This window comes from Sphingobium xenophagum (assembly GCF_031457465.1).
GTDB classification, from domain to species: Bacteria; Pseudomonadota; Alphaproteobacteria; order Sphingomonadales; family Sphingomonadaceae; genus Sphingobium; species Sphingobium xenophagum_A.
The window spans coordinates 114993-171366 of the sequence record NZ_JAVDWV010000005.1; the positions used below are offsets into that span (position 1 = coordinate 114993).

At 63.9% G+C, this 56374-nt stretch carries 57 protein-coding genes (2 of these 57 only partly in view); 30 read left to right on the forward strand and 27 right to left on the reverse strand.

Translation table 11 applies throughout. The features are described from left to right. Together J2W40_RS06350 and J2W40_RS06355 are read left to right on the forward strand one after the other, a co-directional pair. Positions 1–893 carry the 3' portion of a GNAT family N-acetyltransferase gene (locus J2W40_RS06350; protein WP_310222795.1) on the forward strand. 112 nt of this gene lie to the left of the window's left edge, so only the last 893 of its 1005 coding nucleotides appear in the window; the start codon falls outside the window, past its left edge; it ends in the stop codon at positions 891–893. Between the two features lie 27 nt (positions 894–920). Further along, a complete protein-coding gene (locus J2W40_RS06355) occupies positions 921–1211 on the forward strand; it encodes a phosphopantetheine-binding protein (RefSeq protein WP_310222797.1) in 291 nt (96 codons plus the stop codon). Positions 1212–1319: 108 nt separating this feature from the next. On the opposite strand, the gene trxB is transcribed toward J2W40_RS06355, so the two are convergent. Continuing rightward, on the reverse strand, positions 1320–2282 hold the full coding sequence (trxB, locus tag J2W40_RS06360; protein ID WP_310222799.1) for a thioredoxin-disulfide reductase: 963 nt from the start codon (positions 2280–2282) through the stop codon (positions 1320–1322). Between the two features lie 439 nt (positions 2283–2721). Here trxB and J2W40_RS06365 point away from each other — a divergent pair, with 439 nt between their 5' ends. From J2W40_RS06365 to dxs, 5 genes are read left to right on the forward strand one after another with little or no spacing between them, the layout of a single operon-like run. After that, entirely contained in the window at positions 2722–3144 is a 423-nt protein-coding gene (locus J2W40_RS06365; RefSeq protein ID WP_310222801.1) for an iron-sulfur cluster assembly scaffold protein, read from the forward strand. Then, a complete protein-coding gene (locus J2W40_RS06370; RefSeq protein ID WP_310222803.1) occupies positions 3144–4946 on the forward strand; it encodes a cation:proton antiporter domain-containing protein in 1803 nt (600 codons plus the stop codon). The genes J2W40_RS06365 and J2W40_RS06370 overlap by 1 nt, the downstream gene beginning before the upstream one ends. After that, positions 4943–5269 (forward strand): DUF423 domain-containing protein, encoded by a 327-nt coding sequence (locus tag J2W40_RS06375; RefSeq protein ID WP_310222805.1) that lies wholly within the window; start codon positions 4943–4945, stop codon positions 5267–5269. Before J2W40_RS06370 ends, J2W40_RS06375 begins: the two co-directional genes overlap by 4 nt. A gap of 45 nt (positions 5270–5314) precedes the next feature. Next, positions 5315–5782 (forward strand): Fur family transcriptional regulator, encoded by a 468-nt coding sequence (locus J2W40_RS06380; RefSeq protein WP_310222806.1) that lies wholly within the window; start codon positions 5315–5317, stop codon positions 5780–5782. 58 nt (positions 5783–5840) lie between these two features. After that, positions 5841–7766, forward strand: coding sequence for a 1-deoxy-D-xylulose-5-phosphate synthase (gene dxs / locus J2W40_RS06385; protein ID WP_310222808.1), 1926 nt, complete (start codon positions 5841–5843; stop codon positions 7764–7766). A 56-nt stretch (positions 7767–7822) separates the two neighbouring features. Here the strand turns inward: dxs and J2W40_RS06390 are convergent, their stop codons facing one another. From J2W40_RS06390 to gpmA, 8 genes are all read right to left on the reverse strand, one after another. Beyond that, positions 7823–8242, reverse strand: a complete 420-nt coding sequence (locus J2W40_RS06390) for a DUF3035 domain-containing protein (RefSeq protein WP_310222809.1) — start codon at positions 8240–8242, stop codon at positions 7823–7825. After that, a complete protein-coding gene (lspA, locus tag J2W40_RS06395; protein ID WP_310222811.1) occupies positions 8242–8757 on the reverse strand; it encodes a signal peptidase II in 516 nt (171 codons plus the stop codon). The genes J2W40_RS06390 and lspA overlap by 1 nt, the downstream gene beginning before the upstream one ends. A gap of 74 nt (positions 8758–8831) precedes the next feature. Beyond that, positions 8832–11852, reverse strand: coding sequence for an isoleucine--tRNA ligase (ileS, locus tag J2W40_RS06400; RefSeq protein WP_310222813.1), 3021 nt, complete (start codon positions 11850–11852; stop codon positions 8832–8834). Positions 11853–11975: 123 nt separating this feature from the next. Next, complete coding sequence (locus tag J2W40_RS06405) at positions 11976–12917, reverse strand: bifunctional riboflavin kinase/FAD synthetase (protein WP_310222815.1); 942 nt, start codon at positions 12915–12917, stop codon at positions 11976–11978. Positions 12918–13061: 144 nt separating this feature from the next. Further along, entirely contained in the window at positions 13062–13547 is a 486-nt protein-coding gene (locus J2W40_RS06410) for a dihydrofolate reductase (RefSeq protein ID WP_310222817.1), read from the reverse strand. Continuing rightward, positions 13544–14614: a 5-(carboxyamino)imidazole ribonucleotide synthase gene (locus tag J2W40_RS06415; RefSeq protein WP_310222820.1), complete on the reverse strand. Its 1071-nt coding sequence runs from the start codon at positions 14612–14614 to the stop codon at positions 13544–13546. Before J2W40_RS06415 ends, J2W40_RS06410 begins: the two co-directional genes overlap by 4 nt. An 8-nt stretch (positions 14615–14622) precedes the next feature. After that, the gene (purE, locus tag J2W40_RS06420) at positions 14623–15111 is read right to left on the reverse strand and encodes a 5-(carboxyamino)imidazole ribonucleotide mutase (RefSeq protein ID WP_310222822.1); all 489 of its coding nucleotides are present in this window, start codon (positions 15109–15111) and stop codon (positions 14623–14625) included. 231 nt (positions 15112–15342) lie between these two features. Continuing rightward, positions 15343–16029, reverse strand: coding sequence for a 2,3-diphosphoglycerate-dependent phosphoglycerate mutase (gene gpmA / locus J2W40_RS06425; RefSeq protein ID WP_310222824.1), 687 nt, complete (start codon positions 16027–16029; stop codon positions 15343–15345). Positions 16030–16184: 155 nt separating this feature from the next. Between gpmA and sppA the strand changes: the two genes are divergently transcribed. Continuing rightward, positions 16185–18068, forward strand: coding sequence for a signal peptide peptidase SppA (gene sppA, locus J2W40_RS06430; RefSeq protein ID WP_310222825.1), 1884 nt, complete (start codon positions 16185–16187; stop codon positions 18066–18068). A 194-nt stretch (positions 18069–18262) separates the two neighbouring features. On the opposite strand, the gene J2W40_RS06435 is transcribed toward sppA, so the two are convergent. The 5 genes from J2W40_RS06435 to J2W40_RS06455 all read right to left on the reverse strand — a co-directional run bounded on the left by J2W40_RS06435 (position 18263) and on the right by J2W40_RS06455 (position 23497). Beyond that, positions 18263–18907: a trimeric intracellular cation channel family protein gene (locus J2W40_RS06435; RefSeq protein WP_310222827.1), complete on the reverse strand. Its 645-nt coding sequence runs from the start codon at positions 18905–18907 to the stop codon at positions 18263–18265. A gap of 106 nt (positions 18908–19013) precedes the next feature. Next, entirely contained in the window at positions 19014–20270 is a 1257-nt protein-coding gene (locus tag J2W40_RS06440; protein ID WP_310223047.1) for a M20/M25/M40 family metallo-hydrolase, read from the reverse strand. A 50-nt stretch (positions 20271–20320) separates the two neighbouring features. Then, positions 20321–20866, reverse strand: a complete 546-nt coding sequence (locus J2W40_RS06445) for a glutathione peroxidase (RefSeq protein WP_310222829.1) — start codon at positions 20864–20866, stop codon at positions 20321–20323. A 34-nt stretch (positions 20867–20900) separates the two neighbouring features. Then, the gene (locus J2W40_RS06450) at positions 20901–21608 is read right to left on the reverse strand and encodes a VIT1/CCC1 transporter family protein (RefSeq protein ID WP_310222831.1); all 708 of its coding nucleotides are present in this window, start codon (positions 21606–21608) and stop codon (positions 20901–20903) included. A gap of 107 nt (positions 21609–21715) precedes the next feature. Further along, positions 21716–23497 carry an ABC-F family ATP-binding cassette domain-containing protein gene (locus tag J2W40_RS06455; RefSeq protein WP_310222833.1) on the reverse strand — a complete coding sequence of 594 codons (1782 nt, stop codon included), beginning with the start codon at positions 23495–23497 and terminating at the stop codon, positions 21716–21718. A gap of 139 nt (positions 23498–23636) precedes the next feature. Here J2W40_RS06455 and J2W40_RS06460 point away from each other — a divergent pair, with 139 nt between their 5' ends. The 5 genes from J2W40_RS06460 to J2W40_RS06480 all read left to right on the forward strand — a co-directional run bounded on the left by J2W40_RS06460 (position 23637) and on the right by J2W40_RS06480 (position 27420). Further along, the gene (locus tag J2W40_RS06460; protein ID WP_310222835.1) at positions 23637–24368 is read left to right on the forward strand and encodes an SIMPL domain-containing protein; all 732 of its coding nucleotides are present in this window, start codon (positions 23637–23639) and stop codon (positions 24366–24368) included. 84 nt (positions 24369–24452) lie between these two features. After that, positions 24453–24803 (forward strand): hypothetical protein, encoded by a 351-nt coding sequence (locus tag J2W40_RS06465; protein ID WP_310222837.1) that lies wholly within the window; start codon positions 24453–24455, stop codon positions 24801–24803. A gap of 33 nt (positions 24804–24836) precedes the next feature. Further along, a complete protein-coding gene (locus J2W40_RS06470) occupies positions 24837–25502 on the forward strand; it encodes a response regulator transcription factor (RefSeq protein ID WP_310222839.1) in 666 nt (221 codons plus the stop codon). 191 nt (positions 25503–25693) lie between these two features. Further along, a complete protein-coding gene (locus J2W40_RS06475; RefSeq protein WP_310223049.1) occupies positions 25694–26998 on the forward strand; it encodes a sensor histidine kinase in 1305 nt (434 codons plus the stop codon). A 68-nt stretch (positions 26999–27066) separates the two neighbouring features. Then, positions 27067–27420: a YbaN family protein gene (locus J2W40_RS06480; protein WP_310222841.1), complete on the forward strand. Its 354-nt coding sequence runs from the start codon at positions 27067–27069 to the stop codon at positions 27418–27420. A 5-nt stretch (positions 27421–27425) separates the two neighbouring features. Here the strand turns inward: J2W40_RS06480 and J2W40_RS06485 are convergent, their stop codons facing one another. After that, complete coding sequence (locus J2W40_RS06485) at positions 27426–27890, reverse strand: EF-hand domain-containing protein (RefSeq protein ID WP_310222843.1); 465 nt, start codon at positions 27888–27890, stop codon at positions 27426–27428. Between the two features lie 45 nt (positions 27891–27935). Next, positions 27936–28595, reverse strand: coding sequence for a squalene/phytoene synthase family protein (locus J2W40_RS06490; protein WP_310222844.1), 660 nt, complete (start codon positions 28593–28595; stop codon positions 27936–27938). A 118-nt stretch (positions 28596–28713) separates the two neighbouring features. On the opposite strand from J2W40_RS06490, the gene J2W40_RS06495 reads away from it, so the two are divergent. The 3 genes from J2W40_RS06495 to J2W40_RS06505 are packed head-to-tail and all read left to right on the forward strand — an operon-like array spanning position 28714 to position 31969. Then, on the forward strand, positions 28714–30714 hold the full coding sequence (locus J2W40_RS06495; protein WP_310222846.1) for a pilus assembly protein TadG-related protein: 2001 nt from the start codon (positions 28714–28716) through the stop codon (positions 30712–30714). Then, positions 30711–31307 (forward strand): TadE/TadG family type IV pilus assembly protein, encoded by a 597-nt coding sequence (locus J2W40_RS06500; RefSeq protein ID WP_310222848.1) that lies wholly within the window; start codon positions 30711–30713, stop codon positions 31305–31307. The genes J2W40_RS06495 and J2W40_RS06500 overlap by 4 nt, the downstream gene beginning before the upstream one ends. Continuing rightward, a complete protein-coding gene (locus J2W40_RS06505) occupies positions 31304–31969 on the forward strand; it encodes a TadE/TadG family type IV pilus assembly protein (protein WP_310222850.1) in 666 nt (221 codons plus the stop codon). The genes J2W40_RS06500 and J2W40_RS06505 overlap by 4 nt, the downstream gene beginning before the upstream one ends. Before the next feature lie 37 nt (positions 31970–32006). Here J2W40_RS06505 and J2W40_RS06510 read toward each other — a convergent pair whose 3' ends face one another. The 4 genes from J2W40_RS06510 to eno all read right to left on the reverse strand — a co-directional run bounded on the left by J2W40_RS06510 (position 32007) and on the right by eno (position 36249). After that, complete coding sequence (locus tag J2W40_RS06510) at positions 32007–33377, reverse strand: pyruvate dehydrogenase complex E1 component subunit beta (RefSeq protein WP_310222852.1); 1371 nt, start codon at positions 33375–33377, stop codon at positions 32007–32009. Continuing rightward, positions 33377–34450, reverse strand: a complete 1074-nt coding sequence (pdhA, locus tag J2W40_RS06515; protein WP_037473379.1) for a pyruvate dehydrogenase (acetyl-transferring) E1 component subunit alpha — start codon at positions 34448–34450, stop codon at positions 33377–33379. Before pdhA ends, J2W40_RS06510 begins: the two co-directional genes overlap by 1 nt. A gap of 136 nt (positions 34451–34586) precedes the next feature. Continuing rightward, positions 34587–34898, reverse strand: coding sequence for an FtsB family cell division protein (locus J2W40_RS06520; RefSeq protein ID WP_069064901.1), 312 nt, complete (start codon positions 34896–34898; stop codon positions 34587–34589). 76 nt (positions 34899–34974) lie between these two features. Next, positions 34975–36249, reverse strand: a complete 1275-nt coding sequence (eno, locus tag J2W40_RS06525; protein WP_069064902.1) for a phosphopyruvate hydratase — start codon at positions 36247–36249, stop codon at positions 34975–34977. A gap of 242 nt (positions 36250–36491) precedes the next feature. Between eno and J2W40_RS06530 the strand changes: the two genes are divergently transcribed. The 5 genes from J2W40_RS06530 to J2W40_RS06550 all read left to right on the forward strand — a co-directional run bounded on the left by J2W40_RS06530 (position 36492) and on the right by J2W40_RS06550 (position 38790). Next, entirely contained in the window at positions 36492–37091 is a 600-nt protein-coding gene (locus tag J2W40_RS06530; protein ID WP_310222857.1) for a hypothetical protein, read from the forward strand. Between the two features lie 65 nt (positions 37092–37156). Next, a complete protein-coding gene (locus J2W40_RS06535; protein ID WP_310222859.1) occupies positions 37157–37561 on the forward strand; it encodes a phage holin family protein in 405 nt (134 codons plus the stop codon). Continuing rightward, positions 37558–37893, forward strand: coding sequence for a hypothetical protein (locus J2W40_RS06540; protein ID WP_310222861.1), 336 nt, complete (start codon positions 37558–37560; stop codon positions 37891–37893). The genes J2W40_RS06535 and J2W40_RS06540 overlap by 4 nt, the downstream gene beginning before the upstream one ends. Beyond that, the gene (locus J2W40_RS06545; protein WP_310222863.1) at positions 37886–38461 is read left to right on the forward strand and encodes a hypothetical protein; all 576 of its coding nucleotides are present in this window, start codon (positions 37886–37888) and stop codon (positions 38459–38461) included. Before J2W40_RS06540 ends, J2W40_RS06545 begins: the two co-directional genes overlap by 8 nt. Before the next feature lie 104 nt (positions 38462–38565). After that, positions 38566–38790, forward strand: a complete 225-nt coding sequence (locus J2W40_RS06550) for a DUF4170 domain-containing protein (protein WP_037473495.1) — start codon at positions 38566–38568, stop codon at positions 38788–38790. 54 nt (positions 38791–38844) lie between these two features. On the opposite strand, the gene J2W40_RS06555 is transcribed toward J2W40_RS06550, so the two are convergent. The 3 genes from J2W40_RS06555 to carB form a co-directional block, all read right to left on the reverse strand. Further along, a complete protein-coding gene (locus J2W40_RS06555; RefSeq protein WP_310222866.1) occupies positions 38845–39483 on the reverse strand; it encodes a rhomboid family intramembrane serine protease in 639 nt (212 codons plus the stop codon). Positions 39484–39508: 25 nt separating this feature from the next. After that, entirely contained in the window at positions 39509–39985 is a 477-nt protein-coding gene (gene greA / locus J2W40_RS06560) for a transcription elongation factor GreA (protein WP_037473492.1), read from the reverse strand. A 79-nt stretch (positions 39986–40064) separates the two neighbouring features. Next, positions 40065–43400, reverse strand: a complete 3336-nt coding sequence (gene carB, locus J2W40_RS06565) for a carbamoyl-phosphate synthase large subunit (RefSeq protein WP_310222868.1) — start codon at positions 43398–43400, stop codon at positions 40065–40067. A 76-nt stretch (positions 43401–43476) separates the two neighbouring features. Between carB and J2W40_RS06570 the strand changes: the two genes are divergently transcribed. Continuing rightward, complete coding sequence (locus J2W40_RS06570) at positions 43477–43818, forward strand: endonuclease domain-containing protein (RefSeq protein ID WP_310222870.1); 342 nt, start codon at positions 43477–43479, stop codon at positions 43816–43818. Between the two features lie 241 nt (positions 43819–44059). Here J2W40_RS06570 and J2W40_RS06575 read toward each other — a convergent pair whose 3' ends face one another. The 3 genes from J2W40_RS06575 to carA are packed head-to-tail and all read right to left on the reverse strand — an operon-like array spanning position 44060 to position 46357. Next, on the reverse strand, positions 44060–44782 hold the full coding sequence (locus J2W40_RS06575; protein WP_310222872.1) for a hypothetical protein: 723 nt from the start codon (positions 44780–44782) through the stop codon (positions 44060–44062). 31 nt (positions 44783–44813) lie between these two features. Then, positions 44814–45182: a ribonuclease E inhibitor RraB gene (locus J2W40_RS06580; protein ID WP_310222874.1), complete on the reverse strand. Its 369-nt coding sequence runs from the start codon at positions 45180–45182 to the stop codon at positions 44814–44816. Next, positions 45179–46357 (reverse strand): glutamine-hydrolyzing carbamoyl-phosphate synthase small subunit, encoded by a 1179-nt coding sequence (gene carA / locus J2W40_RS06585; RefSeq protein WP_310222876.1) that lies wholly within the window; start codon positions 46355–46357, stop codon positions 45179–45181. Before carA ends, J2W40_RS06580 begins: the two co-directional genes overlap by 4 nt. Before the next feature lie 160 nt (positions 46358–46517). On the opposite strand from carA, the gene J2W40_RS06590 reads away from it, so the two are divergent. The 8 genes from J2W40_RS06590 (at position 46518) to J2W40_RS06625 (ending at position 55313) form a co-directional block, all read left to right on the forward strand. Further along, positions 46518–46970: a GatB/YqeY domain-containing protein gene (locus J2W40_RS06590; protein ID WP_310222878.1), complete on the forward strand. Its 453-nt coding sequence runs from the start codon at positions 46518–46520 to the stop codon at positions 46968–46970. Positions 46971–47015: 45 nt separating this feature from the next. Continuing rightward, the gene (locus J2W40_RS06595; RefSeq protein WP_310222880.1) at positions 47016–47417 is read left to right on the forward strand and encodes an endonuclease domain-containing protein; all 402 of its coding nucleotides are present in this window, start codon (positions 47016–47018) and stop codon (positions 47415–47417) included. 6 nt (positions 47418–47423) lie between these two features. Further along, positions 47424–49328 carry a DNA primase gene (gene dnaG, locus J2W40_RS06600; RefSeq protein WP_310222882.1) on the forward strand — a complete coding sequence of 635 codons (1905 nt, stop codon included), beginning with the start codon at positions 47424–47426 and terminating at the stop codon, positions 49326–49328. A gap of 112 nt (positions 49329–49440) precedes the next feature. Then, positions 49441–51498, forward strand: a complete 2058-nt coding sequence (gene rpoD / locus J2W40_RS06605) for an RNA polymerase sigma factor RpoD (protein ID WP_037473480.1) — start codon at positions 49441–49443, stop codon at positions 51496–51498. Positions 51499–51639: 141 nt separating this feature from the next. Beyond that, a complete protein-coding gene (locus J2W40_RS06610) occupies positions 51640–52320 on the forward strand; it encodes a DUF6975 family protein (protein WP_310222885.1) in 681 nt (226 codons plus the stop codon). An 87-nt stretch (positions 52321–52407) separates the two neighbouring features. Beyond that, positions 52408–53253 carry an AAA family ATPase gene (locus J2W40_RS06615; RefSeq protein WP_037477788.1) on the forward strand — a complete coding sequence of 282 codons (846 nt, stop codon included), beginning with the start codon at positions 52408–52410 and terminating at the stop codon, positions 53251–53253. 126 nt (positions 53254–53379) lie between these two features. Continuing rightward, entirely contained in the window at positions 53380–54414 is a 1035-nt protein-coding gene (locus tag J2W40_RS06620; protein WP_310222888.1) for a hypothetical protein, read from the forward strand. Between the two features lie 41 nt (positions 54415–54455). Next, complete coding sequence (locus J2W40_RS06625; protein WP_310222890.1) at positions 54456–55313, forward strand: DUF817 domain-containing protein; 858 nt, start codon at positions 54456–54458, stop codon at positions 55311–55313. On the opposite strand, the gene J2W40_RS06630 is transcribed toward J2W40_RS06625, so the two are convergent. Next, positions 55301–56374, reverse strand: partial view of a methyl-accepting chemotaxis protein gene (locus J2W40_RS06630; protein ID WP_310222892.1) — the 3' portion only. It continues 306 nt past the right edge of the window; only the last 1074 of its 1380 coding nucleotides appear in the window; its start codon lies beyond the right edge, outside the window; its stop codon occupies positions 55301–55303. The genes J2W40_RS06625 and J2W40_RS06630 overlap by 13 nt on opposite strands.

Below are 56374 nucleotides of genomic sequence, written 5' to 3' on the forward strand. Positions count from 1 at the left end.
TGCTGCACCAGCATTGCTTTGCCGCTACGCCGGTCCGCGTGCTGGTGGCGGAGGAGAGGCGCGCGCAGGCGTGGATAGTCCTGATGCAGCCGGAGGCGCGGCGGGTATCGGCGCTGGCCAATTGGTATAGTTTTGCCTGGGCGCCGATATTTCTGGGCGATCCCGACGAAGCGCAACAGGGTCGGCTGCTCGATGCGCTGGCGCGGCATTTGCTGGCGGGCAATAGCCAGATCGATTTCTATCCGCTGGAGGATGGCGGCGCGTTGCGCGCCAGTTTGCGGCGGGCGGGCTGGTTTACGCTGTCGCGGCCAATGGGGGGACGCTATCTGCTGCGCCCGGCGGGACGCGATTTTGCGACCTATTGGGCGGCGCGGCCGGGGCGGTTGCGGACGCTGGTGCGGCGCAAGGCGCGCAACAGTCCCTATACGCTCTCTATCAGCGACCGGCTGACCGACGATCTGTGGCAGGACTATGTCGATGTGCATGACCGTAGCTGGAAAGCGGCGGAGCCGGGCCTGGCCTTCCTGCGCGCGCTCGCCGAACAGGAGAGCGATGCGGGGACGTTGCGGCTGGGCTTCGCGCGGCTCGACGGGCGGGCGGTGGCGACGCAATATTGGACGGTGGAACATGGCGTCGCGCTTATTCACAAACTCTCCCATGATCGCGCCCACGATGCCGGGTCGCCCGGTACGTTGCTGAGCCATGCGATGTTCGCGCAGGCGATCGACGGTGATCGGGTCGCGCTGATCGACTATGGCACTGGTGACAATGGCTATAAGGCCGACTGGATGGACGAGCGGATCGCGCTGCACCGGATCGACGCCTTCAACCCGCGCTTTGCGTCGAGCTGGCTCCCGGCGGCGCGGACGGCCATTTCCGCGCTTGTCGGATAGGGCATGAATGACTAGGAAAGCGCCCTTATGCGGGCCAATCATCCTTCGCCGGTCGGTCAGGCCGATACCATCGACCCTCTGACGCGGACGTTGCTTCGCGACGTTCTGGGCCTGTCCCAGGAGCGGGTCGATGCGTTCGAGGCGGACACGCCCTTGTTTGGCGCGCTGCCAGAACTGGATTCCATGGCGGTTGCGGGGCTGCTGACCGAGATGGAGGATCGCTTCGATATCCTGATCGAGGATGATGATATCGACGGCGATACGTTCGAGACGTTCGGGTCGCTGGTGGCCTTTGCGCGGGGTAAGGTGGCCAAATAAGGTCCGTTCGGGCTGAGCGAAGTCGAAGCCTTTGCCTGAGCGGAGGCGAAGGCACCTCGCTTCGCTCGGCGAAACCCTTCGACTTCGCTCAGGGCGAACGGCAGTAAACTACGCCTCCGCCATAGCTTCAAAATCCGCTTCGGCGAGAAACTTCTCGACATCGAGCGCGGCCATGCAGCCCATGCCGGCGGCGGTTACGGCCTGGCGGTAGATTTTGTCGGTGACGTCGCCCGCGGCGAAGACGCCGGGGATGGCGGTGTGGGTGGTGCCCTTGTCGACCAGCAGATAGCCTTCGTCCATCGGCAGTTTGCCGGTGAACAATTCGGTCGCGGGGTGATGGCCGATCGCGACGAAGCCGCCGTCGGTGGGTTCATGCGACCGCTCGCCGGTGACGGTGTCGATCAGATCGACGCCGACCAGCCCTTCGGGCGTGCCGCCACCGACGAATTTATCGACCGCCTTGTTCCACAATATCTTGATATTGGGATGGGCGAAGAGCCGCTCCTGCAGGATCTTTTCGGCGCGCAGCGTGTCGCGGCGGTGGATCAGCGTGACGTCATGGCTGTGGTTGGTGAGGTAGAGCGCTTCTTCGACCGCGGTGTTGCCGCCGCCGATCACCACCACCTTCTTGCCGCGATAGAAGAAGCCGTCGCAGGTGGCGCAGGCGGACACGCCCTTGCCCTGGAGATGCTCCTCGCCCTCGACGCCCAGCCATTTCGCCTGCGCGCCGGTGCAGATGACCAGCGTGTCGGCGACATAGACGATGCCGCCATCGCCGGTCAGGCGGAAGGGCCGCTGCGACAGGTCGACATCGACGATCTGGTCATACATCATCTTGGCGCCGACATGTTCGGCCTGCGCCTGCATCTGCTCCATCAGCCATGGCCCCTGGATCACGTCCTTGAAACCGGGATAATTTTCGACATCGGTGGTGATGGTGAGCTGACCGCCCGGCTGCATCCCCTGCACCACGATCGGCGCGAGGCCAGCGCGCGCGCCATAGATGGCGGCGGACAGGCCAGCGGGGCCGGAACCAAGGATGAGCATGCGGGTCGAGTGGGTGGCGGTCATGAACGGGGCTTTCCGGCTGCGAATCGTGGTGGAGGAGAGATAGGCCGTGACGGCGCGCAGGCAAGCGATGGATTTGCTTGGGGGGCGGGAAGAAGGGATGTAAGCGAGGTTACAGCGACGCGACAGGGCAAAGTTCACAGTGTCGCAGGCGTGATTTTTTGGGACGATTCGGGCAAATTGCGACGGGGAAGCCACCGGGACGCGACGGTGACGCGACAGGTTCGCGCCTGTGACGCGCCGGTTGGGTTACGGTGACGCGACAGTGGCGCGACAGGGATTGGCTGGGGACGGATGGTGGCAGGCGGCTGATCCACTGGCGGGGTTAGATCAGGGATTTTCCTACATTGGAAGGGGTCACCAGATTGCACATTGCCAGCTTATTTCCCGCATCCTTATTCCCCGCCTTCACCCGGCAACGATCCTGTCCTACATGGGCGGAATGAGCGCCCCCCTCTATAACAAAGACATATTGCGGCTCGCCGCCAGCATCCCGCATCATGCCCGCCTGCCCGAACCGCAGGCCAGCGTGGAGAAAAGGTCGCCGACATGTGGGTCGCGCGTCGTGGTCGATGTGGCGATGGCCGACGGGCGGCTGGCCGACATGGGGCTGGACGTGAAGGCCTGCGCGCTGGGGCAGGCGTCGGCGTCGCTGATGGCGGCGCAGGCGATCGGGATGAGCGCCGATGAATTGGCCGAGGCGCGCGACAAGCTGACCGCTTATCTGTCGGGCGCGAGCGAGGATCTGGATTTCTGGCCGGGCCTTGCGGTGCTGGCCCCGGCGCGCGGCTATCCGGCGCGCCATGCCTCCATTCGCCTGGGCTTTGAAGCTATTGCCGAGGCCGCGCGGATGGCGGACGCCTGATGCCGACCATCCCCTCGCCGCTCAGCGCCACGGACATGCTGTTGTCGGAAGGCGTCATCCTGCTGGGCGCGGCGGTGCTGTTCGTCCTGCTGTTCCGCCGGTTCGGGCTGGGCGCGGTGCTGGGCTATCTCGTCGCGGGCGCGCTGGTCGGGCCGCAGGGGCTGGGGCTGGTCGGCGGCGGCGAATCGAAGCTGGCGATTGCCGAAATCGGTATCGTGCTGCTGCTTTTCCTGGTCGGCCTGGAACTGCATCCGGCGCGGCTGTGGCGGTTGAAGCGCGACATTTTTGCGCTGGGCCTGGCGCAGGTGGTGTTGTGTGGCTGTGCGCTGACGGCGATCATCTTCTACTTCACCGGCTTCACCTGGGGCGCGGCGATCGCGCTCGGCCTGCCGCTGGCGCTGTCGTCCACGGCGCAGGTGTTGCCGGGGTTGAAATCCAGCGGCCGGATCAATTCGCCCTTTGGCGAGAAGGCCTTTTCGATCCTGCTGTTCCAGGATCTGTCGATCGTGCCGCTGATCACGATCATTGCCGCGCTGTCGCGCAATCCGGCCGATGCCGCCGGACCGCCGGGATGGGTGCTGGCGGGCTATACGGTCGCGGCGATTGCGGGGCTGGTGCTGGCGGGACGGTTCATCCTGCGGCCCTTGCTGGGGCTGGTCGGGCGGCTGGGCGAGCGCGAATTGTTCGTCGTGGTGGGCCTGTTCACCGTGCTGGCGGCGGCGGCGTTGATGCACAGCCTGCATCTGTCCACCGCGCTGGGGGCGTTCGTGGCGGGCGTGATGCTGGCCGATTCGCCCTATCGGCATGAGATAGAGGCCGATGTCGAACCCTTCCGCTCGATCCTGCTCGGCCTCTTCTTCCTGGCGGTGGGCATGGTGCTGGACCTCAGGACGGTTGCGGCCAATCCGGTGTTCGTCATCGGCATGGCGTTGATTTTGGTCGCGACCAAGGCAGCGATCATCACCGGCCTTGCGCGATTGTTCGGCATGGATTGGCGACCGGCGCTGGGCGCAGGGCTGCTATTGTCGCAGGGCGGCGAATTTGGCTTCGTCCTGTTTGCGCAGGCCCAAAGCGCCATGCTGATCGCGCCCGCAGCGTCGAGCCTGTTCAGCGCGATCGTCACCTTCTCGATGGCGACGACCCCGTTCCTGATGCTGTTCGCCCGCCGGTTCGAATTCGCCGCGTCGCGCGACGGGGCTGACTTGCCCGGCCCGGACGAGGCCCCGCGCGGCACCGCGATCATCGTTGGCTATGGCCGATTTGGCCAGACGGTGGCGCAGATGCTGATCGGCCATGGCTTTGCCGTCGTGTCGATCGACAAGAAACCCGCGCAGATCGAAGTGTCGCAGCGGTTCGACACGAAAGTCTATTATGGCGATGGCACGCGCATCGACCTGCTCCATCGCGCAGGCGCCGACGATGCCCGGCTGATCGCCTTCTGCATTGACGATCCCTCGCTCGACAGCCGCGCGCTCCAGCCGATCGCCGAGGCCTTTCCGCAGGCCGCTTTGATGGTGCGGGCGTTCGACCGCAGGCAATTGCTGGCGCTGCAGAATATGGACCTGGCCGGAGTGGTGCGCGAAGTCTATGAATCGGCGATCTGCATGGGGGTGCAGGCGATGCAGGCGCTGGGCGTGCCCGACGAGGAAGTCGAAGAGGTCGAGCGCCAATATCGCGCCAATGACGAACAAAGGCTGGCGTTGCAGATCGAGCATGGCGACCTAATCGCGGCCAAGGATCTGATCTACCGCCCCGGCAAGGGGATGCGGCTGCTGACGCGCGGCGATGGAGAAAAGACATGATTGCTGTGCTGGCTGCTTTATCCGCGGCGCTCGCCATTGGCGCAGGGGCGTTCGGCGCGCATGGGGTGAGCGATCCCAAGGCGGTGGAATGGCTGCGCACCGGCGGCACCTATCAATTGATTCATGCGGTCGCGGCGATCGCGATCATGGGCGTGGCGCGTGGCGCGGCCGTGCTGCTGCTGATTGGCGCGGCGATCTTCGCGCTGTCGCTCTATGCCATGGCGCTGGGCGCGCCGCGCTGGCTGGGGGCGATCACGCCGATCGGCGGCGTGCTGATGATCGGTGGCTGGCTATGGGCGGCATGGCAGTTCGGGCAGCGCTGACAGCCTGCCCTTGCCCCCGGCCCCGCCCCGGCCTAGATTGATCCGATGGCCGACCATAAACATCATCATCTTGAGCCGACCGGCACCAAATTGGCCGACGCCGCGCGCAACACGCTGGAAGCCCAGAGCGAACAGTGGACGCCGATGCGCGCCGCCATTTTCGATGCACTGTCGGCCGAGGAAAAGCCCGCATCCGCCTATGACATTGCCGATACGGTGTCGAAGGCGCGGGGCAAGCGGGTGGCGCCCAACAGCGTCTATCGCATCCTCGACCTGTTCGTGACGAACAATATCGCGATGCGGGTGGAAAGCGCCAACGCCTATATCGCCAACGCGCATCCCGGCTGTCATCACGACTGCATCTTCCTGGTATGCCGCACCTGCAAGCAGGCGACCCATCTGGATGACGACAAGGTGACCAACCAGGTCCGTGCCGTCGCCGAGCAGGAAGGCTTCAAGCCCGAACGGCCGGTGATCGAAATATTGGGCACCTGCGCGAAATGCGCGGCGTGACCACGGCACCGCGCCATTCGCCCACCCGCTCCAGCGCCTATATGAGTCTATTTCTTTCATGAATGATCGCCCGCAAACGCCTCTGCTCGACCAGGTTATCTGGCCGTCCGATCTGCGCACGCTCAAGCCCGGCCAGTTGCGCCAACTGGCCGACGAGTTGCGGCAGGAGGTGATTTCCGCCGTGGGCGTGACGGGCGGGCATCTGGGGTCGGGGCTGGGCGTCGTGGAACTGACCACCGCCATTCACTATGTGTTCGACACGCCGCGCGACAAGCTGGTGTGGGACGTCGGCCATCAATGCTATCCGCACAAGATATTGACCGGGCGGCGCGACCGCATCCGCACCCTGCGCCAGGGCGGCGGGCTGTCGGGCTTCACCAAGCGGGCCGAATCCGACTATGACCCGTTCGGCGCGGCGCATAGCTCGACCTCGATCAGCGCGGCGCTGGGCTTTGCCATCGCCAACCAGATGCAGGACCGGCCGGGCAAGGGCATTGCCGTCATCGGCGACGGCGCGATGTCGGCGGGCATGGCCTATGAGGCGATGAACAATGCGCAGGCGGCGGGCAATCGGCTGGTCGTCATCCTCAACGACAATGACATGTCGATCGCGCCGCCGGTGGGGGGATTGTCCGCCTATCTCGCGCGGCTGGTGACGAGCCGGGAGTTTCTGGGGCTGCGCGATCTGGCCAAGAAGCTCGCGCGCAAGCTGCCCCGGCCGCTCCATAATGCGGCGCGCAAGACCGACGAGTTCGCGCGCGGCATGGCGATGGGCGGCACCCTCTTCGAGGAACTGGGTTTCTATTATGTCGGGCCGGTCGATGGCCATAATCTCGACCAGTTGATCCCCGTGCTGGAAAATGTGCGCGATGCGGCCGAGGGGCCGTGCCTGGTCCATGTCGTGACCAAGAAGGGCAAGGGCTATGCCCCGGCCGAGGCTGCCGACGACAAATATCATGGCGTGCAGAAATTCGATGTGGTGACGGGAACGCAGGCGAAAGCCCCGCCCGGCCCGCCGAGCTACACCAATGTCTTTGCCCAGGCATTGATCGCCGAGGCGCAGCGCGACCCGAAGCTGTGTGCGATTACGGCGGCCATGCCGTCGGGCACCGGCCTCGACAAATTCGCCCTCGCCTTCCCCGATCGGATTTTCGACGTCGGGATTGCCGAGCAGCATGCGGTCACCTTCGCAGCCGGTCTGGCGGCGGAGGGGATGCGGCCCTTCTGCGCCATTTATTCGACCTTCCTGCAGCGCGCCTATGACCAGGTGGTCCATGATGTCGCGATCCAGAACCTGCCGGTCCGCTTTGCGATCGACCGGGCCGGGCTGGTGGGCGCGGACGGGTCGACCCATGCGGGCAGTTTCGACGTCACCTACCTCGCTACCCTGCCCAATATGGTGGTGATGGCGGCCGCGGACGAGGCGGAACTGGTGCATATGACGCATACGGCGGCGATGCATGATAGCGGCCCGATCGCGCTGCGCTATCCGCGTGGCAACGGGACCGGGGTGGCGATGCCGGAAACGCCCGAGCGGCTGGAAATCGGCAAGGGCCGGATCATGCGCGAAGGGCGGCAGGTCGCGATCCTCTCGCTCGGCACCCGGTTGGAAGAGGCGCTCAAGGCCGCAGAGGTATTGGAAGCCAAGGGGCTGTCCACCACGGTTGCCGACCTGCGCTTTGCCAAGCCGCTCGATGAAGCGATGATCCGCCGGTTGCTGGCTACCCATGAGGTGGCCGTGACGATCGAGGAAGGTGCGATTGGGGGCCTTGGCGCGCATGTGCTGACGCTGGCGAGCGACCTTGGGCTGACCGACGCGGGGCTGAAGATCCGCACGCTGCGCCTGCCCGATATTTTCCAGGATCAGGACAAGCCCGAAAAACAATATGCCGATGCGCGTCTGGATGCTGATGCGATCATCGACACGGTGCTGACGGCGCTGCGGCATAATAGTGCGGGCATTGGCACGGAAGCGCGGGCTTAACGCCCCGCCATAGCTGCAATGAAAAAGGGGCCGATCGGCCCCTTTTTTTTCGTCGCTTACGGCTGCGGGGTGGGCGTTACCGCCCTAGCGTCCTGGCCGTCGCCTTCGGGGGCGGCGATGATGTCGCGGGTGGTGGCGCCCTTGTCCACGACTTCGGTGGCGGGGTCACCGGCCGAGGAGCGGATGCCTGGTGCCGCATTGGCGCGGCCGGCGGCGTCGAGCGTCGCGGTTTCGGTGGCGCTGCGCTGCGCGGAGCCGCCGAACATGGCGTCCATCGCGGCCTTGCCCGAATCGACCGAGGCAGCCGACGGGGAGCCGGGCGCGGGCGGGACGAGCGCGAAATCAGGCGGGACGACCAAAGGCGCCTGGCGCGAGACGGCGAATTCGTCAGGCCGCTGACGGTTGAACAGGCCACCGCCGCCGCCGCAGGCCGACAGGGTGGTGAGCAGACCAGCGGCAAGGATCAGTTTACGCATTACTTCAAAGTCTCCGTATTTGCGCTCTTGTCGCGCAGCAGCAACGCGCGCGCAAGCAGGATCAGCACACCGATGGTGATGGCCGCGTCGGCCAGGTTGAAAATCAGGAAGGGCCGCCATTCGCCAAAGTGCAAATCGGCATAATCAATGACATAGCCGAGCCGCATCCGGTCGACGATGTTGCCGATCGCCCCGCCCAGGACGAGGCCGAGCGCGGCAACATCCTGCCGCGCCTTTTCGCGCCACATCCACACGGCCACGAACCCGGCGATCAGGATGGTCATGCCAACGAGCGCCCAGCGCATCAGGTCGGTATCGGCGTGAAAGAAGCCCATCGAAACGCCGCGATTTTCCAGCCAGCGCAGGCGGAAGATCGGCAGGATTTCGATGCCGATATCCGCACGGCTTTTGAGCGCCAGCGGATAAGTGACGGTATATTTGATGAGCTGGTCGAGCGCGAGCGTCACGATCGCCACGGTCAGGCCCAGCGGGCGGTGGTTGATGGAGGTGGGCATGCCTGCGCTCTCTAGCCTAAAAAACTGTCGTCATCCTGAACTTGTTTCAGGATGACGACATGAAGGAACATTGCTTAGCGTGCCAGCACCGCGTCACAGCGGTCGCAGAGCGCGCCGTCGATCGCGACTTCGGGCAGTTTGCGCCAGCAGCGGCCGCATTTATGCCATGTGCTGGGCTGTACGGTGATGCCATCCCCCTGCCCCATGGTCACGCGCGCGACGATCGCCACTTCGGCAAAATCGACATCGCCCACCGCGAGCAGTTCGCCCATGGTGACGTCCGCGTCCAAACTGGAGCGGACGATCTTTTCGCGGCGCAGCGGCTCGATCGCTTCGTTCACCTGTTCGCGCTGGGTGCGCAATTCGCGCCATTTGTCGTCCAGGTCGCGGTCGAGCCAGTGATGGTCGATTTCCGGCCATTCCAGGAAATGGACGCTATCTTCGTTGCTTGGGAAGCGGCTTTGCCACACTTCCTCGGCGGTGAAGGGGATGATCGGCGCGGCGTAGCGGACGAGCGCGTGGAACAGCGTGTCGAGCAGGGTGCGATAGGCACGACGCTTGGGGTCCGTCGGCGCGTCGCAATAGAGGCAGTCCTTGCGGATGTCGAAGAAGAAGGCCGACAGGTCGCTATTGGCGAAGTCGAACAAAGCGCGGGTGTAGCGGCTGAATTCGAGCCAATTGTCGCTGTCCGCCGCCTTGTCCACGACCGACTTCAATTCCGCATCCAGCGCCGCCAGCCGGTGGAGCATATAGCGCTCCAGCTCCGGCATTTCGGCGTAGGAAACGGCCTCGGTCACTTCATCATAATCGGCAAGAGCTCCGAGCATGTAACGGAAAGTGTTGCGCAATTTGCGATAGGCGTCGGACGAACCGGCCAGCACTTCCTTGCCGATGCGGACATCGTCGAAATAGTCGGTGCTGGCGACCCAGACGCGCAAGATGTCGGCACCGCTTTCGGCCATGATCTTGAGCGGATCGACCACATTGCCGAGCGACTTGGACATTTTCTTGCCAGTGCCGTCGAGCGCAAAGCCGTGGGTCAGGACCGCGTCATAGGGCGCGCGGCCGCGCGTGCCGCTCGATTCGAGCAGCGAGGATTGGAACCAGCCGCGATGCTGATCGGACCCTTCGACATAGAGGTCGGCACGGGTGCCTTCGCCATAGCGGGCCTCCACGACGAAACTATGGGTCGAGCCGCTGTCGAACCAGACGTCGAGAATGTCGGTCACGACTTCATAGTCTGCCAGATCATAATCGGAGCCAAGCAGCGCCTGATGGTCGGCGCCGAACCAGGCATCGGCACCGGCCGCCTTGAAAGCGTCGATGATGCGGGCATTGACCGCCGGATCAACGAGATACTGGCCGCTCTTGCGATGGACATAGAGGGCGATGGGAACGCCCCAGGCGCGCTGGCGGCTGATCACCCAGTCGGGGCGATCACTGACCATCGCATTGATGCGGTTGCGCGAGCGTTCCGGCACCCAGCGGGTGTTCTGGATCGCATCGAGCGCGACGCCGCGCAGGGTCGGGCCGTTGGTCGGCAAGGCCGTCGCCAGCGCGCCGGTGATCGGCTCCAGCGGGGGGAGCGGATAGTCGGGCGTGGCGTTGCCGGATGGCTTATCCATCGGGATGAACCATTGCGGGGTGCAGCGGTAGATGATCCGCGCCTTCGACCGCCAGCTATGGGGATAGCTGTGGCGGAAGTCGCTGGCGGAGAGCAAGGCACCGGCAGCACGCAAGTCGGTGCAGATCGGGCCGTCCACGCCATTGAACTTGGTGTTGATGACGCTGCCCTGGCCCGGCAGCCATTCCCAATCGTCGCGGTAGAAGCCTGCGTCGTTCACTGCGAAGACCGGATCGATGCCGAGCTTCTTGCAGGCGATGAAATCCTCCTCGCCATGGTCGGGGGACATATGGACAAGGCCCGTGCCCGCGTCGGTGGTGACATGGTCGGCGGGGAGGAAGGGACGGGGACGGTCGAAAAAGCCGAGCCTCGCCTTATCGTCACCCCGGACTTGATCCGGGGTCCCGCTGCCTTCGCCGCCCTCGAAAGAAGAAGCGGGACCCCGGCCTTCGCCGGGATGACGGAGGGATTTGGCCATGGGGTGGCGCGCGATGGCTCCGGCGAGTTGGGTGCCTTTGCCGCGCCAGATGACATTCTCTCGTGTCCACGCAATTCCGAGACGCAGATGCAAACTATCTAAGAGACACGCTGCAACGAGCAAAATCTTATCTTGGCTGTTATCAATTGGCGTGTCAGGGCTACCACGTTCCGTGATGGGGATAAGTGGCGCCTTCTCAAACTGAATCGCAACATACTCAATCTCTTCCCCATAAGCGATCGCCTGGTTCACGGGGATCGTCCAAGGGGTGGTCGTCCAGATCACCGCATAAGCACCGACCAGTTCCGGTGCGTTCGGCGCGTCCACAATCTCGAACGCGACGTCGATCTGGGTTGATGTCACGTCCTCATATTCGACCTCCGCCTCGGCCAGCGCGGTCTTCTCGACGGGCGACCACATGACCGGCTTGGCACCGCGATAGAGTTGGCCGCTTTCAGCGAATTTCAGCAGTTCGCCGACGATGGTCGCTTCGGCGTCGAACTTCATGGTCAGATACGGATCGGCCCAGTCGCCCATCACGCCGAGGCGCTTGAACTGTTCCTTCTGCACGCCGACCCAGCGGTCGGCATAGGCGCGGCATTGGGCGCGGAACTCCTGTGCGGGCACCTCGTCCTTGTTCAGTTTCTTCTTGCGATATTCTTCCTCGATCTTCCATTCGATCGGCAGGCCGTGGCAATCCCAACCGGGCACATAGGGCGCATCCTTGCCGAGCAGCGACTGGCTGCGGACGATGATGTCCTTCAACACCTTGTTCATCGCATGGCCCATATGGATGTCGCCATTGGCGTAGGGCGGGCCGTCGTGCAGGATGAAGCGTTCGCGCCCCGCGCGCTTTTCGCGCAGCTTGCCATAGAGGTCCATCGCCTCCCAGTGCGCGGCGATCGCCGGTTCCTTTTGCGCGAGGCCCGCCTTCATCGGGAAGTCGGTTTGCGGCAGGAATACGGTGGACTTATAGTCGGGTGCGTCGGTCATGGGGTGCGCTTATACTATTTCCGTTCGGTTCGAGCGTGTCGAGAACTGTTCTCGACGGACGCTTCTCGGCTACGCTCGAAGCTGCTCGAACCGAACGGAGGTTGGATAGATTAGCGCCGTGCCTTAGGCGAGGTAGGGCGTTCCCGCAAGGATTTGCCGTGCATCGACGCAGTCCTGGGCAATGCCGTTCATCAGGGCGTCCAGCCCGTCATAGGCGCGTTCGGCATGAAGATAGGCGATCAGTTGCACCGCGATCCGCTGGTCATAGAGATTTTCGGCGAAATCGAAGAAATGCGGTTCCAGCAGCAATTTGGGCGGGTCGAACATAGGCCGGATGCCAAGGTTCGCTGCGCCGTCCAAAATCCGACCGTCCGGCCGCAGCCCGCGCACCGCGTAGATGCCATAGGCTGGGCGCAGATAGTCGCCCATGTCGATGTTCGCCGTGGGGAAGCCGATGGTGCGGCCGAGCTTGTCGCCATGCTGCACCACGCCTTCGATGGTGAAGGGCCGGGTCAGCAGCCGGGTGGCGGTGGTGCAATCGCCCGCCTGCAATGCGGTGCGGATGCGGGTGGAGGAAATGATGTCGCCGCTGGCGTCGGCGACCGGGGCGACCGCCTGCGTCCAAAGGCCCGCCGCCGCGCCGAGTTCTGCCAGCACCGCGACCGATCCGGCGCGGCCCCGGCCGAAGGTGAAATCCTGTCCGGTGACGACGCCCGCGACGCCGATATCCTCGGACAGCAGGCGGACGAAGGCCTGCGGGTCGAGTGCGGCAAGCTCAGGCGTGAAGGCGAAGACCAGCATCGCGTCGGCCCCGGCGGCGGCGAACAAGGCCTGCCGCTGGTCCAGCGTGGTCAGGCGGAAATGCGGGGTGTCGGGCCGGAACAGGCGCATCGGGTGCGGGTCGAAGGTCGCGACGATGACCGGGCGGCCCTCCGCCCGTGCGCGCGCGACGGCGTTGCCGACCACGGCCTGATGCCCGGCATGAAATCCATCGAAATTGCCCAGCGCCATGACGGCCCCGCGCAGATGCGCCGGAACCGGGGCGCTGCTTGTCAGCCGCTCCATGGCGCGGCCTATAGGGGGGTGCGATGGGCGTGGCAATTGGCGATCCACTGGCGCTCCGTTCGCCCTGCGCCTAACGAAGGGGCTTGGACCTCGCTGCGCTCGGCCGAGGGCTTCGACAAGCTCAGCCCGAACGGATTTTAGACCTCAGCTATTTTTCACCAACGTCACGAAACTATGCGCGGGGCGGCCATCGAGCGCCGGATGATGGTCGCGGGCGACCTCGGCCCAGTCGGCCGGGTCGGGATAGGCGATGCTGGCGTCCCCTTCGGCGTCGAGATGCACTTCGGTGAGTTCGATCCGGTGCGCCAGCGGCAGGAACAGCCGATAGATTTCCGCCCCGCCGATCACCATGACGGTCGGCGCACCCGCCAGCGCCAGCGCGCCCGCCACATCATGCGCTACCTCTGCCCCCGCGCCCGTCCACTTGCCGTCACGGGTCAGGACGATGTGGCGGCGGCCCGGCAGCAGGCCCGGCAGACTGTCGAACGTCTTGCGGCCCATGATCATCGGGTGGCCGAGCGTCAGCGCCTTGAAGCGCTTGAGGTCGGCGGGCAGTCGCCAGGGCAGGTCGCCATCCCGACCGATCACGCCATTGTCGGCGCGGGCGAGGATGAGCGTGATGTCGCTCACAGCGTCAGCCGCGTCACATGGCCCATCTTGCGCCCTGGCCGGGCTTCGTCCTTGCCATAGAGGTGCAGATGATTGGCGGGGTCGGACAGGATCGCGGGCCATTCATGCGCAGCGTCGCCAATCAGGTTGCGCATCTCCACGCGGCGCGCGGCGAGCGCGGTGTCGCCCAGTGGCAGGCCGCAAATCGCGCGGACGTGATTTTCGAACTGGCTGGTCACCGCACCCTCGATGGTGCCGTGGCCACTATTATGGACGCGCGGCGCCATTTCATTGAAGACCGGCCCATCGGCGCTGGCGAAAAATTCGCAGGTCAGCACGCCGACATAGTCGAGCGCGTCGGCGATCTGGCGCGCCAGCGCGCGGGCGGCGGGCACCTGCCCCTCGATCAGCGGCCCGGCGGGCGCGATCGACGTGTCGAGAATGCCGTCGACATGGACGTTGGCCGAACTGTCCCAGAAGCGCACTTCACCATCGACACCGCGCACCAATATGACCGAAAATTCCTCCGCGAAGGTGACGAAGCCTTCGAGAATCGCGCTCTGGCGGCCGATGGCGTTCCAGGCGCCGACCGCATCGCCCGGCTCGTTCAGGCGCGCCTGCCCCTTGCCGTCATAGCCCATGCGGTTGGTCTTGAGGATCGCGCGGCTGCCGATCTGCGCAATGGCGGTTTCCAGATCGTCCAGGCTGTCGACCGGGGCGAAGGGTGCGGTCAGCCCGCCCAGGTCGCAGACGAAGCGCTTTTCGGCGAGCCGGTCCTGCGCCACGCGCAGCGCCTGCGCGCCGGGGCGGACGAGGCCATGCCCGGCGAGCGTTTCGACCGCCGAGGGGGCGATATTCTCAAACTCGTAGGTGACGACATCGACGCTATCGGCAAAGGCCGCGAGCGCGTGGGGATCGTCATATTCGCCCCGCGTCCAGCGCGGCGACACGTCGGCGGCGGGTCCGCTCTCTTCCGGCGCGAAGATATGGGTGCGATAGCCAAGCTGCGCGGCGGCGATGGCGATCATGCGGCCAAGCTGGCCGCCGCCGAGGATGCCGATGGTCGAACCGGGCGCGATGGTCGTCATGGGCGCGATCAGTCCTCGACCGTTTCGGCGACCGCATCGGTCTGTTTGGTGCGCCAGGCGTCGAGCCGGTCGGCGAGTGCCGGATCGTTGGTGGCGAGGATGGCGGCGGCGAGCAGCCCGGCATTGATCGCGCCGGGTTTGCCGATGGCCAGCGTCGCCACGGGGATGCCGCCGGGCATCTGGACGATGGAGAGCAGCGAATCCATGCCCTTCAAGGCTTTCGATTCGACCGGCACGCCCAGCACGGGCAGCCGCGTCATCGACGCGCACATGCCCGGCAGATGCGCCGCGCCGCCCGCGCCCGCGATGATGACCTTGAGGCCACGGCCGACCGCGCCGGCGGCATAGTCATAGAGGCGCTGGGGGGTGCGGTGCGCCGACACGACCTTGCATTCATGGGCGACGCCGAGCGCGGCGAGCGTATCGGCGGCGTGGCGCATCGTGTCCCAGTCGGACCGCGAGCCCATGATGATGCCGACCTCGATTGCCCCGCTCATGCCCGTGCGTTCCCCTCATGGCGCGGCCGTTCGCGGGCCGCCCGGAAAGCAAAGCCCCTTAGCGGGCGGGCCGCCGGGGGGCAATGTCGTATTTCCGCCCCTCCCTTCCAGGGAGGGGTTGGGGGTGGGTCCGCCGCGTAGCGGCGGCGGCCCCGCCATATATCAGCGCGGAAGCTCGCTGCGCTCGCACCCACCCCTACCCCCTCCCTTAAAAGGGAGGGGCTGATATTGTTACCGTTCCGAGAGATAGTAACGGTCGATGGCGCATAGATCGTCGGCCAGTTCGTAGACGATCGGCTGGCCGGTGGGGATTTCCAGATGGGTGATCTCGTCATCGGGGATGTTGGAGAGATGCTTGACCAGCGCGCGCAGCGAATTGCCGTGGGCGGAGATCAGCACGCGCTTGCCGGCCTTGAGGTCGGGGGCGATCGTCGCTTCCCAATAGGGCAGGACGCGGGCGATCGTGTCCTTGAGGCTTTCGGTCGCGGGGATCGCAATGCCCGCATAGCGGCGGTCCTGGCCGAGGTCGAATTCGCTGCCTGCTTCCAGCGGCGGCGGCGGAATGTCGAAGCTGCGGCGCCAGATCTTGACCTGATCGTCGCCATGCTTGGCGGCCGTCTCCGCCTTGTTGAGGCCCGTGAGGCCGCCATAATGGCGCTCATTCAAGCGCCAGTCCTTTTCGACCGGCAGCCACAGCCGCCCCATTTCCTCCAGCGCCAGGTTGAGCGTCTTGATCGCGCGGGTCTGGAGCGAGGTGTAGCATTGGTCGAAGTCCAGCCCCTTCTCCTTCATCAACTGGCCCGCCGCGCGCGCTTCGCCCACGCCCTTTTCGGTCACGTCGACGTCCCACCAGCCGGTGAAGCGGTTTTCCAGATTCCACGACGACTGGCCGTGGCGGATGAGGACGAGAGTAGGCATAGGGCGCGTCTCCTGCACGATAACGGCGAATGATGGCTGCATCCCATAACGACCAAAATCGGGCGCGCAAGGTTGCAGCCGCCCGCATCGCGCCCACATTGCAGTCGATCGGGCGATGGGGTAGCCATGGCGCACAGGGCAGAAGGAACCGGCATTTGGCATTTGTGAAGGGCGCGTGGCGCATCTTGGTGGCGATCAAGGACGGCTTGGTGCTGCTGTTCCTGCTGCTGTTTTTCGGCGCGCTCTATGCCGCCCTCTCCTTCTCGCCCAAGCCCGCCGCCAGCGTCAGTGCCGGCGCGCTGCTGCTCGACCTGGATGGCACGATTGTCGAACAACCCGCCGAGGCCGATCCCTTCTCACTGCTGCCCGGCTCCGGCCCACGCATGAAGGAATATCGCCTGTCGGACATCGTCGCAGCGCTGGAAGCGGCCAAGACCGATGCCAAGGTCAAGGCGGTGGTGCTGGACCTCGACGGTTTTATGGGTGGCGGACAGGTCGCCATCGCCCGCGTCGGCGAAGCGCTGGACGGGTTGCGCGCCGCCAAGAAGCCGGTGCTGGCCTATGCCACCCTCTATACCGACGACAGCTATCAGCTTGCCGCCCATGCGAGCGAGGCGTGGAGCGATCCGCTGGGCGGCGTCGCGATCATGGGTCGGGGCGGGTCGGGCCTCTATTATAAGGGGTTGATCGACAAGCTGGGCGTCAACACCCATGTCTATCGGGTCGGCACCTATAAGAGCTTCGTCGAGCCCTATATCCGCGCCAACCAGTCGCCCGAAGCCAAGCAGGCGAGCCAGGCGTTGGCGGACGTCCTGTGGCGCAACTGGCAGGATGATGTCGCCAAGGCGCGGCCCAAGGCGAAGATCGTGGCCTATGCCGCCGATCCGGTTGCCGCCGCGCGCGCGGCTGGCGGTGATATGGCCAAGGCAGCCTTGTCCGCTGGGCTGATCGACAAGCTGGGCGACGCCACCGCTTTTGGTGCGCGCGTGGCGGAGATTGCGGGCGAGCCGTCCGACGCCAAGGCCGGTGCCTTCGCGAAGATCGACCTGGCGGCCTATGTCAAGGCGCGCAAGCCCGCCAATGACGGACAGATCGGCGTGCTGACAATCGCGGGTGAGATCGTTGATGGCGAGGCAGGGCCTGGCACAGCGGCGGGGGACACCATCTCCGATTTGCTGCTGACGGCGCTTCAAGAGAAGGATTTGAAGGCCCTGGTCGTGCGGGTCGATTCGCCGGGCGGATCGGTCATGGCATCAGAGAAGATCCGCAGCGCCATCATGACCGCCAAGGCGGACGGGCTGCCGGTCGTCGTGTCGATGGGCAATGTCGCGGCCAGCGGCGGCTATTGGGTGTCAACCCCGGCCGACATGATCTTTGCCGAACCGGACACCATCACCGGGTCGATCGGCGTGTTCGGCATTTTGCCAAGCTTTGAAGGGACGCTCGCCAAGATGGGGGTCACGACCGATGGCGTGGCGACCACGCCGCTGTCGGGCCAGCCGGACCTGGCTGGCGGCACGTCGCCGCAGTTCGACGCCATCATGCAAATGGGGGTCGAGGATATTTATCGCCGCTTCGTCGGCCTGGTCGCGCAATCGCGCCGCAAGACGCCGGAGCAGATCGACGCCATCGCGCAAGGGCGCGTGTGGGACGGCGGCACCGCGCGGCAGAACGGGCTGGTCGATCGCTTCGGCGGGCTGGAGGACGCGATCGCCGAAGCCGCGCGCCGGGCAAAGATCGACCCCAAGAGTGCGCGGGCTTATCGCATCGAAAAGACGCCGGACAAATGGACCGAATGGATCGAGGCGATGGCAGAGCGCAATTCCGACGACGCCAACGCGCCGCGCGACATGCTGGCGCGGCAAGCAATGGTCCAGCGCGGCTGGGCGATGCAGGCGGTCGCGGACGTCAAGGCGCTGGTAATGGGCGCGGGCGTGCGGGCGGACTGCTTGGAATGCCGCGGCTATGGCGCACCAAGGACGCGCAATGCGGCGGAGGAGCGCGGGGTGATGGCGATGCTGGCGGGGTTGTGGCGGTAACGCCCAGTTCCTTCTCCCCGTCGGGGAGAAGGATACGCAGCCTTGGTGCCCAAGGCACCTAGGCGCAGTTAGATGAGGGGGTTCGACGCTGATGTAGCGCGCTTCTGTGAGATCAGACCCCCCTCACCCAGCTACGACTAGGCAGCAAGCTGCCAAGTCTTCGCAGCCCTCTCCCCACGGGGGAGAGGGGTATTTTATGCCTCCCCGTCCCGATACACCGGCAATCCCAGCCCGCGCCGGATCGCAATGGCGCGTAGCGTGAAGCCCAGCAAGGCGGCGATCAGGCCTGCGACCGGCACGTCCAAGCCAATCGCGCGCAGCAGCACGAACAGGCCGGAGGCGACGGCGGCGGCTGTCACATAGAGTTCGGGGCGCAGCAGGATGGACGGTTCTCCCGCCAGCAGATCGCGCATGATGCCGCCGACGCAGCCGGTGACGACGCCCATCATTCCGGCGACGAAGGGGGGCACGCCAAAGCTCATCGCCTTTGCCGCGCCGAACACGGCGAAGGCCGCCAGCCCGATCGCGTCGAGCCAGTCGAGCGCGCGTTCGCTCCAGAATTTGCGCGGTGTGAACCAAACCATCAGCGCCGCGGCCATGCAGGCGATGGCGGGTATGGGATCAGCGACCCAGAAGACAGGCGCGTCGATCAACAGATCGCGCACCGTGCCGCCGCCGACGCCGGTCACCAGCGCGAAGAAAGCGAAGGTCACCAGCGTCTGCTGCAGCCGCGCCGCGGCCAGTGCGCCGGAGGCGGCGAAGACGAAGGTGCCGACGATGCTCAAGGTTTCGAGCACCGGGCCGATGGTGGTGGCGAGCGAGGCGACGGGGGGAAGCATGATGTTACCTAACGCCTAACGTGCTCCTGCGAAAGCAGGAGCCCAGTGCCGCACGGGCAATGCCCAGAACCCTGGGCTCCTGCTTTCGCAGGAGCACGATAATGGGCTATTTCCGGCCTTTTTCGGTCGCGAGGCGGCTCATCAGGATGGCGGCGCGCTTGGCTTGGCGTTTCATGCTCGACAGGTCGGCCTGTTCAGCCGGGCTGTGGTCGCCGGTCGATGTGACGCCGAGGCCGATCAGCCCGTCCACATCCTGCGAGACGAAGCTGATGTCGCCTGCGCCGCGTTTAAGCGGATCGAGTTCGGGCATCGTTGCAAGCCCCAGATCGGCGTTGACGCCGTTAAGCTTGGCCAGCAGCGCGCGGTTGCCCGCCGTCGGGGCCATCGAGGGATAGCCCATGTCGAAGGCGATGCTGGCCGAGGTGCCGGGCAGATGCCCTGCCCCGACGATCGCCTGCATCTTGGCGCGCACGCGGGCAGTCTGCTCTTCGCTGAGCGTGCGGAAATCGCCCTTGGCGACGGCGATGGGCGGGATGATGTTGGTCTTGCCGGTCACCGCGATCCGCACGCCGTCCTTGTCCACATCCGCGCTCTGCCCGCCGCCGATCAGGCCGACATTGAAGGTCAGATTGGGTTCGGGCAATTCCTTGCGGAAGGCGACGATGATCCGCGCCAGTTCATAGACCGCGCCATCGCCCGCACTGGCGGAGAAGATGCCCGAACTATGGCCCGACTTGCCGGTCGCGGTCAGCGTCCAGCTATTGGAGGATCGCCGCGCGATCGACCCCATATCCCTGCCGTCCTCAACGGACAGCCCTTCGAAATCGAGCGCCACGTCGGCGCGCTTGCCCGCCTGGATCAGGTCGGCGCGGGCAATGCTGATGGGCTCGCCAGAATCTTCCTCGTCGCCGGTCAGCACGACTTCGATATTGGCATTTTTGAGTGTGCCCGCCGCCTGCATCGCCTTCAACGCCAGCAGCATCGTGACGACGCCGCCCTTGTCGTCCGCCACGCCCGGCCCCTTGGCCATGTCGCCGGTGCGCTCGAATGTCTGGAAGGGCGAGTCGGGTTCGAACACCGTGTCGAGATGGCCGATGAGCAGCATCTTCGTCGTTCCCGCCCGGCCTTTATGCACCGCGATCAGGTGCCCCGCGCGTTTGGCGGCGTCCATCGGTTGCCATGTCACGGTGAAGCCCAGCGCCTCGAACTGCGGGCGCAGCATGTCGGCCACGGCCTTCACGCCCGCGAAATTCATGGAGCCGCTATTCTGGTTCACCAGGGTTTCGAGCAGGCCGATCGCGGGTTCATAGCCCGCCTCGACGCTTTGGGTCATTCTGCGTTCGGCGGGCGACAGCGTCGCCATGGCGGGAGTGCCCGCCAGCAGCAGCGCGCCCGCGATCAGGCCTGCCCGAATCACTTGGCGAGTTCCGCTTCGATCGCCGCAACCAGCGCCGCGTCGTCGGGCGCGGTGGTGGGCGCAAAGCGGGCGGCGACGCTGCCATCCTTGGCGATCAGGAATTTCTCGAAATTCCACAGGACTTCGGGCACCGGATTGGGGGTCATGCCGTAACCCTTGAGTTTCTCGCGAAACGCATCGCCTTCGCCTTGCGCTTCCGGCACCGCGCTGGTCAGGGCGGCGTAGAGCGGATGCTTGTCCGGGCCGGTCACCACGATCTTTTCGAACATGGGGAAATCGACGCCGAAATTGGTGGTGCAGAAGGTCGCGATCTCGTCATTGCTGCCCGGCTCCTGCGCGCCGAAATCATTGGCCGGGAAGCCCGCGACCACCAGCCCCTTGTCCTTATAGGCAGCGTAGAGCTTCTCCAGCCCTTCATATTGGGGGGTCAGGCCGCATTTGGAGGCGACATTGACGGCCAGAACCACCTTGCCCGCATAGTCGGCGAGGCTGGTGTCGGCACCCTTGATCGTCTTGAGCGGGATCTGCTGAATGTCGGTCATGCTTGGTCTCCTATGGTTGGCGCGAACCCTGCCACTATATGGCCGCGCCGAAAAGATGGCCTACGCCAGCGGTCATCGCCATCGCCAGCGCGCCCCACAACAGGGTGCGCAGGATGGACCGCAGCGGCTTTGCTCCGCCCAGCCGCGCACCGACATAGCCCAGCAGCGCCAGGCAAAGCAGGCATAGGCCCACGATCGCGACCAGCGCGCTGCTCGCTGGAACGATAGCGGAGACCAGCACGGGCGGGGTGGCGCCCACGGCAAAGCTGGCGGCCGAGGCCAGCGCCGCCTGTACCGGACGCGCGGTCGCCATGTCCGAAATGCCCAGTTCGTCGCGGGCGTGGGCGCCCAGCGCATCGGTCGCCATCAATTGCTCCGCCACCTGCCCGGCCAGATCGGCGGTAAGGCCCCGTTCGACATAGATGTCGCGCAGTTCCACCCATTCGGCATGCGGCTGGGTGGCGAGCGCGTTGCGCTCCTTGGCGAGGTCGGCGCGTTCGGTGTCCGACTGTGCGCTGACCGAGACATATTCGCCCGCCGCCATCGACATAGCCCCTGCGACCAAAGCGGCGATGCCGGTCAGCAGGATCGTCTGACTGCTCGCACCCGACGCGGCGATGCCGGTCATCAGGCTGGCGGTGGAGACGATGCCATCATTGGCCCCCAGCACGGTGGCGCGCAGCCAGCCGACGCGGTTGACATAATGGACCGCGTGGTGGGGCTGGTCAGTTACATCGTCCATTGTTCAGCGCCATCCCCACATCCGTTCGCCCTGAGCCTGTCGAAGGGCTATACTTGTTTGAAGTAAGAACAGGGCTTCGACAAGCTCAGCCCGAACGGGGCGTTTTTTTACCCCGCCAAGCCTTCGGCCTTTTCCGCCAATTCCAGCCAGCGCATTTCCGCCGCCTCTTTCTCCGCCTTCGCCTTGTCGATCGCGCCGGTCAGCGCGGCGAATTTCTTGGGGTCGCGGGTGTAGAGCGCGGGGTCGGCTAGGGCCTCTTCGTCGCGGGCGATGGCCGCTTCCAATTCCTCGACTCGCTTGGGCAGCAGTTCCAGGTCGCGCTGGTCCTTATAGGTCAGCTTGGCCGACACGGGCTTGGGCGGCGCGGGCGCGGCGGCGGCTTTCTTCTCTGCCTTGGCGGCCTTGCGCGGGTCGCGCTTGGCGATCCAGTCGGCATAGCCGCCGACGATCACGTCGACGACGCCGGTGCCATCCAGCCCAAGCGTGACCGTCACCGTGCGGTCGAGAAAGTCGCGGTCATGGCTGACGATCAGGACCGTGCCGTCATAATCGGCGATCACTTCCTGCAACAGGTCGAGCGTTTCGAGGTCGAGATCGTTGGTCGGTTCGTCCAGCACCAACAGGTTCGATTCGCGGGCAAATTCGCGCGCGAACAACAGGCGCGACCGTTCGCCGCCGGACAGGGTAGCAACCTTGGCCTCGGCGAGCGACGGATCGAACAGAAAGTCCTTGAGATAGCCATGGACATGCTTGCGCACGCCGCGCACGTCGATCCAGTCGCCGCCCTCGGCCAGCACGTCGCGCACCGTCTTGTCGCCCTGCATCAGGCTACGCTGCTGGTCGATGAAAATCATGTCGAGCGTCTGGGCCAGCGTCACGCTGCCGCTGTCGGGCGCGAGTTCGCCGGTCAGCAGCTTGAGCAGCGTCGATTTGCCCGCGCCATTGCCACCGACGATGCCGATCCGGTCGCCGCGCTGGATGCGCAGGGTGAAGTCGTCGATGATGACCCTGTCACCGAACATCTTGGTGACATGCTCGGCCTTGATGACGCTCTTGGTCTTGCTGTCGTCGCTCGCCACCGCGATCTTCGCGGTGCCCTGCGGTCCCTGCATCGCGGCGCGGGTTTCGCGCATTTCCCACAATTTGGCGAGCCGTCCCTGGTTGCGCTTGCGCCGCGCGGTCACGCCGCGTTCGAGCCAGTGCGCCTCGATCTTCAGCTTAGCGTCCAGCTTTTCGGCCGCGCGCGCCTCTTCGGCATAGACCGCTTCCATCCATTGTTCGAAGCCGCCGAAGCCGATTTCGCTGCGGCGCATGACGCCCCGGTCGAGCCAGAGCGTCTGGCGGGTGAGCCGGGTCAGGAAGGCGCGGTCATGGCTGATGACGACGAACGCGCCATTATAGCGCGCCAACCAGTTTTCCAGCCAGTCGATCGCGGCGATGTCCAGATGGTTGGTCGGTTCGTCCAGCAGTAGCAGGTCCGGTTCGCTCGCCAGCGCGCGGGCGATCGCGGCGCGGCGCCGTTCGCCGCCGCTTGCGGTCTTCGCTTCGCGCGACAGATCGATGCCGAGTTGGTCGGCGATCGCCTCCACCTCATGCGGCGCGGGCGCGAACTCGCCTGCCAGCGCGAAATCATGCAGCGTGGCGAAGGGCGTGACGTCTGGGTCCTGCTCCAGCATGATGACCCGCGCGCCCGGCTGGACCGATCGTGTGCCCCGATCCGGCTCGATCAAGCCCGCGACCAGTTTCAACAGGGTCGTCTTGCCCGCGCCGTTGCGCCCGATCAGCGCCAATCGGTCGCGCTGACCGACATGAATGTCGATCCCCTCGAACAACCAGTGGGAGCCCTGGGAGAGGCCAAGATTTTCGTAGGAAAGAAGAGGTGCTGCCATGGCCGTGCAGCTAGGCGTTAGCGCGCCGGGGGGCAAGGGCGAAGGAACCGGAAGCTGTCCCACGGCTTTCAACGCATGTCAGCGTCCATTCATCGCAGCCGATACAAAAGACCGGCATCCCCACAGGAGAGTTCCCTTCATGAAATCCGCCCTTGTTCTTCTGGCTTTGGCCAGTGCCGCCCTGCCCGCCATCGCGGCCGCCCAGACCAATGTGACCATTGCCGAAACCGCGCCGGTCGTGACGCTGAACGTCACCGAAAGCGTGGAAGGATCGCCCGACATCGCGACCGTGGGCACGGGGGTCCAGACCCGCGCACCGACCGCGCAGGCGGCGATGCAGGACAATGCCGCCAAGACGGAGAAGCTGATCGCGGCGCTTGCCCGCGCAGGCATCGCCAAGAAGGATATCCAGACCAGCGGTATCAACCTGAACGCGCAATATGATTATAATCAGCGCGACGGCGAACCCACCGGCCCGCGTTTTCTGGGTTATGAGGCCTCCAACACGCTGACCGTCAAGCTGCGCGACGTGAAGAAGGTCGGCTCGCTACTCGATGCGATGGTCGCGGCGGGGGCCACCAACGTCAATGGTCCGAGCTTTGCGATCGACGATCCCGCGCCGATGCTGGCGCAGGCCCGTGGTCAGGCGTTGAAGAGTGCCAAGGCGCAGGCGGATTTCTACGCCCAGGCGGCCGGTTTCCGCACCGCGCGGCTGATTTCGATCAGCGAAAGCAACAGCGGTGGCCAACCGCCCATGCCGATGCTGCAGAGTGCCCGTTTCAAAGCGGATTCGGTCGCCACGACTCCGGTTGAACCTGGCCAGGTCAGCGCTTCGGTGACGCTGACCGTGCAATATGCGTTGGATAAGTAAGTCCTTTTCGCCCCCCGTCCTGCCGGTATCGTCGCGTAGGACGGGGGAGCCGCGAAACAATCCCCATCATTCACCACCTGTTCAATGCCCTGCGCCTATGTCATGCCCATGCTTATGAAGTGGAAAATTCTGCCAGCCTCTGTGACGATCGGGATTGGTGCGGCGCTCGCGCTGGTGGTGACGATGCCCGTCGCTGATGCAGGCGGTCGGCGTGACGAACAGGACGCCGCCCGGCGCGCGATGCTGGACGGGCATGTCATGCCCTTTGCCATGATCAAGCGGCGGGTCGATGCCCAGATGGACGGGGCCAGTTATGTCGGCAGCGAATTCAATCCCGGCTCCAACCGCTATCGCCTGAAATATGTGAAGGACGGTAAGGTGGTATGGGTTGATGCCGACGGCCGGACAGGCGATATCATCGGCTGGGCGCGCTGACCGCGCTCGCTTTATAAAAGAAACGGAAAGCCCATGCGTCTGCTGATCGTCGAGGATGAACCGAATCTGGGCCAGCAGCTCAGGAACACGCTGGAGGGGGCTGGCTATGCCATCGACCTCGCCACCGATGGCGAAGACGGCCATTTCCTTGGCTCCACCGAAAATTATGACGCGGTCGTGCTGGACCTTGGCCTGCCGACGATCGACGGGCTGACCGTGCTGGACCGCTGGCGCAAAGAAGGGCGCGCCTTTCCGGTGCTGGTGCTGACCGCGCGCGATAGCTGGTCGGACAAGGTGGCGGGCCTGGATGCGGGCGCGGACGACTATCTCGCCAAGCCGTTCCAGAGCGAGGAGTTGATCGCCCGGCTGCGCGCGCTCATCCGCCGCGCATCGGGCAATGCGTCGAGCGAACTGACCGCGGGCGATGTTCGGCTCGATACGCGGTCGGGCAAGGTGACGCTCAAGGGCGATCCGGTCAAACTGACCGCACAGGAATATAAATTGCTGTCCTACCTGCTGCACCACAAGGGCAAGGTGGTCAGCCGCACCGAATTGATCGAGCATATTTACGACCAGGATTTCGACCGCGATTCCAACACGATCGAAGTGTTCGTGACGCGCATCCGCAAGAAGCTGGGTGCCGATGTGATCACCACCATTCGCGGTCTGGGCTACAGCCTCGACGAGCCGGGGCGCTGATCTGATTTCTCGTCCCGTTCGCCCTGAGCGAAGTCGAAGGGCTCTGCCGAACGCAGTGAGGCGCCTTCGCTCCGCTCAGGAGAGGGCTTCGACAGGCTCAGCCCGAACGGATATGGGGCCGATCTGATATTAGCATGACCGATCCCCAATCCCCTCCCCCCGTCCGCTCCACCGGCTCCATCAGCCGCCGGATGATGGGCATTGCCGCGCTGTGGATCAGCCTGTTGCTGATCGGCGGCGGCGTGGCGCTGGATCGGGTGTTGAGCGACGCGATCACGCGCAATTTCGACGATGGCATGAATTATGTGCTGACCGCGATGATCGCGGCGGCCGAGATCGGGCCGGAAGGCGAGGTGTTGTTCAACCGGGAACTCGCCGATCAGCGCTTTCTGGAGCCCAATAGCGGCCTTTATTATCAGGTCAGCGCCAAGGGGCATGAGGATTGGCGCTCCCGCTCGCTGTGGGATCGCGCGCTCAAGGTGCCGGAGGAACATCGCGACCGGCACCTGCATGTCTATGACAGCAAGCAATTCCCTGGCGAGGATCTGCGCATCATGGAGCGGACCGTGGTGCTGCCCGGTTCCGACAGCCGCTGGCTGTTCATGGTCGGCCAGGCGCGATCCGGGCTGGATGCGCAGATCAAGACGCTGCGCGCGACGCTGTTCCAGAGTTTCGCGATGCTGGCGCTGGGGCTGTTCGTGCTGGCGACGTTGCAGACTTTTTATGGGCTGCGGCCGCTGCGCAAGGTGCGGCAGGAAATCGTGCGTATGCGCGACGGGCAGAAAAGCCGCCTGACCGAGCCGATGCCCGCCGAAGTGCTGCCGATGGTCGAGGAACTGAACGCGCTGCTCGCCCATAATGAGCGGCAGGCGGAGGAGGCGCGCACCCATGCGGGCAATCTCGCCCATGCGCTCAAGACGCCGCTGACCGTCATCATGAACGCCGCAACCGCGCAGTCGCCCGACCTTGGCGAAGCGGTCATCCGCGAGGCGACGACGATGCGGCGGCAGGTCGATCATCACCTCGCCCGCGCCCGCGCCGTCGGACGACGCGGCGCGGCGCAGAGCCGGGCGGAGGTGTGGGCCAGCCTGACCGCCGTCGAGCGCGCGGTGCAGCGCCTCTATCCGCAGGCGCGGGTGGACATGGATGGCGACAAAGAGGCTGCCGTGCGTGTCGAGCGGCAGGATCTGGACGAGATGCTGGGCAACCTCATCGAAAACGCGGCCAAATATGGCGGCGGCTCCGTGTTCGCGACGGTGAAGCGCGCGGGTGACATGGTCGAGATATTGGTCGAGGATGACGGCATGGGCATTCCGCTGGAAGAGCGCGTCCGCATCTTCGATCGCGGCGTGCGGCTCGATTCGGGCAAGCCCGGCACCGGGCTTGGCCTTGCCATCGTGCGCGACGTCGCGGAAATCTATGGCGGGTCGGTGCTGTTGGAGGAAAGCGAGGATCTGGGCGGGTTGCTCGCGCGTTTGCGCTTGCCCGCGGCCTGATCTTTCCCTTGCCTTCACGGGTCGCAGTTGCGAAACAATAGCAACACCCCACTCCCACAGGACCGATCATGCGGCGATATCTCTATTTCATCGCTGGTTGGGCGTCGCTGGGCCTCGGCACGATCGGCGCGTTCCTGCCCCTACTGCCGACCGTTCCCTTCATGATCCTGGCCGCCTTCTGCTTCGCCCGGTCCAGTCCGAGGCTGGAGGCGAAGTTGCTCGATCACAAGCATTTTGGCGCGCATATCCGCCGCTGGCGCGAGAGAGGCGCGATCAGTCGACGCGGCAAGAAGGCCGCGCTGGGGGCCTTTGCTTTCAGCGTCGTACTGGCGCTGTTCTTCTCGCCCTTTCCCTGGTTCCTGATCCCGATCGCCGCCGCGCTGATCGGCGGGACGTGGATCTGGACTCGGCCTGAGGCCTGAGCGGCTCAGCAGCGGCATTTCGGCTTGGCGGCGCGTTTGGGGGCGGTGGTGGCAAATTCGGTGGGGGTCAGCTTGCCATCGCCATCGGCGTCCGCTGCGCCAAAGCGATCCGACGTCGCCACCGCCCATTCCTCGAACGACAAGAGATTGTCGCCATTTTTGTCGAGCGCCTTGAACGCCTTGGTCCGGCTGCCGAGCATCTCGATCCGGGTGATCACGCCGTCGCGATTGCGGTCGTAGCGGGCAAAGCGTTTCTGTTCGCGGCTCTGCGGGCTGGCCTCGCCCGGCATGGGCGGCGCCTCTCCCACCGCGTCGGGATCGCCTTCCGGCAAACTCTCCACAGCGGGCGGCGGTGGCGCGGCCATGGCCAGTTGGGGCACCGGGTCATTGCTCGCCTGCCCCGACCACCAGAACAGGCCGCCAGCCACCAGCAGCAATGCCGCCATGCCCCCTGCCAGCAATCGCCCCATATGCCCGCTCCCTAGCCCATGCGGTGGGTAGCCTATCGTGCCTGCCTACCGCCCGACAAGCGCGATCCGCAGTAACCGCCAGGCCAGCGCGCGCGGCATCCCCAGCGGTGCGCGCCGTCCGGCCAGCACATCCTGTCTCGCAAGCGTCGCTACTATACGCAGTGGCTTCCATGCGCGTGGCCAGCGCGCACCGTCCATTTGCGGCGCGATCTCCCGCGCCAACGCCAGCGCCGCGTCGGCCAGCGCCACGTCGCCGACATGGCCAGCCATATCCCATAGCGCCCAAAGCTGCCCCGCCGCCTCCAGCCAGTCCGGCGCATCGGCGACATCGGCCAGCGCGCGGAACAGGCCGCCGCCCCGGCCGATGGCATAGGCACGCAGCCCTTCCACGTCGATGTCCGGTTCGACCACCAATATTTCCCAGCCGTCGATCATTGCGACCAGCCCCGGCGCGGTCATTGCGCCCGTCGCGCGCAACGCATCGACCACGGGTTCGCCCCGCCCCTTGCGCGCGTCGGCATCATCAATGACGTCATTCCACCAGGCAAGCCGCATCTGCCCGATCGCCGGTTCGCTGGTCGTGCGCGCGACATGGGCGAGCCGCGCGTCGAACGCCCAGAGCGCACGATGCCGCGCTGCCTGCGGCCCGGCATGGGCGGCCAGCACCGTGACCAGTGGCGACAAATCCTCCCCCGGCCCGTTCATACGCGCCAATCGTCCCGGCTTTGGCGGGGCAGGCAAGTTATCGGTCCTTTAACCATCTTCCTCATACACATTCTAACGAGTGCGCCTGCATAGGCGAAACACATCTGTCCGGCCCGAAGTGGGGGGCATTGGGCACGACATGGGTGATGGCGGACAAATGGGCAAGCAGATCGAACATCCTGTAGGGTTCCTCCGCCGTCTGGCGAAGAGCCAGGCCGGCAATACCATGGCGATCGTCGCCGCCGCGATCATCCCGCTCGCCGCGCTGATCGGCGGGGGTCTGGACATGAGCCGCGCCTATATGGCGCGATCGCGCCTGCAACAGGCCTGCGACGCGGCGGCGCTGGCGGGACGCCGGGCGATGACGACATCGTCAATGACCACGGCGAATATTGCGGAAGCGCGGAAGTTTTTCGATTTCAACTTCCCGCAAGGCACGGCCGAAACGGCGAATTTCGTGCCCGTCATCCAGAGCAAGCCAGGCGAAACCACCACGGTTCAGGTGACGGCATCGACCACCATCCCGACCACGGTGATGAAAATCTTCAAGTTCACGACGCTGCCGTTGAACGTGACGTGCGAGGCGCGGTTCGACATCGGCAATACCGATGTCATGCTGGTGCTCGACACCACCGGGTCGATGGAGCAGGCCATCAGCAATGGTACCGGCGGCACCACCACCCGCATCGCTGCCCTGCGTCAGGCGGTCAAGGATTTCTATGACACGCTGGGGCCAGGATCGGATGCAACGGGGCGCATCCGCTATGGATTCATGCCCTATAGCTCAACGGTCAATGTCGGCTATCAATTGCCGACCACCCATCTGATAGGAGCAGTCAGCGGCGAAACATGGAATTACCAGACGCGCCGACCCGTATTCTACTTTGAAGCCTCCTCCACCCCTTCTGTCTGCTATCGTCGCTATGGGCTCAACACCTGCTTCGCGACATCGGCGGCGGCCAATAATGCGTCCACTTCGTCCACGCGATCGCCAGCGCAGTGCACGGCATATGGTAATAACAACGGTACAAACCCGTCGACGAGCGGAAACGCGCCGGCCAATACCGTGACGACAACCTATAGCTACGACAGTTTCAATGGATCGACGGCTGCTCCATCGGGCTCCACAAATCGCAAATGCGTGCGGCGCGAAGACCTCGTCACCAAAACCTATTCGACAACGAATGAGAACGGTGCGGATCGCATTTTTTACTATTGGGAATATGGGCAGTTCCCGCTGCCTGTGTCGGCTTTCATCACCGGCAATGCTGTGGCAAACCCAGCCTATCATGCCAGTTCACCCAATGACACCGGCGGCCTCCCCGTGCCATCGACCTCCAGTTGGACAGGGTGTATAGAAGAACGATCGACCGACAGCGGCATAACCGCATCGTCCTCTGTCTCCTCCGTACCCATCAATGCCTTCGACCTGCAGATCGACACCTTGCCAACCAGCACGGATACCCGGTGGCGCCCCCATTGGCCCGACGTGGAATTTACCCGTGCCGGTGCGCACCTGAACTCGCAGACGCGAATCAACGGCGGCTGGATGGCCTGCCCCAGCCAGTCGCGCCGATTGACCAGCTATTCCAGCCGCTCGGCTATTCCAGCAGGTCAGAGCAGCAGCTACGACGCATATGTCGATGGTCTGGTCGCAGTCGGTGGCACCTATCATGATATCGGCATGGTCTGGGGCGCACGCTTCCTGTCGCCGACCGGCATTTTCGCTGGAGACAATGCCAATGCGCCCAATGGCTTCAACATCTCCCGCCACATCGTATTCATGACGGACGGTGATATGAGCGCCTATCAGGCGGTCTATGGTGCCTGGGGCTATCAACTGCTCGACGCTCGTGTTGCGGCGGCAAATACCAGCGACGTCAACCTGACCGCCATCCATAACCGTCGCCTTGAAATGTTGTGCAACGCGGTCAAAGCAAGAGGCATCACCATCTGGGTCATCGGCTTCCGCAACCAGTCCGAGGGCGATATTCAGACGCCACTGCAAAATTGCGCATCCAGTACCAATCACTGGATGATGGCCTATACACAAGCCCAACTCACGCAGAAATTCAGGGACATCGCCAAGAATATCGGCGGCTTGCGAGTGTCGAAATGATCGGGACGGCAGTATCTCGTTTCCGTCGTCTATGCCGCGACGCGCGCGGTGCGACATTGGTGGAGTTCGGCCTGATCGCCGCGCCCCTGTGCCTGACGATCATGGCGATCGCTGACCTGGGCTATCAATCCTATCTTCGCTCGGTCACGCGCGGCGTGTTGGAGCAGGCGTCGCGCTCTGCTTCGGTCGGCACATTGAACAGCGCGCAGATCGACACCTATATCGCGGCGCAGATGGCGACGATCAACGCCAAGAACGGCACGACGTCGGTGGTGAAGAAAAGCTATTATAATTTCTCGCGCGTCGGCAAGCCGGAGAAGATCACAACCGATACCGCGCCGCTGGGCAGCTATAATGTCGGCGACTGTTATGAAGATGCCAATGGCAACGGCTCCTATGACACTGCGCTGGGGTCCAATGGCCTAGGCGGCGCGGACGACATCGTTTATTACGAAGTCACCGTGTCGATGCCGCGCGTGTTCCCCATGGCCAAGATGTTGGGGTGGAACCCGACCCAGTCGGCCAAGGCCACCACCATCGTCCGCAACCAGCCCTGGGCCAACCAGCCCAAGCCAGCGATCATCTGCACGTGACCCATAATCTGAGCCTGCTGCGTCGCCGATGGCGTGACCTGCGCGACGACCATCGCGGGGTCGCGCTGATCGAATTCGCTATTTCGCTGCCCGTGCTGCTGATCCTGTGCATGGCGGGACTGGAAACCGCCAATCTCGCGCTCGCGCATATGCGGCTCAGCCAGATTGCGATGCTGGTCGCCGACAATGCATCGCGCGTTCGCACCTCCATTGACGAAGCCGACGTCAATGAAATCATGGTCGGCGCCGAATTGACCTCCGACAAGCTCGCCTTGCAGCAAAATGGGCGGATCATATTGTCCAGCCTGGAACCCAATGGATTGACTGCACCCAATGAAGGCCAAACGATCCGGTGGCAGCGTTGCTGGGGTAATGGCGCTTTCCCATCCAGCTATGGCGTAGCGGGCGATGGCAAGACCAATGCCAGCTTGAAAGACGGGATGGGGCCGGGCACCACGGCTGACAAAAAAATCAAAGCCGGAACCGGCACTGCCGTCATGTTCGTGGAAGTCGCCTACCGATACCAGCCGCTGGTAACCGACGCGCTCTTTGGCCCTAAGGTCATCCGTTATACCAGCGCGTTCAATGTGCGCGAACGCACCGACCAGGCGATCAAGAATGCGGGCAATCTGGCGGCATCGGCCACGGCTCGCTGCACCTGATGGAAAAAAGGGCGGCCCGTGAGCCGCCCTTTCCTCTTCACTTGTAGCAAACCTTTTTCGCGGCTTCGACCACGCGGGCGGCGTCGATGAGCGCTGCCTTTTCCAGATTTGCGGCATAGGGCAGCGGCACGTCTTCGTTGGTGACGCGCAGCACCGGGGCGTCGAGATCGTCGAAGCCCTTTTCCATGACCACGGCGGCGATTTCCGACGCGATCGAGCAGGTCGGCCAGCCTTCTTCGACCACGACGATGCGGTTGGTCTTTTTAAGGCTTTCCAGCACGGTCGCGGTATCGAGCGGACGCAGCGTGCGCAGGTCGATGACCTCCGCGTCGATGCCCTCGCCGGCCAGCGTTTCCGCCGCGTCGAGCGCAAGGCCGACGCCGATCGAATAGCTGACCAGCGTCACATCCTTGCCCGGCCGCATGATCCGCGCCTTGCCGATCGGCAGGACATAGTCATCGACCTTAGGCACGTCGAAGCTGCGGCCGTAGAGTAGCTCGTTTTCCAGGAACACGACCGGATCGGTCGAGCGAATCGCGGCCTTGAGCAGCCCCTTGGCGTCAGCCGCGTCATAAGGCGCGATGACGATCAGGCCGGGGACGGCGGCATACCAGGGCGCATAATTTTGGCTATGCTGCGCGCCGACGCGGCTGGCCGCGCCGTTGGGACCACGGAACACGATCGGGCAGCGCATCTGGCCGCCGGACATGTAATTGGTCTTGGCCGCCGAGTTAATGATGTGGTCGATCGCCTGCATGGCGAAGTTGAACGTCATGAACTCGACGATCGGGCGCAGGCCGCCCATCGCCGCGCCCGTGCCGATGCCGGCAAAGCCATATTCGGTGATCGGCGTGTCGATGACGCGCTTGCCGCCAAATTCGTCCAGCAGACCCTGGGTAACCTTATAGGCACCCTGATATTCGGCCACTTCCTCGCCGATCACGAACACGCGCTCGTCGGCGCGCATTTCTTCGGCCATGGCGTCGCGCAGGGCTTCGCGGACCGTCGTTTTGACGAACTCGGTGCCTTCGGGCAGGTCCGGGTCGGCAACGGTCGCCTTGGCTTCCGACGCCAGCTTGGCAGTGCCGCTTTCGGCCTTCTTGGGGGCTTCGGGCTCGGCCTTGGCAGGCGCTGCGGCCTTCGGTGCCGGTGCTTCGTCTTCGCCCTCTTCACCGGCCATCGTCGCGATGACCGTGCCGACCTTCACGCCTTCGGACCCTTCGGCGATCATGATCTTGCCGATCTTGCCTTCATCGACGGCTTCGAATTCCATCGTCGCCTTGTCGGTTTCGATCTCGGCCAGAATATCGCCGGATTTAACCTCGTCGCCTTCCTTCACCAGCCACTTGGCCAGCGTGCCCTCTTCCATCGTCGGCGAGAGTGCCGGCATCTTGATTTCGATACCCATTAATATTGCTCCACCAGCACGTCGGTATAGAGTTCGGCCATGTCCGGCTCAGGCGAAGATTCGGCGAAATCGGCCGCTTCGCTGACGATCTTGCGGATGTCTTGGTCGATCTTTTTGAGTTCGTCCTCACCCACGCCATGTTCGGCGAGATAGACCTTGGCGCCCTCAATCGGGTCGGACTTGTCCCGCATCGCCTGCACTTCTTCGCGCGACCGATATTTGGCCGGATCGGACATGGAATGGCCCCGATAGCGGTAGGTCTTCATTTCCAGCAGGATCGGGCCATTGCCGCCCTGCACCCACTTCAACGCTTCCTCGGTCGCACCGCGCACGGCCAGCACGTCCATGCCGTTGACCTGGATGCCGGGGATGCGGAAACTTTCGCCCCGGCGATAGAGCTGGTCTTCCGCCGAAGAACGGTTGACGCTGGTGCCCATGGCGTATTGATTATTCTCGATGACGAAAATGATCGGGAGTTTCCACAGCTCGGCCATGTTGAAGGATTCATAGACCTGGCCCTGGTTGGCCGCGCCATCGCCGAAATAGGCGACGCACACGCCGCCATCGCCGTTATATTTGTGCGCGAAGCCGAGGCCCGCGCCAAGCGACACCTGCGCACCGACGATGCCATGGCCGCCGAAAAATTTATGTTCGACGCTGAACATATGCATCGAACCGCCCTTGCCGCGCGAAATGCCCGCGCCACGGCCGGTCAGTTCGGCCATGATGACGTTGGGGTCGATGCCATAGGCCAGCATGTGGCCATGGTCGCGATAGCCGGTGATAACGCTGTCCTTGCCGGGCACGAGCGCCGACTGGATGCCGACCGCAACCGCTTCCTGGCCGATATAAAGGTGACAGAAGCCGCCGATGAGACCCAGGCCGTACAGCTGGCCCGCTTTCTCTTCGAAGCGGCGGATGAGGACCATCTGCCGGTAGAATTCCAGCAATTCTTCCTTGCTGGCCTTGTAATCGGTCGGAGTGTCGGGGCGAGGCCGGTTATGGTCCGCGCCGACCGGGCTTTTCGCCTCGGCCTCTGCGCGGGTCGGGCGCGGCGTCGTTGGTTTCGCCAAGGCTCTTATCCTCTTGCGTAGGGTAGGATGGAAGGAAGCCCGATATAGCGGCAGAGTTGCATATATTGCAACGGCGGACCCGACGGAATCCAGGTCAAAGCTATAATCTTGGGCTAATATTGGTCGCGGCGAAGGCTCAGTTGAGCGGCACGATCACTTCATCATGGTGGATGACGCCAAGCTGGCGGCGGATCAGTTCGTCCGACAGATCGGGATCGACGCGGCGCGGATTGAGCAGGTCGACCCGGTTGCGCAAGTCGGCGCGTGCTTCCTGCACGCGCTTGAGTTCGGCCTTGGCCGCGCCAAGCTGCCGCGAATAGTCACCCCAGGCGAGGATGCCGTTCGACCCCACGACGACGTAGCCCGCGAAGGACAGCAGCAGAAGCAGCGCGATCGCAGGGCCAAGGGCCGAGAATAAAAGGAGACGTAGCTTCGCGATGTGCGCCATCGCCCACAAGAATCACAAGAAAAGGTCGGCCGCAAGCGAATTTTGTCGAACTTGCGGCCAACCGAAGGAAAGCCGATCAGCGGAAGATGGAGCGTCCGGCATAGACGGCGACATCGCCCAGTTCTTCCTCGATGCGGATGAGCTGGTTATATTTCGCAAGCCGGTCCGACCGCGCGAGCGAGCCGGTCTTGATCTGGCCGCAGTTGGTGGCAACGGCCAGGTCGGCGATGGTCGCGTCCTCGGTCTCGCCCGACCGGTGCGACATGACGGCGGTATAGCGGGCGCGGTGCGCCATATCGACCGCCGCCAGCGTTTCGGTCAGCGTGCCGATCTGGTTGACCTTGACCAGCAGCGAATTGGCCAGCCCCATGTCGATGCCCATGGCTAGACGCTTGGGATTGGTGACGAACAGGTCGTCGCCGACCAGCTGCACCGAACCGCCGATCTTGTCGGTCAGCGCCTTCCAGCCCTCGAAATCATCCTCGCTCATGCCGTCCTCGATCGACTTGATCGGATAGTCAGCGCACAGGGCGGCGAGATAGTCGGCCATTTCAACGGGGCTGAGCGACAGGCCTTCGCCCGAAATCTCATATTTGCCGTTCTTGAAGAATTCCGTCGCGGCGCAATCGAGCGCCAGCATGACGTCGTCGCCCGGCTTGTAGCCAGCCTTTTCGACCGACAGCATGATGAAGTCGAGCGCATCGCGGGTCGAGGCGATGTTGGGCGCAAAGCCGCCTTCATCGCCGACCGACGTCGCCAGCCCCTTGTCGTGCAGGCCCTTCTTCAACGTATGGAAGATTTCCGACCCAATCCGCACGGCATCGGCGATGCTTTCGGCACCGACCGGCATGATCATGAATTCCTGAAAGTCGATCGGGTTGTCGGCATGTTCGCCGCCGTTGATGATGTTCATCATCGGCACCGGCAGCACATGCGCGGACACGCCGCCGACATAGCGATAGAGCGGCAGGCCGCGCGCATCGGCCGCGGCCTTTGCTACCGCCAGGCTGACACCCAAGATCGCGTTGGCGCCCAAGTTCGACTTATTGTCTGTGCCGTCGAGCGCGATCATCGCGGCATCGACTTCGCCTTGATCTTCGGCATCGAAGCCAATCAGTTCGCCGGCAATCTCGTCATTGACGGTATCGACCGCCTTCAACACGCCTTTGCCCATATAGCGGCTCTTGTCGCCGTCGCGCTTTTCCACCGCTTCATAGGCACCGGTCGACGCGCCCGACGGCACGGCCGCGCGGCCGAAGCTGCCATCCTCCAGCATGACGTCGACTTCGACGGTGGGGTTACCCCGGCTGTCGAAAATCTGGCGGGCGTGAATGTCGAGAATGGCGGTCATGATCGCTCCCTGCACTGACAATGGGCGGGCAACCCTGATGGCAGCCCCTCCCCTGTTTTTCCGCGCTCCGCTTAGCCAGCAGCCCGGCTATTGGCAATGCAGGGCTTGCAAGCTTCGGAAAAATGCCGATGCTCGAAAATGTGACGGCAACGGAACTGCATGCCGCTGCGGAGCATTTGGAATATAACCACCTGCCGCCTCGTGCGGCGCACCATGCTGCATCAAGAGGGAGATTGAGGACGATGGTTGATACCCCGGTAACGCCGGCCGCCAAGCGCGGACGCCCGCCCAAGGCCAAGACCCTGGATACCGCCGCCAGCGCCGTCGCCGTGAAGGCCGAACCGCTCAAGAAAGCCGCGACGGAAGCTGCGTCTGACGCCGCCGCTGAGGTGGAAAGCACTGCAAAGGGTCTGAGCGCCCAGATCAAGCCGATCAAGGAGCAAGCCGAGAAGGCAGCCAAGGCTGCGGCCGAGAAGTTGAACGCGGTTGATTGGAAAGCCCATATCGACCCGATCAAGGAGCAGGCTGGCAAGACCGCCAAGTCCGCCGCGGGCGTCGCCAAGGACAAGACCGGCACGGCCATGCAGAGCCTGTCAAAGCTGATCGCTGACACGGCCGCCACGGTCGATGCCAAGCTCGGCCCGCAATATGGCGACTATGCTCGTCAGGCCGCCGAACAGGTTGCCGGTGCGGCTGATAGCTTGGACAATAAGGATGTCGATCAGTTGATGGCCGAAGCGCGTGATTTCGTGCGCAAGAGCCCGGCTGTCGCGATCGGTGCGGCCGCCGTAGTCGGCTTCGTGTTGATGCGCCTCGCCAAGGGGTCGGACGACAAGGCCTGAGGGTTTGCCGTTCCGGCTTTCCCGTCACTGAAACGAAAAGCTCCAGTTTCGGGGCGGAGGATCTATTGACACAAGAGCCAACGGAAACGGCGGTTACGCCGCACGCCGAAGGATTGGAGCCAGGCGGTCCGCAAGAGGGCGCGCGCACCGAAAGCGTGCGTGACGCCTTCGCCCGGCTGTACGCCGATGGCCGGGCTTATGCCTCGGCCGAAGCGGACAAGCAGAAGTTGCGGCTCAGCATAGTCGGCGTCGGCGTTCGCAATGCGGCCGTGCTGGGACTGGTCGCGCTCATGTTGGCTTTCGCTAGCATCGTCGCGTTGCTGGTCGGTCTTGTCGTGGCATTGTCCCGCCATCTCGACCCCTTGTGGGCGACGCTGATCGTGACCGGCGGCGGCTTGGTTGTGACGATCCTGCTGCTGCTGATGGCCAAGGGCTGCATCACCCGCATGAAGAAGGCGATCACGCCATGACGCAGGAACTGGCTTATCGAGAAGCCTGCGCCCGCGCCGATCTGGCCCGCGCGCAGATGAAGCTCAGCGCCGCGCAAGCGAAAGCGCGGATCGCGCCTGCGCGTCTGGTTCAGGATGCCAAGGACAAGGCGATCGACGGCGTATCAGGCGCGGTATCGAGCGCGGTCGCCTTAGGCGCTGCCAAAGTGCAACAACGGCCCGTGGCCGTCGGAGCAGCTGCGGCCGCGTTCGCGCTTTTTCTCGCGCGGCGGCCGATCACGGCACTTTTCCAGCGTCTATACGTTCGTTTCAGGAACACCCCAACAGATTTGCCGGAGAATGACCATGGCTGACATTCGTGCCCAAGTGAACCGCGCCCGTGAAGCGGCCAACGACGCTGCCACGACCGCAACCGACCGCATCCGTGAAACCACCGCCAAGGCGCGCGAAGGCGCTGGCGAACTGGTGCAGACCGGCCGCGACAAGGCAGGCATGGCCTATGGCGACGCCCGCGACAAGACGCAGCGCGCCGCAACCCGCGCCAACCAGATCGTGCAGGACCATCCGGTCGCCGCTGTAGCTGGCGCGATCGCCGTTGGTGCCGTCGTCGCCTGGATGTTCCCCAAGAGCCGCGCAATGATGAAGGCGCTGCCAGGCCTTGCCGTTACCGCTGGATCGCGGGTCGCCGAGGCGGCGCTCGCCGCCCGCGCTGCCGCCGCCGAAGGCGCTGAAACGGTAAAGTCCGGTGCCACCCATGCGCTGCATAGTGCTGGCGATGCGGCCTCACATGCACGTGACAATCTCGCTTCGGCCGATCTGTCGGCCAAGGCATCGAAGCTCGCCGATGATGTGACCTCGCTTGTGGCGCACCGTATCGAAGCGCTGGGCGATGCGATCAAGGCGCGGTTGCCCAAAAGCTAATCGCGACGGCGTGAAAAGCATGCCAACACGGCTTTAGTCCCCCTTGGACCGGGCGTGCGGCGCTGCTAGGGTCGCCGCCCACCCAAGGGAGATAATAAAACGCCATGAGCAAAATGCATCTGGTGCTGGGCGGTCGCGTAACCGATCCGCAAACGCTCGAATTTCAAGACCTCAGCAAAGTCGACCTGGTCGGCGTATTTCCCGACTATGCCTCGGCCGAAAAGGCGTGGCGCGGCGCGGCGCAGCGCACGGTGGACGACGCCGAAATGCGTTATGTAATCGTACATCTGCATCGCCTGCTGGAACCCGAACTGCCCAAGGCGGACTGAACCTGACCATAGCCGTTCCTCGGATGAATCCGGGGAACGGCTATTTTCTGGTGATCAATTAACCGCGCGCGGCCTTTTACGGAAGCGCCAGCGGAGCAGCGGCCGGGTCAGAGCCAGCCCGGCGAGAAAGCCGCCGATATGCGCGGCGACCGCGATCTGTCCCAGATCGCCCATGCCCCCGGCGGTGGCGAATCCGATCATCAACTGCAGCGCGATCCAGCCGCCAGCCAGCCAGGCCAAGCGCACGACATTGGCCGAAAATGGCCCGATCCGGCGCACCTGCCGCTGGCTATATAGCAAGGCATAGGTGGCAACGACGGCCGAAATGGCCCCGCTCGCGCCCACCATCGGCCCGGTCGAGCCCGGATCTATCAGCCACTGCGCCCCGCACGCCGCATAAGCGCCGACGCCATAGAGCAGCAGCGTCGGCCCCTTGCCCAACACATGTTCGACATGCCGCCCACAAAAGACCAGCATCAACATATTAAAGCCGACATGCAGCCAACCGGCATGGATCAGCGTGCAAGTGAGCGGCGTCAGCCACCAGGTCACCGCCGCCAGCCCCGCCAGCAGGTCGGCATCGCCCACACGCGCGGGGATGAACCCGCCCAAGACGGCAGCATTGTCGATATGACCCGTCAGATACAGGATCAGGAAGACGGCGAAACTGATCGCCGCGATCCCGTTCGTCATGGGGCCAGCGGGCAATTTCACGGGATCAGATGAACTCGATTTTCTCGACCGAGTAGAATTTGTCACCCGACGGCACCGATACCTCGACATCTTCGCCGACGGTACGACCGATCAGCGCGCGCCCCAGCGGGCTGTTGTACGAGATCATGCCCGCCTTGGCATCCGCCTCGGCCTGGCCGACGATCTGATATTTCACCGGCTTGTCATCTTCGTCGAGCAAGGTCACCGTCGCGCCGAACACGATCTTGTTGCCCGACAATGTCGCGGGATCAATGATCTGCGCGCGCGACAGCTTGTCTTCCAGATCGTTGATCGTGGCCTCTACCTGGCCCTGCCGTTCCTTGGCGGCGTGATATTCCGCATTCTCGGACAGGTCGCCATGGGCGCGCGCTTCCTCGATGGCGTCCACGATGAGGGGCCGTTCGGCCTTGAGTTCGCGCAGCTGCGCATTGAGCTTTTCATAGCCCATCTGCAGCATCGGCATCTTCTCAACGGTCGCCATTTTGCAAATCCTTCGTCAAAACTTCCCTTTGGCGGCCCGAACAGCGGGCCGCCCGCAGCATGCTTCCTTGTGCAGGGGATCAGGCGTGCGACAGGGGATAATAGGACTGGAGCGAGCGCACTTCAAGGGGATGCTCCCGCAAAGCCTCGATCGCATCGGCCGCAGCGACGCTGGCGGCCGCCGTGGTGAAGCTGGCGACCTTGCCGCGCAGCGCGCTGGTGCGGATCGCCTTGCTGTCCTTCAACGACTGCCAGCCCTCGGTGGTATTGAAGATCAACTGCACGTCGCCGTCGGTGATCTTGTCCACGATATGCGGACGTCCCTCCGCAACCTTGTTCACCTTTTCCACCGCTATGCCATGGTCCGCCAGATAATCGGCCGTGCCGCCGGTCGCGATGAGCGTGAAGCCCATATCGACCAGCTTGCGCGCGGCGGGCAGGATCACCGGCTTGTCGCTATCCTTGAGCGAGATGAACACCGTGCCGCTGGTCGGCAGCAACGTCCCGGCCCCGATCTGCGCCTTGGCAAAGGCGGTCGCGAAATTGCTATCGATTCCCATGACTTCGCCGGTGCTCTTCATTTCCGGCGACAATACGGGATCGACGCCGGGGAAGCGCCCGAACGGGAAGACGGCTTCCTTGACCGCGACATGGTCGATCGCATTGCGGTCGATCTTGGGCAGGTCGCGGATCATCTCGCCCGCCATCACCCGCGCAGCGATCTTGGCGATGGGCGTACCGATCGCCTTGGCGACGAAGGGCACCGTGCGGCTGGCGCGCGGGTTGACCTCGATCAGATAGACCATGCCATCCTTCACCGCGAACTGGATGTTCATGAGGCCACGCACCGACAGCGCATGGGCCAACACCTCGGTCTGTCGCTCAATCTCCGCAATGATGTCATCGGACAGGCTGTAGGGCGGCAGCGAGCAAGCGCTGTCGCCCGAATGGACGCCCGCCTCCTCGATATGCTGCAGCACGCCCGCGACCACGACATCCTCGCCATCGCACAGCGCATCGACATCGACCTCGATCGCGTCGCGCAGATATTGGTCGATCAGCACCGGCGATTCGCCCGACACCTGAACGGCGGTGGTAATATATTCCTCCAACTGCGCCTGTCCGTCGACAATCTCCATCGCCCGGCCACCCAGAACATAGCTGGGCCGCATCAACACCGGATAGCCGATGCGGTTGGCGACTGCGATCGCCTCCTCCCGGCTGCGCGCAATGCCGTTGGCGGGCTGACGCAGCTTGAGCTTGTCGATCAGCGCAGCGAACCGCTCGCGATCCTCGGCCAGGTCGATCGCGTCAGGCGAGGTGCCCAGGATCGGGATGCCCGCATCCTCCAGCGCTTGTGCCAGCTTGAGTGGGGTCTGCCCGCCAAACTGCACGATCACGCCCTTGAGCGTCCCGTTGGTCATTTCGACGGCCAGGATTTCCAGCACGTCCTCGGCGGTCAGCGGCTCGAAATAGAGACGGTCCGACGTATCATAGTCGGTCGACACCGTTTCCGGGTTGCAGTTGACCATGATCGTTTCATAGCCCGCCTCCGACAGCGCGAAGCAGGCATGGACGCAGCAATAGTCAAACTCGATCCCCTGCCCGATCCGGTTCGGCCCGCCGCCCAGGATGACGACCTTTTCCCGATCGGTCGGCGCGGATTCATTTTCGGCCTCGCCGAAGATCGGCGCTTCATAGGTCGAATACATATAGGGCGTCTTGGCCGCGAACTCGGCCGCGCAGGTGTCGATGCGCTTGAACACCGGCCGTACGCCGAGCTTGTGGCGCAGCTTGCGTACCTCGGCTTCGGTGACGCCGCCGGTCATCGCCTTGACCGCTTCGTGGATCAGGCCCGACCCGCGCGCGATGCCCCGCTCCATGCCGCGCAGATTGGCGGATTTGAGCGCCAGATAAGCAAGCCGCTTGTCGGAAAAGCCCATCGACTTGAGGTGCCGCATCCCATCGGCATCACGCGGCAGGCCGTTTTCCAGAACCTGCGCTTCGGCCTCGACGATCTCCTTGATCCGCTCCAGGAACCAGGGATCGAACTTGGCGATGTTATGGATCTCCGCGACGGTCAGCCCTTCGCGCAACGCCTGCGCCGCGACGAGCAACCGGTCGGGCGTCGGCTGCGCCAGGGCCGCGACGATATCGTCCTTGGGCGCACCGGCCAGATGATCGACATCGTTGAAGCCGCACAGCCCGGTTTCCAGGCCCCGTAGCGCCTTCTGCATCGATTCATGGATGTTGCGGCCGATCGCCATGACTTCGCCGACCGACTTCATCGCCGTGCCCAGCAGCGGCTCGGCACCCTTGAACTTTTCGAACGCGAAGCGCGGGATCTTGGTCACAACATAGTCGATCGTCGGTTCGAACGAGGCCGGGGTCGCGCCGGTAATGTCATTCTCGATCTCATCGAGCGTATAGCCCACCGCCAGCTTCGCCGCGACCTTGGCGATCGGGAAGCCGGTCGCCTTGGACGCGAGCGCGGACGAACGCGACACGCGCGGGTTCATCTCGATCACGACCAGGCGGCCATCCTTGGGATTAACCGCGAACTGTACGTTGGAACCGCCTGTTTCGACACCGATTTCACGCAGCACCGCAATGGATGCGTTGCGCATGATCTGATATTCCTTGTCGGTCAGCGTCAGCGCCGGGGCGACGGTGATGCTGTCGCCAGTGTGGACGCCCATCGGGTCCACATTCTCGATCGAACAGATGATGATGCAATTGTCGTTGCGATCCCGCACGACCTCCATCTCATATTCTTTCCAACCGAGCAGCGATTCCTCGATCAGCACTTCGGTCGTCGGCGACGCATCCAGCCCGCCGCGCACGATGGTCATGAACTCATCGCGATTATAGGCGATGCCCCCGCCAGTGCCGCCCATGGTAAAGCTGGGGCGGATGATTGAGGGAAGCCCTGTAAACTCCAGCCCTTCCAGCGCCTCTTCCATCGTATGGGCAATGCGTGAGCGGGCCGATTCCAGCCCGATCTTGTCCATGGCATCGCGGAACTTGATCCGGTCCTCCGCCTTGTCGATCGCCTCGGCATCCGCGCCGATCATCTGGACGCCGTACTTTTCCAGCGTGCCGTCGTTGAACAGGGCCAGCGCTGTGTTCAGCGCCGTCTGCCCACCCATCGTCGGCAACACCGCGTCCGGCCGCTCCTTCTCGATGATCTTCGCCACGATTTCGGGCGTGATCGGCTCGACATAAGTCGCGTCGGCAAATTCCGGGTCGGTCATGATCGTGGCCGGATTGGAATTGACGAGGATGATGCGATAGCCCTCCTCCTTCAACGCCTTGACCGCCTGCGTGCCCGAATAATCGAACTCGCACGCCTGGCCGATGATGATCGGGCCAGCGCCGATGATGAGGATGGAGGAGATGTCGGTTCTTTTAGGCATTGACTGATACGCTCCAAAGCCCTCTCCCTTGAGGGAGAGGGTTGGGTGAGGGTGTGAGACGGTGGTGGAGAAACGCTTGACCGGCACCGCACGCATGCTGCGCGGCGACCCGACCGAAGCGGAAAAGGCGCTGTGGACGCGACTGCGCGCGGGGCAGATCGACGGCTTCAAATTCGTCCGCCAGTTTCCGGTCGGAACGCATGTCGCGGACTTCGCCTGCCGGGGGGCGAGACTGGTGATCGAACTGGACGGCGGACAGCATGCGACCAGCGACAGCGACGCTGCGCGCACCGCGCTTATCGAAGCCCATGGCTACCGTGTCATCCGCTTCTGGAACCATGATGTCCTGGCGAATAGGGACGGCGTCCTGGAAAGTATCCGCGCCGAATTGCGCCTCTCCCGAAACCTTCTCCCTTGAAGGGGACAGAGCCTGTGTAGCAAACGACGCAACCGCTTCCACCTTCTCCCTTGAGGGAGAAGGATACGAAGCCTTGCCAGCTTGCTGGCTAGGCGAAGTTGGATGAGGGTGTGCGGCGACTGTCGAATATCCCATCAACGCCGATCCCCCTCACCCCAACCCTCTCCCCGCAGGGGAGAGGGAGTCAGGGCGTGCCCAGCACCTATGATGTGGATTGACGAGATGTCGGTGCGGTTGGGCATTATCGAATTCCAATAGCGACTTGAAGGGCTTGCCAAGCGACTTCGGCCAAATGGCCGACTGGTCGATCCGCAAAGCTAGTTGCGAGATACCCCAAAACACCCCAACCTGCTGAAATCAATTTCGTCTGCCAACCTTCACCACGCTCCAATGATAAACGTATGAGCTTCAACTGCTCTAGCTTTTCATCACGAATATCAGGCTGCGAAGAACCAATTTCGTTATCCGACTTTAATGCCTGATAAACGTCGTCAAGACTTTTGAGCGCAGCGTCAAATGCCGCTTTGTTGTGGTCAAATCGGATAAACCTATCTGCAGCGGGAGCCATTTCCGCAGCGCGCGGAGAGAAATATGATTGGATCGCCCAAGGCGCATCCACAATTTCGTCTGGGAAATCATCCGTTGGTGTTCGGGCGTTCTCAGCAAAATATGGCGCACGCGAGACGATATAGTGCGTGCCTGCCGGTGTGAGGCAAATGTTGACAGGCATTTCACCAACGAGATCACCAGCTCTAAAATCGTCCGACTGCATCACAACGAGGCCATGGTCACGCAACTCGACCAGCCATGCTCTCCGTTCGACACTTACATCTCGTCCGTAAACTCGACTATACAATGCCGATTCTCTAACGCTCGGGAAAAGCGGAGAATTTTGCGCCGAAATCAACAGATGTCCGAGTGCTCGTAATTGAATGCGATCAGGCGAGAAGTCATCATCAATCAAGATGGCTTCCCTTCAATTATGGACCAGTAGATCAATGCACCGCCCCCGTCCGGGCCTCACACCCCCAGCCGTCATACTCAACGCCGCAGAGTATCTCGATCTGCAAACATCTCTTGGTCAACGCCTTGATCGACGCCTCATCCACTGCCTGTTCGCATTCGAGGAACAGGAACAGGTCGCCATCCTCATCCTCTTCGCGGTCGAGTTCGACCATGCCGAACTGGCTGGCGATTTCCAGGACGCGGTCGAAATCCTTGTCATTGCCCTTGAAGCTGACGTCCACGGCGCGCGGGATCATGGGCTTGTCGCCATTGGCGGCGAGGTTGGCGAGGACTTCGCGGTCCGCTTCCCATTCGGCGGCGAGGCGGGCTTCATCGACCGGGGGCAGTTTGATGCTCATGCCGCCACTTCGCTTTTCAGGCCATCGACGAACCGCTGGAACAGATAGAAACTGTCCTGCGGCCCCGGCGAGGCTTCGGGGTGATATTGCACCGAAAAGGCGTTCTTGTCGGTCAGTTCGATGCCGCAATTGCTGCCGTCGAACAGCGACACATGGGTCGTGCGGACATTGGCGGGCAGCGTCTCGGCATCGACCGCAAAGCCATGGTTCATCGACGTGATCTCCACCAGGCCATCGCTCAGCCGCTTGACCGGATGGTTCGCGCCGCGATGCCCCTGATGCATCTTGATCGTCTTGGCGCCCACCGCCAGGCCCAGCAATTGATGGCCAAGGCAGATGCCGAAGATCGGCACATCGCGCGCCAGCAGCGCGGCGATCACCGGCACGGCATAGGTGCCGGTCGCGGCCGGATCGCCAGGCCCATTGGAGAGGAACACGCCATCGGGCGACAGGTCCATGATCTGCTCGACGCTCGCGGTCGCGGGCAGCACAGTCACGCGCGCCCCGGCCTGCACCAGATTGCGGAAGATGTTGTTCTTCGCGCCATAATCGATCGCCACGACATGCGGCGCGCCTTCGCCCACGGCGTTCAGGCCATAGCCCTTGCCCAGCGTCCAGCCGCCATCCTGCCACAGCCGCGTTTCCTGCCCCGTGACTTCGATGGCGAGGTCCATGCCTTCCAACCCCGGCCAGCCCGCCGCCTTCGCCGCCAGCGCGGCCAAGTCGAACGCACCATCGGGGTCATGGGCGATCACGACATTGGGCGCGCCCTTTTCCCGGATCATCCGGGTCAGCGCGCGGGTATCGACACCGGCGAGGCCGATGCGGCCATTGTCCGCCATCCACTGGTCGAACGCCATGACATTGCGGAAGTTGGACGGCGCGGTCACATCCTCCCGCACCACGCAGCCCAGCGCATAGGGGCTGGTCGCCTCGACATCGTCCAGATTGGTGCCAACATTGCCGATATGGGGGAAGGTGAAGGTGATGACCTGGCCCGCATAGCTGGGGTCGGTCATGATCTCCTGATAGCCGGTGATCGCGGTGTTGAAGCAGAGTTCACCCACCGCATCGCCGACCGCGCCGAAACCGCGCCCGAACACGGCACTGCCATCGGCAAAAACCACGACCCCGGTCGCTCCTTTGGGCACGGTAAGGGTCTTGGCGTCAGCCATGAGATCAGCGTCCTTTTTTGCGTTGGCTTTGGAACCCGTCTGATGCGGGTTAAACGGCCGGTCACCTATGCCTGTGTGCGCTTGGGGTCAACGTCTGTTAAAAATCTCTTTTCGCATTATATCTGTCGCTTTCCGCAAAGACACGAGGATTCGCTTCGCCATGATTCGCGAGCAGATAAAGAGCGCCCAGATCACCGCCATGAAAGCAGGCGACAAGGAACGCCTCGCCGCCGTGCGCCTCATCCTGGCCAAGCTCAAGGACCGCGACATCGAACTGCGCACCGCATCGACCGTGCCGGACGACGACGCCACCGTGGTCGAAGTGCTGCAGAAGATGGTCAAGCAACGCCGCGAATCGATCGAGATGTTCAACAGCGGCGGCCGCGACGAACTGGCGGCGAAGGAACAGGTCGAACTGGACGTCATCGAAAGCTTCCTGCCGACGCAGTTGAGCGAGGACGAGACCAAGGCCGCGATCGACGCGATCAAGGCGGAAGTGGGAGCGGCGAGCCTCAAGGATATGGGCAAGGTCATGGCCGTGCTGAAGGAACGCCACGGCAGCGTGATCGACATGAGCAAGGCCAGCGGCATGGTGAAGGCTGCGCTTTCGTGACACGATAAAAGCCCCTCCCTACTTAGGGAGGGGTTGGGGTGGGTGATGGCGCTACGCATCAATGCCAGACTAGGCCAATATGCCCGCGACATGCGCCGCGAACCCACCGACTATGAACGCCGCCTCTGGAGCGCCCTGCGCGCATCCCAACTGGGCGGCTTCAAATTTCGACGCCAGGCGGTGGTGGAGCCTTATATCTGCGACTTCCTCTGCCCGTCGATCGGCCTGATCGTCGAAGTCGATGATGATCGCCACGATCCGATCAAGGACAGGGACCGCGATTTCGATCTTGCCCATCAAGGCTATCTGGTGTTGCGCTTTTCGAACGCGGATGTGCGCGACAATATGGAAGGGGTGCTGAGCGTCATTCTCGATCGGGCGAATGCCTTGCCGCCAAGGCAGAAGATCACCCACCCCAACCCCTCCCTAAGTGGGGAGGGGCTTTAATCCCCCATGTCGCTAACCCCCGCCTTTCTCGACGAACTGCGCATGCGCACGTCGCTGTCCACGCTCATCGGCCGTACCGTCAAGGTGCAGAAGGCCGGGCGCGAGTATAAGGCCTGCTGTCCGTTCCATAACGAAAAGACGCCCAGCTTCACGATCAACGATGAAAAGGGCTTCTACCACTGTTTCGGGTGCGGGGCGCATGGCGATGCGATCCGGTGGATGACCGACCAGCGCGGCCTGCCCTTCATGGAGGCGGTGAAGGAATTGGCGCAGGCGGCGGGGATGGATGTGCCCGCGCCCGATCCGCGCGCCGCCAAACGCGCCGAAGCCGCCAAAGGCCTGCACGATGCCATGGCCGCTGCGCAGGATTTCTTCGTCGCCCAACTCGACGCGATCGAGGGGGCGGAGGCGCGCGCTTACCTCAGCAAGCGCGGCATCAGCGACGCCACCCGCCGCGCCTTCGGCTTTGGCTATTCGCCCGACAGTCGCGGGCGGCTGCGCACCGCGCTCAAGGATTATGGCGATCCGATGCTGGTCGAAGCGGGCCTGCTGATCGACCCCGACGCCGCCGAACCGGACAGCGACCGGGCCAAGAAGCGCGATCCCTATGATCGTTTCCGGGGCCGCCTGATGCTGCCGATCCGCGACATTCGCGGGCGGACGATCGCCTTTGGCGGACGGATATTGGGCCAGGGCGAGCCCAAATATCTCAACTCCCCCGACACCCCGCTCTTCGACAAGGGCCGCACCCTCTACAATATCGACCGCGCCTCCCCCGCCAGTCGCCAGACCGGCCGGGTGATCGTGGTCGAAGGCTATATGGACGTGATCGCACTCGCGCAGGCCGGGTTCGGCGATGCCGTCGCCCCACTCGGCACGGCGTTGACCGAGCATCAGATCGAGCGGCTGTGGAAGATGGTCGAGGTGCCGATCCTCTGCTTCGATGGCGATTCGGCGGGGCAGAAAGCCGCCATCCGCGCCGCCACCCGCGCCCTGCCGCTGCTGCGCCCCGGCCACAGCCTCGCCTTCGCCACCCTGCCCCAGGGGCAAGACCCCGACGACCTGTTGCGCGCCAGTGGCCCGGCGGCGATGGACGCGGTGCTGGACGCCGCCCAGCCGCTGGTGGAGCGTCTGTGGAGCCATGAGCAAGGGTCTGCCCCGCTCGACACGCCGGAGCAGAAAGCCGCGCTCAAGCAGCGCCTGCGCGCGCTGACCGATGCGATCGCGGACCCCGATGTCCGCGCGCATTATGCCCACGCCTTTCGCGAACGCTATGACGCGCTCTTCTTCGCCCGCCCCGCCTTCACCCCGGCGGCGCGCGGCTCCGGCAGCGGCAACAGCGCCGCCCGCTGGCAACGCGACAAGCGCGGCAACTGGAAAGCGCCGATCGGCCCGGCGGGCCATGAGGTCCGCGCCATCGGTGCCAGCGGCATGGAACAGCGGCTTTTGCGGGCGATTCTGGCCGGGTTGTTGCGCCATCCCGACCAGATTGCGCTGCATCGCGAGACGCTGGCGGGCCTGCCGATCGGCGATCCCATCCTCGCCCGGCTGGCCGATTCGATGATTAGTGCGTCGCTACGCAAAGAAACTGTTGAAACACAGGGCCTCCTTACCATATTGGAGCCAGGTGAAGTGTATAATATGGCTAAAGGGATGCTCCGGGCCGACACGTTCACACTCACCCCTCACAAGATGACCGCTGACCCGGATCGCCTTGCGCGCGATCTGGAGGAGGCCATTCGGGTGATGGCGCAGGGACCGGAGCTTGAGGCAGCGCTGGCGGAGGCGACACGGCGGTTTAAGGGCGACGTCAGTGAGGAAAATCTCGCTGAGCAACAGCGCTTGCTGGCGCTCAAGGCCGACCATGACCGTCGACTGGCGGAACTGGCGCAGCCCGAAGACATTGTTTGAACGGGTCGTTCCTTCGCGGGGCGGTAGGGTTTGAACGAAACGTCCCTTTGGCGGACGATGCATTGGAATTGATCGCTCCCGCCAGAGGGAGCGGCGGAGTTAAGGCGAATAGATGGCGACCAAGGCGAACAGCAAGAATGCGGCGGGTGCAGGCGATGGTGGGGATGAAGGTGGCGATGCGCCCCTGCTCGACCTCAACGAAGCGTCGGTCAAGAAGCTGCTCGCCCGCGCCAAAAAGCGTGGCTACATCACCTATGACGAGCTGAACAACGCCCTGCCGCAGGACCAGATGTCCTCCGAGCAGATCGAGGATGTCATGTCCGCGCTCAACGACATGGGCGTCAACATCGTCGAAAATGAAGAAGCCAGCGAGGATGGCGAGGACCAGCAGCGCGAGGACGACAACGACGACGCCAATGAGGCGGCGGACGATGACGATGGCTCGCCGCGCCTGGTCACCGAAAAGAAGAAGGAAACGGTCGATCGCACCGACGATCCCGTTCGCATGTATCTGCGCGAAATGGGCGCGGTGGAACTGCTCAGCCGTGAGGGCGAAATCGCCATCGCCAAGCGGATCGAGGCCGGCCGCGACACCATGATCCTGGGTCTGTGCGAAAGCCCGACCACCTTCAACGCGATCATCGAATGGTCGACCGCGCTCAACAATGGCGAAATGCAGCTGCGCGAGATTCTCGATCTCGACGCCATGCTGTCCAAAGACCCTGCCCCGGAAAGCCTGGAGGAAGGCGCCGAGGATGATGATGGCGAGATCAGCGAGAAGACCGCTGGTCCGAGCTTCAAGGAAGAAGAAGAGCCGGAGGAGGAATCCGCCGACGCCGATGAGGATGAGGACGGCACCGAACGCCGCACCCGCCGCGTCGAAGAGGAAGAGGAAGAGGACAACACCCTCTCCCTGGCCCAGATGGAAGAAACCCTCAAGCCGATCGCGCTGGAGAAATTCGCCACCATCACCGAAATCTTCCGCGCCTTTTCGGCCATTCAATCGTCGCGCATGCTTGCCATGGGCACGGGCGAAGTGCTGAGCCAGAAGGATGAGGATGATTATCAGGAACTGCGCGAAAGCCTGACCGCCCAGGTCGAAAGCGTCCAGTTCCATCAGCAGAAGATCGAATATCTCGTCGATCAGCTCTATGCCTATAATCGGCGCCTGACCGCGCTGGGCGGGCAGATGCTGCGCCTGGCCGAGCGCCACAAGGTCAGCCGCAAGGACTTCCTAGACCGCTACGTCAATTTCGAACTGGACGATGCCTGGCTCGACCGGGTCAGCGGCATCGACAAGAAATGGGCCGCCTTCGCCGCCGCCGAAGCGCGTGCGGTCGAGCGTATCCGCAACGAAGTCAGCGAAATCGCGCAGGCGACGGGCATGTCGCTTGGCGAATTCCGCCGCATCGTCAACATGGTGCAAAAGGGCGAGCGCGAGGCGCGCATCGCCAAGAAGGAAATGGTCGAAGCCAATCTGCGCCTCGTCATCTCCATCGCCAAAAAATATACCAATCGCGGCCTTCAATTCCTGGATCTCATCCAAGAAGGCAATATCGGCCTGATGAAGGCGGTCGATAAGTTCGAATATCGCCGCGGCTACAAGTTCAGCACCTATGCGACCTGGTGGATCCGGCAGGCGATCACCCGCTCGATCGCGGACCAGGCGCGGACTATCCGCATCCCGGTCCATATGATCGAAACGATCAACAAGCTGGTGCGCACCAGCCGCCAGTTCCTGCATGAGCAGGGCCGCGAGCCGACCCCGGAGGAAATGGCCGAGCGCCTCTCCATGCCGCTGGAGAAGGTGCGCAAGGTGATGAAGATCGCCAAGGAGCCGATCAGCCTCGAAACGCCGATCGGCGACGAAGAAGACAGCCACTTGGGCGATTTCATCGAGGACAAGAATGCGATCATCCCGGTGGATGCCGCAATCCAGGCGAACCTCAAGGAAACGGTCACCCGCGTCCTCGCCAGCCTCACGCCCCGCGAAGAGCGCGTGTTGCGCATGCGTTTCGGTATCGGCATGAACACCGATCATACGCTGGAGGAAGTCGGCCAGCAGTTCAGCGTGACCCGTGAACGCATCCGCCAGATCGAAGCGAAGGCGCTGCGCAAGCTCAAACACCCCTCGCGCAGCCGCAAGATGCGCAGTTTTCTCGATCAATAATCTGCCGCTTTTCAGCGACATGAAAATGGGCGGCCTGCGGGTCGCCCTTTTTTATGTCGGTGTAAACCGCTTCTTTACCCCCTTTTGCTTAACCTGCGTTGCGAAACCCGTCGGCGGATCGGGCAAGACAGGAATCCTGGCATGAGTGAAGCGGCACCCCGCTACCAATTTGGCGATATCGCGCGGATATTGGAGGCGTTGGTCGCCGCCGATGGCACCAGCGCCCACAGCTATGCGATGCGCGCTGGTACGGGTGTCGTCCGTGACACGCTGCTTTCGCTCGGCGACCTTGCGGATGCCGCTTATTATCTCTGCCTGCTCCACGGCCGCCATCCCGGCGTCATCGATCATGCCGCAACCCGTTCGGCCGATAATGCCGCGCGCATCTGGCTGATCGAAGCTGCCGACGCCTTCGCCGCCGAACGCGCTTATATTACCCAGGTGACCGTCGCCGCCGGCCCGGTGCCCAGCACCGCTGGCCAGGCCGATTGCGAAACCGCCGTCAGCCAGCAACGCCACGCGCTCGATATGCTCGCCCAGTCCGACCGGCGCGGCTGCGCCATGGGCGCGGCGATGGCACTGGTGCTCGACTGGCGCGCCGTGCGCCAGGTGCTTGATGTCGCGGCGCTGCGCGCCGGCATCGAACCGCATGCATGCACCCTGCCCGACCGCGCCGCCACGCTCGACGTCGCCCGCGCGATCGGCGGCGACGATGGCGTGGACCGGGCCATCCAGTTCGGCGCGCGCCAGTTGCTCAACCAGCATCGCGGCCTGTGGGACTTGCTCGCCGCCCGCGCTGATGTGCGGGCGCGGCAGGACTGACCCCCGTCGATACCGCCCACACGGCTTGCGCCCGCGCGCCGCTTTGCCTAGTCCCAATCTAGGCACAGGCTAAGCGGACGGGAACATATGCGTTTTGAAGGCACCCAGGACTATGTCGCCACTGACGACCTGAAGGTCGCGGTGAATGCCGCCGTGCTGCTGCGCCGCCCGCTGCTCGTGAAGGGCGAACCGGGCACCGGCAAGACCGTGCTGGCGCAGGAAATCGCGACCGCGCTTGGCGCACCCTTGATCGAATGGAACGTCAAATCGACGACCAAGGCGCATCAGGGCCTCTATGAATATGATGCCGTCGCCCGCCTGCGCGATGGCCAGCTCGGCGACCCGCGCGTCCATGAAATCTCCAATTACATCCGCAAGGGCAAGCTATGGGAGGCCTTCACCTCGCCGACCCTGCCCGTGCTGCTGATCGACGAGATCGACAAGGCCGACATCGAATTTCCCAACGATCTGTTGCAGGAACTCGATCGCATGGCCTTCCACGTCTATGAAACGGGCGAGACGATCGCGGCCGCCGACCGGCCCGTGGTGATCATCACCTCGAACAACGAGAAGGAACTACCCGACGCCTTCCTGCGCCGCTGCTTCTTCCATTATATCAAATTCCCTGATCGTCAGACGATGCAGGCGATCGTCGATGTCCATTTCCCCGGCATCCAGAAAATCCTGGTCAGCAAGGCAATGGATATATTCTACGAGATTCGCGACGTGCCGGGCCTCAAGAAAAAGCCCTCGACTAGCGAATTGCTCGACTGGCTCAAGCTGCTGCTGAACGAGGACATGCCGCTCGACGTCCTCCAGAATAGCGATCCGACCAAGGCGATCCCCCCGCTCCACGGCGCGCTGCTCAAGAATGAGCAGGATATCATGCTGTTCGAACGCCTTGCTTTCATGGCGCGTCGTCAGGGCCGGTAAGGTTCAGCCCAACGCAGATCACCCTAATCTCGCGCGAATCCGCTTGCGCCCGCGCGCATTGTCTGTAGCCTTCCTGTAACTATTCAACGCCGCGCCAAGACGGTCTGGATCAGGAGCTGGATGCCAATGCCAAAGCGCGCCCTTTTTCTCTTTACCGCCGCCCTCTGTCTGGCCGCACCCTTTGCCGCGCAGGCCGAAGACGCGCCCGAAGCCTGGACGCCGACCGATAGCAGCATCCGCGCGACCGCCGCCGGCATCAGCCTGCCGCACAGCATCGCTACCCTCTCGCTCACCAAGAGCGGCGAGGCCTCGAACGGCGGCCGCGGTGTCGACAATTATGCGCAATATGTCTCGCAGGACGGCGCGGTGCAGGCGACGCTCTACGTCTATCTGCCCACCTATGCCGACGCCTCGCTCGCCGCTTATATGACCGACAAGGCGGTGATGGAGCGTTTCGGCCCCAAGACCCGTCGCACCGCTTACGCCAGCGCGCCCGTCGCGGGCCATGCCGATCGCGCGATCCGCGCCGTCTATGACGATGCGGCCGATGGCGCGCTCACAACGGCGGCGGGCTTCGTCCATGCGGGCCGCTGGATCGCCAAGATCCGAGTCACCGGCCCCACCGGTCGCCGCGCCGAAGTGCTGGACGGGCTGGACGCCATGCTCGCTCAAATGACGCTGGACGATCCGGCCTCGCTCCACGCCACCGCCCCCGCGCGGTTCGACGCCTGCCCGATCGCCGCCAACAAGGACGCACGCCTTACCCGCACGACCGAAACCGGCGAGGCCGTCCCGCAAGAGGTCCGCATGCCGCGCGAGGGCAAGGATGCGCTCTGCGTGCGCGGCACCGTCACCACTGCGCAGGGCAGCTACGACATGTTGCAACAGGTCGGCCGTACCGAAGGCGCGATCATCGTGCCCGTCGATGACAGCGGCACCGTCCTTGCCTTCGATCCCGCCACCAGCGGCGCAGGCTATAAGCTGTCGATCCACATGGTCGGCCAGACCGACCTCTACGGCACCTACGACCGCGTCCCCAGCCCCCGCCAGGTCGCCGCCATCCTCGACGGCAATGACCCAAACACCGCCAAAGCCAGCGCCACCGCCGCCTACACCGCCACCGGCGACGTGACGCTGGTGCAAGCGACGACCGCCCGCTGACCCCCCTTTCGTCGAAGGCGGTCGACGGTTAAGGCGAGGGGATGACCCTAACGTCCGGCGCCACCCGTTTCGCCCGTATCCGCGCCCGCCTCGAAACGCTGCCTGTCGCCGAAGGGCCGCAGGCCTGGGCCTATGAATTTCTGCTCTTTGGCTTCAAGCAAGGATGGGCCTGCCTGTTTGGCGGCCTGATGCTGGTGCTGTTGCTGGCAACGCATCTCTTCTATCCCGCCGATGCCGCTCTCCACCGCTATGACTTCCTCACCCTCGCCGCACTGGCGATCCAGGGCGCGATGCTGGTCTTCCGGCTGGAAAGCTGGCGGGAGGCGAAGGTCATCGCCGCTTTCCACGTCATCGGCACCGTCATGGAATTGTTCAAGACGCAGGCCGGGTCATGGATCTATCCCGAAGCGAGCCTGCTCCACATCGGCGCGGTGCCGCTCTTCTCCGGTTTCATGTATGCCGCCGTCGGCAGCTATATCGCACGCATCTGGCGTATCTTCGACTTCTCCTTCACCCACTATCCTCCTGTATGGGCGACCGTGCTGCTGGCCGTGGCGATCTATATCAACTTCTTTGCCCATCACTGGCTGCCTGATGTCCGTCTGGCCCTCTTCGCCGCCGCTATCCTGTTGTTCGGGAGGAGCTGGGCCGTCTTCACTCCCTGGCGCATCCCCCGTCGGATGCCGTTGCTGCTCGGCTTCTTCCTCGTCGCGCTGTTCATCTGGCTGGCGGAAAATATCGGCACGTTCGCCAACGCCTGGACCTATCCCGACCAGCGCGATGGCTGGCACATGGTCAGCTTGGCAAAACTCGGCAGTTGGTACCTGCTGATGATCATCAGCTTCGTGCTTGTTTCGCTGATCCACGGCATAAAGCGCAGCCCCGCTCAGATCAGATAGCCGACCTCATAGAGGCCCCAGCGTCGCCCGCCGAAGACCAAGGGCACGAACACGCTGCGCAGTGCGCGATAGCGGCCTTCGCCAAGATCCTGGCGATAGGTGTAGAGGAAGAAGTCCCCCTCTCCGTCCAGCGCGCGGCGGGTCTGGCTGTCCATGAAAATCTGCCGGTTGCGCGCATGCTCCATGTTCCAGTGATGCGCGCCGGGCCGCTGCGGCTGGCTTCGCGCACTGATATGGGTGGGCAGATAGCCGTTCATGTCGATCAGGCAGCAGCCCACGATCGCGCTGTCCTGCGCCGTATGCCGATCCAGCGCCGGGCGCAGCATCGCATCGGCAAAGGCGGTGAAACCGGTCTGATATTGCGCCGGGTCAGACCCAGCGACGCGGCGATAATCGACATCGAACAGTTGCGCCGTGCCAATGTGCCCGTCCGCCAACCCCTGCTCGATCAGAGCCCCGATCTCGTCTGCGCCTTCCTCGGCCAGCGCGATATAGCGGCTGTTGCGTGTGCGTTGCGGCCCGTGCGCGGCGCTGTTGAGCATCGCGTTGGCCATGCCCTCCAGCCCTTCGAGCTGCACCCGCGCTTCATCGGCCCGCGCCGCGCTCTCGCTGGCCGACTGGCTGAACGCCGCCAGCCCATGGCGCAGCGCCGCGACATCGCCATCCGCCGCATCGGTGCAGGCGACAATCGTTTCGGATCGCTCCCCAAATTGCGTCACCAGCGACGCGATCTCGGCCATGCTCAGCCGCAGCCGGTCGATATGGGTGCCCACCCCGCGTCCCCGCACGATGTTGGATTCGACGCCACCAATTAAGTGGCGCGCATCGCGATCCAACTGGCTCAGCTTGTCGCCGACCGACGCGGCCGACTCCCCAGCCTGTCCCGCCAGCCGCCGGATTTCGTCCGCCACCACGGCAAAGCCCTGCGTCGCTGCGCCCCCGCGCGCCGCCTCGATCGCGGCATTGACGCCGAGCAACCGCGTCTGCCGCGCGATCGCGCCCAGTTCGTCGGACACATCGCCCACCGCTTCGATCACACTGAGAAACTGGCGTAAATGCCC

Excerpts from the sequence above, each read along its gene's own strand:
- J2W40_RS06465 (WP_310222837.1), top strand. The coding sequence starts at position 24,453 with ATGCCCTGCGCCTATGTCATGCCCATGCTTATGAAGTGGAAAATTCTG.
- J2W40_RS06590 (WP_310222878.1), top strand. The coding sequence starts at position 46,518 with ATGATTCGCGAGCAGATAAAGAGCGCCCAGATCACCGCCATGAAAGCA.
- J2W40_RS06370 (WP_310222803.1), top strand. The coding sequence starts at position 3,144 with ATGCCGACCATCCCCTCGCCGCTCAGCGCCACGGACATGCTGTTGTCG.
- lspA (WP_310222811.1), bottom strand. The coding sequence starts at position 8,757 with ATGCCCACCTCCATCAACCACCGCCCGCTGGGCCTGACCGTGGCGATC.
- ileS (WP_310222813.1), bottom strand. The coding sequence starts at position 11,852 with ATGACCGACGCACCCGACTATAAGTCCACCGTATTCCTGCCGCAAACC.
- J2W40_RS06580 (WP_310222874.1), bottom strand. The coding sequence starts at position 45,182 with ATGAGCATCAAACTGCCCCCGGTCGATGAAGCCCGCCTCGCCGCCGAA.
- J2W40_RS06440 (WP_310223047.1), bottom strand. The coding sequence starts at position 20,270 with ATGGCGACGCTGTCGCCCGCCGAACGCAGAATGACCCAAAGCGTCGAG.
- carA (WP_310222876.1), bottom strand. The coding sequence starts at position 46,357 with ATGGCTGACGCCAAGACCCTTACCGTGCCCAAAGGAGCGACCGGGGTC.
- J2W40_RS06365 (WP_310222801.1), top strand. The coding sequence starts at position 2,722 with ATGAGCGCCCCCCTCTATAACAAAGACATATTGCGGCTCGCCGCCAGC.
- J2W40_RS06620 (WP_310222888.1), top strand. The coding sequence starts at position 53,380 with ATGCCAAAGCGCGCCCTTTTTCTCTTTACCGCCGCCCTCTGTCTGGCC.
- J2W40_RS06500 (WP_310222848.1), top strand. The coding sequence starts at position 30,711 with ATGATCGGGACGGCAGTATCTCGTTTCCGTCGTCTATGCCGCGACGCG.
- gpmA (WP_310222824.1), bottom strand. The coding sequence starts at position 16,029 with ATGCCTACTCTCGTCCTCATCCGCCACGGCCAGTCGTCGTGGAATCTG.
- J2W40_RS06540 (WP_310222861.1), top strand. The coding sequence starts at position 37,558 with ATGACGCAGGAACTGGCTTATCGAGAAGCCTGCGCCCGCGCCGATCTG.
- J2W40_RS06405 (WP_310222815.1), bottom strand. The coding sequence starts at position 12,917 with ATGGAGCGGCTGACAAGCAGCGCCCCGGTTCCGGCGCATCTGCGCGGG.
- J2W40_RS06380 (WP_310222806.1), top strand. The coding sequence starts at position 5,315 with ATGGCCGACCATAAACATCATCATCTTGAGCCGACCGGCACCAAATTG.
- J2W40_RS06485 (WP_310222843.1), bottom strand. The coding sequence starts at position 27,890 with ATGGGGCGATTGCTGGCAGGGGGCATGGCGGCATTGCTGCTGGTGGCT.
- J2W40_RS06545 (WP_310222863.1), top strand. The coding sequence starts at position 37,886 with ATGGCTGACATTCGTGCCCAAGTGAACCGCGCCCGTGAAGCGGCCAAC.
- J2W40_RS06355 (WP_310222797.1), top strand. The coding sequence starts at position 921 with ATGCGGGCCAATCATCCTTCGCCGGTCGGTCAGGCCGATACCATCGAC.
- J2W40_RS06595 (WP_310222880.1), top strand. The coding sequence starts at position 47,016 with ATGGCGCTACGCATCAATGCCAGACTAGGCCAATATGCCCGCGACATG.
- J2W40_RS06435 (WP_310222827.1), bottom strand. The coding sequence starts at position 18,907 with ATGCTTCCCCCCGTCGCCTCGCTCGCCACCACCATCGGCCCGGTGCTC.
- J2W40_RS06455 (WP_310222833.1), bottom strand. The coding sequence starts at position 23,497 with ATGGCAGCACCTCTTCTTTCCTACGAAAATCTTGGCCTCTCCCAGGGC.
- dxs (WP_310222808.1), top strand. The coding sequence starts at position 5,841 with ATGAATGATCGCCCGCAAACGCCTCTGCTCGACCAGGTTATCTGGCCG.
- J2W40_RS06625 (WP_310222890.1), top strand. The coding sequence starts at position 54,456 with ATGACCCTAACGTCCGGCGCCACCCGTTTCGCCCGTATCCGCGCCCGC.
- greA (WP_037473492.1), bottom strand. The coding sequence starts at position 39,985 with ATGGCGACCGTTGAGAAGATGCCGATGCTGCAGATGGGCTATGAAAAG.
- J2W40_RS06550 (WP_037473495.1), top strand. The coding sequence starts at position 38,566 with ATGAGCAAAATGCATCTGGTGCTGGGCGGTCGCGTAACCGATCCGCAA.
- J2W40_RS06480 (WP_310222841.1), top strand. The coding sequence starts at position 27,067 with ATGCGGCGATATCTCTATTTCATCGCTGGTTGGGCGTCGCTGGGCCTC.
- J2W40_RS06615 (WP_037477788.1), top strand. The coding sequence starts at position 52,408 with ATGCGTTTTGAAGGCACCCAGGACTATGTCGCCACTGACGACCTGAAG.
- J2W40_RS06375 (WP_310222805.1), top strand. The coding sequence starts at position 4,943 with ATGATTGCTGTGCTGGCTGCTTTATCCGCGGCGCTCGCCATTGGCGCA.
- purE (WP_310222822.1), bottom strand. The coding sequence starts at position 15,111 with ATGAGCGGGGCAATCGAGGTCGGCATCATCATGGGCTCGCGGTCCGAC.
- J2W40_RS06390 (WP_310222809.1), bottom strand. The coding sequence starts at position 8,242 with ATGCGTAAACTGATCCTTGCCGCTGGTCTGCTCACCACCCTGTCGGCC.
- J2W40_RS06415 (WP_310222820.1), bottom strand. The coding sequence starts at position 14,614 with ATGACGACCATCGCGCCCGGTTCGACCATCGGCATCCTCGGCGGCGGC.
- carB (WP_310222868.1), bottom strand. The coding sequence starts at position 43,400 with ATGCCTAAAAGAACCGACATCTCCTCCATCCTCATCATCGGCGCTGGC.
- J2W40_RS06530 (WP_310222857.1), top strand. The coding sequence starts at position 36,492 with ATGGTTGATACCCCGGTAACGCCGGCCGCCAAGCGCGGACGCCCGCCC.
- eno (WP_069064902.1), bottom strand. The coding sequence starts at position 36,249 with ATGACCGCCATTCTCGACATTCACGCCCGCCAGATTTTCGACAGCCGG.
- J2W40_RS06460 (WP_310222835.1), top strand. The coding sequence starts at position 23,637 with ATGAAATCCGCCCTTGTTCTTCTGGCTTTGGCCAGTGCCGCCCTGCCC.
- trxB (WP_310222799.1), bottom strand. The coding sequence starts at position 2,282 with ATGACCGCCACCCACTCGACCCGCATGCTCATCCTTGGTTCCGGCCCC.
- J2W40_RS06450 (WP_310222831.1), bottom strand. The coding sequence starts at position 21,608 with ATGGACGATGTAACTGACCAGCCCCACCACGCGGTCCATTATGTCAAC.
- J2W40_RS06445 (WP_310222829.1), bottom strand. The coding sequence starts at position 20,866 with ATGACCGACATTCAGCAGATCCCGCTCAAGACGATCAAGGGTGCCGAC.
- J2W40_RS06510 (WP_310222852.1), bottom strand. The coding sequence starts at position 33,377 with ATGGGTATCGAAATCAAGATGCCGGCACTCTCGCCGACGATGGAAGAG.
- J2W40_RS06470 (WP_310222839.1), top strand. The coding sequence starts at position 24,837 with ATGCGTCTGCTGATCGTCGAGGATGAACCGAATCTGGGCCAGCAGCTC.
- J2W40_RS06610 (WP_310222885.1), top strand. The coding sequence starts at position 51,640 with ATGAGTGAAGCGGCACCCCGCTACCAATTTGGCGATATCGCGCGGATA.
- dnaG (WP_310222882.1), top strand. The coding sequence starts at position 47,424 with ATGTCGCTAACCCCCGCCTTTCTCGACGAACTGCGCATGCGCACGTCG.
- J2W40_RS06555 (WP_310222866.1), bottom strand. The coding sequence starts at position 39,483 with ATGACGAACGGGATCGCGGCGATCAGTTTCGCCGTCTTCCTGATCCTG.
- J2W40_RS06520 (WP_069064901.1), bottom strand. The coding sequence starts at position 34,898 with ATGGCGCACATCGCGAAGCTACGTCTCCTTTTATTCTCGGCCCTTGGC.
- J2W40_RS06490 (WP_310222844.1), bottom strand. The coding sequence starts at position 28,595 with ATGAACGGGCCGGGGGAGGATTTGTCGCCACTGGTCACGGTGCTGGCC.
- rpoD (WP_037473480.1), top strand. The coding sequence starts at position 49,441 with ATGGCGACCAAGGCGAACAGCAAGAATGCGGCGGGTGCAGGCGATGGT.
- J2W40_RS06475 (WP_310223049.1), top strand. The coding sequence starts at position 25,694 with ATGATGGGCATTGCCGCGCTGTGGATCAGCCTGTTGCTGATCGGCGGC.